Here is a 54,334-nt window from a genome sequence, read left to right on the forward strand (position 1 = left end):
GGATGAGGACCTTCATCACGACCGCCTCGCCGTGCACCCCGTGGCGGCCGACCGCGACCAGCGTGGCGCCGATCAGGCCGCCGAAGAGCGCGTGCGAGGAGCTGGACGGCAGCCCGGCCAGCCAGGTCAGCATGTTCCAGACGATCGCGCCGACCAGTGCGGCGAAGATCATCTCCGGTTTGATGCCGGCGGACTCGTCGATGATGCCGCCGGAGATGGTCTTGGCGACCTCGACGGACAGGAAGGCGCCGACGAGGTTGAGCGCGGCGGACATCGCCACCGCCGTCTTGGGTTTGAGCGCACCGGTGGAGATGGTGGTGGCCATCGCGTTGGCGGTGTCGTGGAAGCCGTTCGTGAAGTCGAACACGAGTGCGGTGGCGATGACGATTCCGATCAGGAGCGTCATGTGTTCCATGGACCCAGGCAATCGTTCGATTGGACAGTGGCGCAGGTGACCGTACGGATCATTGATGAACGGAAGGTGAACTGACAGCGGACTCGGGGTGCCGACATGACGCGTCAGTGAACGGTACGTCAACGGCACCCGTCGCGGAGACCCCCGTCCCCGCCACATGACCCCCACCGTGCTCCGCGACCCCACCCGTTCCCGCACCCCCCCGGCGGGCGCGCTCGGTGCCGCTCCGAGCCCCGATCCCGGCGCCGTGCCCACGCGGACCCCCGGCTCACCGCCGTGCCACGTGCGCCCCGCGGGCCGCTCAGCGCCGCCCGGAGATCCGGTCGGCGTACCGCGCCAGCGGGTCGGTCGCCGCGCTGCGCCCGGCCAGCTCCCGCCGGTCGGCGCCCCGGTAGGCCGCGTGCAGCCCGTGCACCGCCGCCCAGCGCAGCGGCTCGGGCTCCCAGCGCCGCGCCCTGTGGCCCACCCAGGGCAGCGCCGTCAGCTCGGTCCCGTGCCCCTGCCCCGAGTCCAGCTGCACCAGGTCGCGCAGGGTGCGGGCGGCCAGGTTCGACGCCGCCAGGCCGCTGGCGCCGTAGCCGCCCGCCCAGCCCAGGCCGGTCGTACGGTCCAGGTGCACGCTCGCGCACCCGTCGCGCGGCACCCCCAGCACCCCCGACCATGCGTGCGCGACCGCGACCCCGGCCGTTCCCGGGAAGAGCCGCACCAGCGCCTCGCGCAGCCCGGCGACCGTACGCTCCGGGGTCCTGCCCGCGTCGTCCGTCCGCGAGCCGAAACGGTAGGGCACCCCGCGGCCGCCCAGCGCGATCCGGCCGTCGGCGGTGCGCTGCGCGTAGATCGGCGCGTGCGCCAGGTCGCCCAGTGTCTCCCCGCCCTCCCAGCCGATCGTCGCCCACGACTCGGGCGGCAGCGGCTCGGTCACGATCATCGACGAGATCACCGGAAGCCAGCTGCGGCGCTGCCCCTTCACCGACGCGGTGAAGCCCTCGGTGCAGCGCAGCACGTAAGGCGCGCGGACGGTGCCGTACGGGGTGACGGCGTGCTTGGGGCGGATCTCGGTCACCGCCGTCGACTCGTGGACGGTCACCCCGAGGCGCTCCACCGCCGCCGCCAGCCCCTGGAGCAGCTTCACCGGGTGCACCCGGGCGCCGTGCGGGGTCCAGCTCGCACCGACCGCGCCCGCCGCCCTGATCCTGCGGGCCGACTCGGCCGCGCCCAGCAGCTGCCCGTCCTTCGCGCCGAAGGCGGCCTCCCGCGCGTGATGCGCCCGCAGCCGCACCAGCTGGGCCGGAGAGCAGGCGACGTCGAGTACACCGCCCTGCCGGACCTCGGCGTCGATCTCCTCGGCCTCCGCGACCCGCAGCACCTCCTCGACGGCGCCGTCCATCGCCTGCTGCAGCCGTACGGCCGCGTCCTGGCCGTGCAGCCTCGCGTAGCGCTCGCGGCCCGCGACACGGTTGTGGAGCCGGCCGCCGTTGCGCCCGGAGGCGCCGTATCCGCAAAAGCGCGCCTCCAGCACGGTGATCCGCAGGAAGGGCACCGCCTGCTTGAGGTAGTACGCCGTCCACAGGCCGGTGTAGCCGCCGCCGACGATCACGACGTCGGCCTCCGCGTCACCCGGCAGCGGCTCGCGCGGCAGCGGTATGCCGGTGCCTGCGTACCAGAACGAGATACCGCCGTTGACGGTGGTCATAATGCACCTGCTATCGCCGTTGACCCTGTGGTGTGCGGGGACGCTACTGCGACCCCGGCGGCCACGGCAACGCCCGCCGCCCACCCCGCCCCCGGAAGGACGCCGCCGTGCCAGACGCAGTCGAGAAAGCCTGGTCGGACGCCTGGTCCGAGGTCGTCGACACGGCCCGCCGCACCGTCGCCGACGGACTGGTCGTCGGCACCTCGGGCAACGTGTCCGCGCGCGTCGGCGACGTCGTGGTCGTGACGCCGACGGGAGTGCCGTACGACCGGCTGCGACCCGAGGACCTGGTCGCCGTCGGTCTCGACGGGCGGCAGGTGCACGGCGACCTGCTCCCCACCAGCGAACTGCCCATGCACCTGGCCGTCTACCGCGCGACCGGGGCCCGCGCGATCGTCCACACCCACGCGCCGCACGCCACCGCGGTGTCGACGCTGGTGGACCGCCTGCCGCCGGTCCACTACATGACCGCGACCCTCGGCGGCCCGGTCCGCGTCGCTCCCTACGCCCTCTACGGCACCCCCGAGCTCGCCGCCGGCGCACTCGCCGCCCTCCGCGACCGCACCGCCTGCCTGCTGGCCAACCACGGCACCCTCGCCTACGGGCCCACACCCGCCCGCGCCCACGAGCGCACCGGCCAGCTCGAATGGATGTGCCGCGTCTGGCTGCTCGCCACCGCCTCCGGCACCCCGCGCACCCTCACCGGCGCCGACCTCGCCGCCGCCGCGGACAGCTTCACGACCTATGGCCAGCCGCCGGCCTGACGACCCGTCGCACGGCTCCGACCGCGGCCGGGGGGCGGCCCGAGGAGGCCCGCACCGGGGCAGGCGTGCCCTGCGGGACGGCGGGTACCCGTGGGACAGGAGTGGCCGGGACGGCGAAGGTCGGTGAGACTGGACGGGATGCGACTACGAACCGCGGTGGCCACGGCCACCGCCGCCCTGGGTGCCGGCACCGCCGCCGTCGTGGCGGTCGGCCGGTACGGATCGCGTTTCGCCCTCAGGCCGTCCGCCGAGGACCCGGCGCCGGAGGGGAGGGTGACCGTGCACGCGGTCTCCCCCGACCGCGTCGTCCTCACCCGCACCCCCGCGTCCGCCCGCCGCGGCACCTACGGCCTGGCGGCCGACGGTCTGCACGCGCTGGCCGGCGACGTGGTGGACACCACCGCCTACTCGGTGACCAGGAGACTCCTCGCGGTCCCGCACGGCTCCCTCGACCCGGGCAGCGCGGTCCGGGTGACCCCGCAGCTGCACCACGGCAACCCGCGGGTGGCGCTCGGCCTCGACTACACCGAGGTGGACGTGCCGGGCGAGCTGGGCCCGCTGCCCGGCTGGTACCTGCCGGGCGCCCGCACCACCTGGGTGATCACCGTCCACGGCCTCGGCGCGACCCGCGCGCACGCCATGAACGTGCTGCCCGCCCTGCACCGCCACCGCTTCACCCAGCTGGTACTCGGCTACCGGGGCGACCCCGAGGCCCCGCCGCCGCCCGACGGCACAGGGCACCTGGGCCGCACCGAATGGCGCGACCTGGACGCGGCGATGCGGTACGCCGTGGAGTACGGCGCCGAGCGCATCGTGCTCTACGGCTGGTCCACCGGCGCCACCATGGCGCTGCACGCGCAGCGGCTCTCCGCGGTCAAGCACCGGGTCAGCGGCCTGGTGCTGGACTCGCCGGTTCTCGACTGGCGGACCACGGTCGCCGCCGCCGCCGAATGGCACGGCCTGCCCCCCACCCTGACCCCGCTGGCCGTCCGCGCGGCGGAAGGGCGTACGGGAACGACAGGACGCCACGGCACCGCCCCCGTCGACCCCGCGTCCCCCACCGTGCCCACCCTGGTCTTCCACGGCCCCGACGACACCCTCGCCCCCTGGGCGCCGTCCCGCGAACTCGCCGCGCGGCACCCGGATCTGGTGGTCCTGCACACGGTGCGCGGAGCCCAGCACGGGGCGATGTGGAACGCCGACCCCGCCGGTTACGAAGAGACCCTGCGGCGCTTCCTGACCCCGCTCATGTGAGCGCTGAACGCCGGAAATCCCTGCCGATTGGGAATCTGGGCGCACAACGGCGAGACTGCTCCAGTGACGTCCCGTAGCCCGCGAGACACTCCGCTCCGCCTTGTCCCCCGCCGGCCGCTCACCGCGGCCCGCAGGACCGCGACAACGCGCAGGTCAAGGCCTCCGCGTCCGCCGGAAGGCACGCCTCCGCTGCCGGATCTCGCCCGGCTCGCCCGGCGCGAACTCGCCGCCGCCGTACGCCTCGCACGCTGGGCGGGAACCGGCCCCGGCACCGCGGGACCGACCGGGATACTTCCCGCCGACGCCCTCGCGAAAGCCGCCGCGGCCCTGGACCTGACACCGGGCCAGATCCGTACCGCCTGGGACCGCGCCAGGCTGTCCGGCCTGATCGAACTGCACGGCGGCACCGCACGCCCCGGCTGGCGGCTGCGGGCCTGGGACACCGACGACACCGCGGTGCTCCGCGGCTGGGTCGCCCTCTTCGACGCCTGGTCGCTCGCCCACCCCTTCCTGCCCGGCGACCGCAGCGGCCCCGACCCGGCGCTGGTCGCCGAAGTCGTGGAGGCGGCACCGCAGTTGCTGTCCTTCCTGCACCTGTCGAACGGCCCGGTGCCCATCGACACCCTCCTCGACCTGCTCCGCCAGCGGGTCGCCGAACTGCGCACGGAACGCCACGAGCCCCCCGCCGACGGCGCGGGCGACCCGCTGCCCACCCTGCTCGACTGGACCCTGGAGGCCGCCGCCAGAGTGGGAGCGCTCCGCCCCCGCGACCCGCAGCGGCCCGACGAGGTCGCGCTCACCGCGCTGGGCAGCTGGGCGGTGTGGGTCAAGCTGGAGCAGATCTGCGTGGCCGCGCAGGGTCCCGCCGGGCACATGGAGCAGTCCGCCGCCACCATGCTCCGGGCCTGCGCCCGGCTCTCCCCGGGGCCCGCACGCGCCGAGTACCGCGCCTGGCTCGCCGCCCGGCCCGTCGCGCCCGCCGTCGCCGAACTCCTCGACACCGCGCGCGGTGACGACGCGCTGCTGCGCGGCCTGGCCTTCGAGGCGCTGCGGGTCGTCGGCGACCCCGCGGAGCCCGCGGTGCGCGCGGTGGTCACCGAGCCGGTGCTGCGCCCGTACGCCGTGCTCTGGCTCGCCGAACTCGACGGCGGCGACCCCGACACCGCCACCGGCCTGCTCACCCGGGAGGAGGCGACCTGGCTGTGGGTCGACACGGCGGCCGCCGTCGCGGACCACGGCGAGGACCACCTGCTGGTCAGCCACCTGGAGACGGCCGTCCAGGGCTCGGTCCCCGGGCTCCTCGAAGAGGTCCGTGACGTCGGTCACCCCCGCACCGTCCAGGTCCTCGTCGCCCTGGCCGCCGCCCACCCCGACCCCGTCCTGGCCAAGGCCATGCGCAAAGCCGCCTTCCAGGTCCACACCGGCGAAGCCTGACCCCTCCCGGGCCCACCCCCTGAGGGGCGCGAGGGAACTGCGCCCCCAGCCCGGACGGCGCAGCAGTCGAGGTCGTACTGCGAGGCCCACCCCCTGAGGGGCGCGAAGAACGGCGCGCCCAGCCCGGACGGCGCAGCAGCCGAGGTCCTACCGCGAGGCCCACCCCCTGAGGGGCGCGAGGAACGGCGCGCCCGGCCCGGACGGCGCAGCAGTCGAGGTCGTACCGCGAGGGGCATCCCCTGAGGGGCGCGAGGAACTGCGCGCCCAGCCCTGGACGGGCGGCAGCCGAACCACAAGGGCGACGCCCACCCCCTAAGGGGCGCGAGGAACGGCGCGCCCGGCCCCGACGGCGCAGCAGCCGAGGTCCTACCGCGAGGCCCACCCCCTGAGGGGCGCGGGGAACTGCGCGCCCGGCCCCGACGGCGCAGCAGCCGAACGATAAGGGCGGGGGCCACCCCCTCAGGGGCGCGAGGAACTGCGCCCCCAGCCCCGACGCCGCAGCAGTCGAGGTCCTATCGCGAGGCCCACCCCCCTGGGACGGGGGGCCCGCGGCCCCCACCACGTTCCCGCCGACCGCAACGGCAAGCCAGCCCGCCCGGCACCGGGCAAAGGCAGTTGCATGGGGCCAGTAGACTGGCCCCATGGCCGCTCTGTTCCTCGATTAGCTCTGGCGTCACGACGCGCGACACGCCCACCGGCCGTGAGGCCATCCGTTACGCCATGGAGCCAACCCTGTGATCACCGCAACCGGCCTCGAGCTGCGCGCCGGCGCCCGCATCCTCATCGAATCCGCTTCCTTCCGCATCGCCAAGGGCGACCGCATCGGACTGGTGGGCCGCAACGGCGCGGGCAAGACCACCCTGACCAAGGTGCTGGCCGGTGAGGGCCAGCCGGCCGCCGGCACGGTGACGCGGTCCGGGGAGGTCGGCTACCTCCCCCAGGACCCCCGTACCGGCGATCTGGACATCCTCGCCAGCGACCGCATCCTCGGCGCCCGCGACCTCGACACGGTGCTGCGCAAGATGCGCGAGAACGAGCAGCGGATGGCGACGGGCAAGGGCGCCACCCGCGAGACCGCGATGAAGAAGTACGCCCGGCTGGAGACGGAGTTCCTCACCAAGGGCGGCTACGCCGCGGAAGCCGAGGCGGCGACCATCGCGGCGGCCCTGGGCCTGCCCGACCGCATCCTCGGCCAGCAGCTGCACACCCTGTCCGGCGGCCAGCGCCGCCGTGTCGAGCTGGCCAGGATCCTGTTCTCCGACGCCGACACCCTGCTGCTCGACGAGCCGACCAACCACCTGGACGCGGACTCCATCAGCTGGCTGCGCGACTACCTCAAGACGTACCGCGGCGGTTTCATCGTCATCTCGCACGACGTGAACCTCATAGAGACCGTCGTCAACAAGGTCTTCTATCTCGACGCGAACCGCTCCGGGATCGACGTCTACAACATGGGCTGGAAGCTGTACCAGCAGCAGCGCGAAGCCGACGAGAAGCGCCGCAGGCGCGAACGCGCGAATGCGGAGAAGAAAGCGGCGGCGCTCAATTCGCAGGCCGACAAGATGCGCGCCAAGGCGACCAAAACCGTGGCGGCGCAGAACATGGCGCGGCGCGCCGACAAGCTGCTCGCCGGCTTGGACGCGGTGCGGGTCTCCGACAAGGTGGCCAAGCTGCGCTTCCCCGACCCGGCGCCGTGCGGCAAGACGCCCCTGATGGCGAGCGGCCTTTCCAAGTCCTACGGGTCGCTGGAGATCTTCACCGATGTGGACCTGGCGATCGACCGCGGCTCGCGGGTGGTCATCCTCGGTCTGAACGGTGCGGGCAAGACCACGCTGCTGCGGCTGCTGGCCGGGGTGGAGACGCCGGACACCGGCGAGGTGACCCCGGGGCACGGGCTCAAGCTCGGTTACTACGCGCAGGAGCACGAGACGCTCGACCCGGAGCGCACGGTTCTGGAGAACATGCGTTCCTCGGCGCCCGACACCGACCTGGTGGAGATCCGCAAGATCCTCGGCTCCTTCCTCTTCTCGGGCGACGACGTCGACAAGCCGGCCGGCGTGCTGTCCGGCGGGGAGAAGACCCGTCTGGCGCTGGCCTCGCTCGTGGTCTCGAGCGCCAACGTGCTGCTGCTCGACGAGCCGACGAACAACCTCGACCCGGCCAGCCGGGAGGAGATCCTGGGCGCGCTGCACACCTTCAGCGGTGCGGTGGTGCTGGTCACGCACGACGAGGGCGCGGTGGAGGCGCTCCAGCCCGAGCGGATCATCCTGCTGCCCGACGGTGTCGAGGACCTGTGGGGCCAGGACTACGCGGACCTGGTCTCGCTGGCCTGACCGCGTGGCCGGCCTGCCCCGCGGCGGTCCGGCCGGTCCGGTCCGCCAAGTCCCGCCCGCCCGGTCAGGCGCGCCCGGTCAGCCGGGTCGGACGGCGCGGACGGCACGGCCGCCGACCTGCCCGGACGCCGGGTGATCATGCCGATTCGATCATTCGGCCCACCGCGCGTCCGTCATCTGTGTGAGTCGCACTGGTACCGGCCAGGCCGTGTCCCGCGCGGGGCGTCAGTGTTTGGTGATCAGTGGTGTGACGTCGGCAAACACCTTACCCATGCCCGCTGACCTGCTGGTATTGCGCGGATGCGGTTCGCCGCCGGGAATTGCGCGACGAAAAATTTCCTCCCCGGCCCCTTCTTCACCGCGTATCGCGGCATTCACGTTGCGAATGTCCGGTGACGGACCTTGTCGAATGGGTGGCCAGGAAGGCGCTTAGGGGTGATCATGAGAGTCCATAGCGCACTTCCCTGGAGGAGGCACGGGTGGCCGAGACTCTGAAGAAGGGCAGCCGGGTGACCGGCGCCGCGCGCGAGAAGCTCGCGGCGGACCTGAAGAAGAAGTACGACTCCGGAGCGAGCATCCGGGCACTGGCCGAGGAGACCGGCCGGTCCTATGGATTCGTGCACCGGATGCTCAGCGAGTCCGGCGTGACCCTGCGCGGTCGCGGCGGGGCGACCCGGGGCAAGAAGGCCGTCACGGCCTGACCGGGCCCTGACGGCCCGGAGCCGACGGGCGGGCATCTCCCGCACCCAGCGGGCCGGCGTACCGAGCGGTTGGTTACTCTTCGGTAGTAACCAAGTCCGTGGTCCGCTCGGAGGTGCCCGATGCCCGAAGACAAGATCCTGCTCGAACGCGACGCAGTCCGGCTGGTCCTGGACGGCACCGGCACCGTCGCCACCATCACCCTGTGCAACCCGGCCAAGCGCAACGCGCAGACGCCCGCCCTGTGGCTGGCGCTGATCGAGGCGGGCCGGCTGCTGCCGGGGCAGGTACGGGTGGCGGTGCTGCGCGCCGAAGGCCCGTCCTTCTCCGCCGGTCTCGACCGGAAGGCTTTCACGCCCGAGGGCTTCGACGACGGGCCGTCGTTCCTCGAACTGGGACGCGGTTCCGAGGCCGACCTCGACGCGACCATCGCCATGTACCAGCAGGCCTTCACCTGGTGGCGGCGCACCGATCTGATCTCGGTCGCCGCCGTCCAGGGACATGCCATCGGGGCCGGCTTCCAGCTCGCGCTGGCCTGCGACCTGCGGGTGTGCGCGGACGACGTGCAGTTCGCCATGCGCGAGACCAGCCTCGGCCTGGTGCCGGACCTCGCGGGCACCAAGCCGCTCGCCGAACTCGTCGGCTACAGCCGCGCGCTGGAGGTCTGCGTGACCGGCCGCTACGTGCACGCGCAGGAGGCGGAGCGCACCGGGCTCGCCAACCTCGTCGTGCCCGCCGCCGACCTGGACGCCGCTGTCGCCGACCTGACCGCCGCCCTGCTGGCCCCGCCGCGCGACGCCGTCAACGAGACCAAGGGCCTGCTGCGTACCGCCCTGTCCCACTCCGCGTCCGACCAGCTCGCGGCCGAGCGCGCCGCGCAGACCCGCCGCCTGCGCATCCTCGCCGGCGCCGACGAATAGACCCGCACCGCCGTGCCGCGCCGGGCGGTCGCACCGCCCGGCCGCGTACGTGCTCCGGTGGAGCGGCCAGCCACGCCCGATGCGTGGACCCGCGCGCGAAGCAGTCAGCGGGTGTCCGTCACCACCACCGCGGTCGCCACCGGCCCCGGCGCGTCCGCGGCCGCGACCGGGGTGATCGCGGCCGTCACCGCGCGTGCCACCAGATACGGGCGATGGCCCGCCGCCACCGCGAACTGCACCTGGACGCGGCGGCCGGCCGCCGTGCCCTCGCCGGCCGCGGTGTCGCGGACCCGGACCCCGCCGCCGAGGCCGGCCAGCCGCCGGGTCAGCCGCAGCACCCCCGGCACCGCCAGCGCGGCGGCCTCCACCCGGGCGGCGGGGCCGACCGCCTGATCCTCCGCCAGCTCCTTGGGGGAGTCGCCGCCGTCCACCACGACACCCTCGAGCACCGGATCCCGCGGCACCTCGCCGTCGATCAGCCCGGTGACCGCCAGGTCCACCGCGTGCACGGGGACGCCGAGCCGGTCCCGCGCGGTCGCCCACAGCGCGGCCCGCAACCGGTCCGCGCTGTGCGGCAGCGGCTCGTCGAGCGCGGCCTCGAAGGCCGCGGTGATCCGCAGCGGCAGATGGGCGAGCGCACCCACCGGCGCGGCCTCGCCCGCGTCCCTGGGCTCCGGCGCGTCCTGTGCCCCGGTGTCCAGGGCCAGCGCCACCGTGCCGAGCCGCACCCCCCGCAGCGTCCCCGCGGCCCGCCGCAGCGCGTCGACGGCAGCGCTCTCGGTGATCCACGCGGCGTCCCCCGCCTCACCCAGCGGAAGCAGCCGCCCGAGCGCCACCTGCTCTTTCACGGTCCGGGCAAGTCGGTCCATGGTCACCAGGCTTCATCGCCTTCCGGTCCGTGCGCCGGCCACTCGAATGGGGGGCCGGCCGTCCCCTGTGGACGCATCCCCGCAGCGCGCAAGGGCACGCGCACATAGTGTGGTGCACGGAGCAGCCCATACGAAGGGACGACTCGCGATGTCGGACAGCGCGCAGCACAACCGGCCGGAGCCCGAGGGCTCGTCGATAACGGCGGACAGCGGCAGGACCCTCGACAAGGGCTCCGCGGGCGGATCGCCCCGCAAGGCGCTCGGCGATCCGGCGACGCGCGGCCGCACCACCATCGCCGACGGCGTGGTCGAGAAGATCGCAGGGCTCGCGGCCCGCGACGTGCTGGGCGTCCACGCGATGGGCACCGGCCTGTCCCGTACCTTCGGCGCGGTGCGCGACCGCGTGCCCGGCAGCACCCGCTCGGTGACCCGCGGCGTCAAGGCCGAGGTCGGCGAGGTGCAGACCGCACTCGACCTCGACATCGTCGTCGAGTACGGCGTGTCCATCGTCGATGTCGCCCGCGCGGTACGGGAGAACGTGATCGCGGCCGTCGAGCGGATGACCGGGCTCGAGGTCGTCGAGGTCAATGTCGCGGTCGGCGATGTGAAGCTGCCGGACGAGGACGATGATGACGAGCGCGAGCAACGGGTGCAGTAGTGGGATATGCGGTATCACACCGGCCCTGAGCCCCGCTCCCCAGCGGGACGGGCGGGCACAGCCGAGCGGACGGGAATCAGACGATGAGCATGGCGGTGATCGGCCTCGTGGCCGGAATGGCACTGGGGTTCGCCGGGTATTTCGGCGGCTTCGGCGCCTTTCTCGTGGTGGCCCTGCTCGGCGCGGTCGGTTTCGTGGCGGGCAAGTTCTTCGACGGCGACCTCGAAGCGGGCGACTTCTTCCGTACGCGTGACCGCGACCGCGACCGCGACCGGCGGCGCTGATGGCGCCGGCCGTGCCCGGGCAGCTCCCCGCCGCTGAGCGCGGCGCACTGCGGATCGCGGACCGGGTGGTCGCCAAGATCGCCGCCCAGGCGGCGGACGAGGTGCTGGTCGACGCGCCCGGCGCGGACCTGGTTCCGGACGACGCGCGGCCCCATGCCTCGGTGTCGGTGCGCAAGGACACCGCACGGCTGCGGCTGGCCCTCGAGCTGGGCTACCCCGCGAACATCGGTGCCGTGTGCGGCACCGTCAGGCGGCATGTGACCGGCAGGGTCGAGGCGCTGACGGGCATGGCCGTACCCGAGGTGGCCGTCGAGGTGGAGCGGCTGCACTCCGCCGCGGCCCGCCGCAAGGACGAAGGGAGGGTCGAATGAGCGACGAAGGCGGCAGCCACGAATACCGCGAACAGGACCCGACCAAGTCCGACAGCGAGAACGCCCGGGTCAGCATCGCCAAAGAGCCTGCCGTGGAGCCGTACACGGCCACCTCGGGGCTGCCCGGCAGCGGCCAGGGCCACAAGGCGCGCCGCTTCTGGTCTGGCCGCCGCGTCCCCGCCGCCCTGTGCGCCGCGGTGCTCCTGGGCCTGTCGGGCCTCTTCCTCTACGACATCGCCTCGGTCCGCGCCGACCGCAAGGCGATGCAGTGGCGGATCAGCCTGGCGCACCAGCTGGCCACCCGGCACCTCGACGACGTCTGGATCATCCTCGGCGCCTCGGTGGCCGCCGCGCTCGGCCTGTGGCTGCTCGTCCTCGCCCTGACCCCCGGCGAGCGCCAGGTGCTGCCGATGGCGCGCAGCGGAACCGCGGGCGTGCGCGCGGGACTCGACCGGCGGGCGGCGGAACTCGTCCTGCGCGACCGGGCGATGGAGGTCTCCGGGGTGCGCTGGGCCAAGGTCGACGTCGGCCGCCGCAAGATCAAGGCCCGCGCCACCTCGCACTTCCGCGAACTCGAAGAGGTACGCGGGGATCTGACGGCCGCGCTCGGCGAGGCCGTACGGCAGCTGGGGCTGGCCAGGTCGCCGCAGCTGAGCATCCGCCTGCACCGGGCAGAGAAGAAGGGGTGACGCGGCGATGCGCACCACGCTCAACCGGGTCCTGCTGGCGCTGATCGGCCTCATCCTGCTCGTGGTGGGGCTCTCGGTGCTGGTCGGCAGCCTGGACCTGCAACGCCACTGGGACTTCACGGTGCCCGACTGGTGGCCGTTCACCGGCCCCAAGGACGTGCTGCTCACCGACCACGACAGGACGCGCTACCGGTCGGACGGCTGGTGGTGGCCGGTCGTCATCGCCGTCCTCGCCGTCCTCGTGCTGGCCTCGCTGTGGTGGCTGCTGGCCCAGGCCCGCGCCAGGCGGCTGCGGCAGATCAGGATCGACAGCGGCGACGGCCAGGGCGCGCTGCTGCGCGGCCGGGCGCTGGAGAGCGTGCTGCGCTCCGAGGCCGAGTCCTACCAGGGCGTCGAGTGGTCGAGCGCGGTGCTCACCGGGCGCCGCGGCAACCCGGCGGCGCGGCTGGTGCTGGGGCTCGCGCCCCACGCCACCCCTGAGGAGGTCGTCACCGGTCTCGACACGCAGGTGCTCGAACGCGCCCGCAGCTCCGCGAACCTCCCCGACCTGCCGGCCGAGGCCCGCCTTCGTGCGGTCCGCCACCGTGCCGCCCGCGTCACCTGACCCGAGCCGTACCCGACTCGAGCCGCTTCCCGTCCCCGGTCCTGCGGCAGCCGGCCGGCCCGGTTACAGGGCCGACTGGGCGCCGCCGTCGACCGGGAGCATGGTGCCGGTCAGATAGGACGCGGCCGGCGAGAGCAGGAAGGCGGCGGCCCTGCCGAACTCGGCGGGCGTGCCGTAGCGGCGCAGCGGGATGTGCGCGATGCTCCGCTCCCGTACGGCCTCCGGGTCGCCGTGCTGGGCGTCCAGCTCGCGCACCCGGTCGGTGTCGATCCGGGACGGGAGGAGCGCCACGACGCGGATCCCCCGGGGGCCGACCTCCGCGGCGAGCGTCTTGGCGAAGCCCGCGAGGCCGGGCCGCAGGCCGTTGGAGATCACCAGGCCGGGGATGGGCTCGTGGACCGAGCCGGACAGCACGAAGCCGATCACCCCGCCCTCGCCGAGGGATTCCGCCGCGGCCCGCGCCAGCCGGACCGCACCGAGGAAGACCGATTCGAAGGAGGACCGCCACTGCTCGTCGCCGACGGCGGCGGCCGTACCCGCGGGCGGCCCGCCGACGCTGATCAGCACACCGTCGACCGCGCCGAAGCGGGTCCTCGCGGTGGCCAGCAGCAATTCCGCGGTCGCCGGGTCGGCGTTGTCCGCGACGACACCCAACGCCCGCTCCGGGCCACCGATTTCCGCCGCCGCCGCGTCGACCGTGGCGGCGGTGCGCCCGGAGACCACCACCTTCGCGCCCTCCGCGGCCAGTTCGCGGGCCGCGGCCAGACCGAGGCCGCGGCCCGCACCGGTGATCACGTACACCCGGTCCTTGAGTCCGAGGTCCATCGCTCAGCCCGTCCTTCCGTCGCGGCCGGACAGCGCGAGCGCGGTGTTGATCAGGCCGACATGGCTGAACGCCTGTGGATAGTTGCCCAGTTGGCGCCCCGCGACCGGGTCCCACTCCTCGGCGAGCAGCCCGACGTCGTTGCGTACGGTCAGCAGCCGTTCGAACAGGTCGGTGGCCTCGCCGGTGCGCCCGGTCGCGTGCAGCGCGTCGGCGAGCCAGAACGAGCAGGCCAGGAAGGCGCCTTCACTTCCGGGCAGCCCGTCGACGCCGCCGGCCTCGGGGGAGTAGCGGCGGACGAAACCGCCGTGGTCGAGCTCCCGCCGCACCGCCTCCACCGTGCCGACCACCCGGCGGTCGGTCGCCGGCAGGAAGCCGACCTGCGGGATCAGCAGCGTCGCCGCGTCCAGTTCGGCGGAGCCGTAGGACTGCGTGAAGGTGTTGCGCGCGGCGTCGTAGCCCTTCTCGCAGACCTCGGCGTGCACCTGCGCCCGCATCGAGCGCCACAGGTCCACGTCGCCGCGCAGTTGCGGGCGGGCCTCCACCGTGCGTACCGCGCGGTCGGCGGCGACCCAGGCCATCACCTTGGAGTGCACGAAGTGCCGGCGGGGGCCGCGTACCTCCCACAGGCCCTCGTCCGGCTCGCGCCACTTGGTCTCCAGGAACTCCATCAGCATCCGCTGCAAATTCCAGGCGTGCGGCTCGTCGCGCATCCCGCTGGTCCTGGCCAGGAACAGCGAGTCGAGGACCTCGCCGTAGACGTCCAGCTGGAGCTGGCCGGCGGCAGCGTTGCCGACCCTGACCGGCGCTGAGCCCGCGTAGCCCTTGAGCCAGGGCACCTCGTACTCGGTGAGCCGCCGCTCGCCGGAGATGCCGTACATGATCTGGAGGTCGGCAGGGTCGCCCGCCACCGCCCGCAGCAGCCAGTCACGCCAGGCCTGCGCCTCGCTGAGGAAGCCCCCGGCGACCAGGGCGTTCAGGGTGAGGGCGGCGTCGCGCAGCCAGCAGAAGCGGTAGTCCCAGTTGCGGACCCCGCCGATCTCCTCGGGCAGCGAGGTGGTCGCCGCCGCGGCGATGCCGCCGGTCGGCGCGTAGGTGAGGGCCTTGAGGGTGATCATGGAGCGCAGGACGGCGGACCGGTAGGGCCCGTCGTAGCTGCACCGGGCCGACCACTTCTCCCAGTCCTCCAGGCTCTGCTCCAACGCGGTGAAGGGGTCCACCAGGCGCGGCCGGCCGGCGTGCGAGGCATGCCAGGTCAGGACGAAGCCGACCCGCTCGCCCGCGGCCACGGTGAAGTCGCTGTACGTCCGCATGTCCTTGCCGTACATCGGCAGCGGCGGCTCGGTGCGCAGCCACACCGCGTCGGGGCCGGCGACCGCCACCCGGTGGTGGTCGGCACGGCGCATCCAGGGCATCACGCTGCCGTAGTCGAAGCGCAGCGCCAGCTCGCTGCGCACCGGGACCTCGCCCGAGATGCCCTCGACGATCCTGATCACGTCGGGCGCCCGGTCCCGCTGCGGCATGAAGTCGGTGACCTTGACCGTGCCGGTCGGCGTCTCCCAGACGGTGTCGAGCACCAGGGTGTCGCCGCGGTAGGAGCGCGTCCTGCACTCGGTGCCCTCCAGCGGCGCCAGCCGCCAGCGGCCGTTGCTCTCGTCGCCGAGCAGGGCGGCGAAGCACGCGCCTGAGTCGAAACGCGGCAGGCACAGCCAGTCGATGGACCCGTCCCTGCACACCAGCGCGGCGGTCTGGAGGTCGCCGATCAGCGCGTAGTCCTCGATACGTCCTGGCACGGGTCAGCCTCGCCGCCTTCTGGTGGTGTCTGTCGAGTGTGCTGGGGCCGCCGCTAGACCGCTACCGGAACACTGCCTTCGGGCTCCTGCGACGTCTCGGACTGCTTCTTGCGGGCGGCCAGCACCTCGGCGCGCTCCCGGCGCAGCAGCACCACCCAGCCGACCGGGACCATCGCGGTGAACAGCCACCACTGGATGGCGTAGGCCATGTGCGGGCCGATGCTCTTGTGGTCGGGTTCCGGGATGAGCGCCGGCTGGCCGTGCGACGGCTTCGGGGAGGTCGACACCAGCTCCAGGTATCCGCCGACGGGCGCTTCCGGCAGGCCGCCGGCGGACTCCACCGCCGAGCCGTTGATCAGCATGATCTGGCGCGACGGCAGTCCCGTCCTGTTGCGGATGCCGGTGCTCGACGTGGACTCGTCGGGCCGCAGCCGCCCCACCACGGTGACCTCGCCGGACGGCGGCGGGGTGATCTTCGGGAAGGCCGTCGGGTCGTCGCCGGGCGAGATCCAGCCGCGGTTGACCAGCACCGCGCGGCCGTCGTCCAGGATCAGCGGGGTGATGACGTGGTAGCCGACCTCCTCGCCGCCACCGGAGGAGTCGTCGGACCCGGAGTTGCCCGCGGTGCGGTGCCGGGCGACGACCTCGTGCGCGGTGTCGTAGTGGCCCTTGGCGGTCACCATGCGGTAGAGGTCCTTGTGCGGTACGTCGTAGCCGGGGGAGGTCACCGACTCGACCGGTACCGGGGTGGCCTTGAGGCCGGCCGCGATGATCCTGTTGTTCGCCACCCGGTGCTCATGGCGGTGCAACTGCCAAAAGCCCAGTCTGATCATCACCGGGATCAGCAGCAGACCGACGAGGGTGAGGATCACCCATTGGCGGGACAGCAGGAAGCGGTACACCCCCCGACGGTACAACTCGGCCGGGGGGTGTCCGCGGGTAGGGTCGGTCGGGCCGGTGCGTGTCGGACCCTGACGGGGTCCGGCCGGGGCCGTCCCGGCGGCGGTTCAGGCGTGCGTCGGGGTGTCGACGTGGTCGACGATGCCGGTGCCGCCCTCCGCCTTGGCGCAGTGGCCGCTGCAGTAGAAGTGGCCGCCGACCTCCACACCGTGTCCGATGATCTGCACCCGGCAGTGCTCGCAGATCGGCGCCATCCGGTGGACGGCGCACTCGAAGCAGTCGAAGACGTGCACCGCGCCCTGGGCGTGCACCTCGAAGCTCATCGCATAGTCGTTTCCGCAGACTTCGCATCGTGCCATGAGGCACAGGCTGCGGGGCCGCGGCGGTCCGGGCAAACCGCCGGCGGGCGTGTTGCCCGGCTGCCACCCGGACGGCGGCGCGGATCACGCCGTGCGGAGCCGTACCCGACTGCCCGCCGCCCCCGCCCCCGGTGCCGGTGTCAGCCGTGCACGCCGGACGCCGGGGTGACGGCTTTGAGCAGCTCGGTGAACTGCCGCTCGCCGATCACCGGCGTCCCGTAGGTGCGGGCCTTGACCGCCTTGCCGGTGGGGGAGTCGGGGTCGTTGGTGACCAGGAGGCTGGTGAGCCGGCTGACGGACGAGGCGACATGCAGCCCGGCGTCGGTGGCCCGGTCCTCCAGCAGCTCGCGGTCTATACCTGTGTCGCCGGAGAAGGCCACCCGCATGCCCTGGACCAGCGGCCCGTCGGGCGCCAGCCGCCCGGGGTTCGGATACGGGCACGGCGGGCGCTTGCGGGCCGGCCGCCAGCCGGAGCGGGGGCCGGAGCCGTACAGCACGCCGTGCCGCGGCGCGGGCACCGCCGAGTCCACCCACTCGGTCAGCGGGCGGCAGGCGTGCAGCGGCAATGGCAGCTCCGCGGCGGCGGCCAGATGCAGGCTCGGCCGGAAGGCCTCGGCCAGCACCCGTGCGTCGTCGAGGGCGTGGTGGGCGCGCTGCTGCACCACCCCGTAGTGCGCGGCCAGCGACTCGAGTTTGTGGTTGGCCAGCGGCAGCCGCAGCTCCTTGGCCAGCACGATGGTGCACAGCCGCTGCTCGACCGGTGCGGTGGACCGCGCCCTCGCGTACTCCCTGGCCAGCATCGACCAGTCGAAGACCGCGTTGTGTGCCACCAGCACCCGCCCGGCGAGGCGTTCGGCCAGTTCGCCGGCGATCTCGGGGAAGAGCGGCGCGTCGGCCAGCATCGCGCCGGTCAGCCCGTGGATCCACACCGGGCCCGGGTCGCGCTGCGGGTTGACCGGCGAATACCAGTGGTCCTGGACCTCGCCCTGGGAGTCCAGGCGGTAGACGGCGGCGGACACGATCCGGTCGTCCCTGCCGAGACCGGTGGTCTCGACGTCGACCACGGCATAGCCCTCGGGATAGCCCGTGGGCCATGGCGAAGGCGGCGGCGGCGAGGTCCGGTTGTCCAGCATGGTCACTGAGGATACGGCGCGGCGCCGACAGTGGATCATCCCGTCCGCCCGCCGGCGCCGGAGCCGGCGCCTCAGGGTTGACGCGTACGCGTCCGTACCAATCGGTAACAACGTCTGGCGGGCGCCCATGACGTGCCTCTATGGTGCGCTCATGCCGCAACTGCCCGATGTCGTGCTGTGGTCGATACCGGCCTTCGTACTGCTCGCCGTCATCGAGATGGTGAGCTACCGCATTCACCCCGACGAGGACGCGGCCGGCTACACCGGCCGGGACACCGCCGCCAGCCTGTCCATGGGCCTCGGCAGCCTCGTCACGGACACGCTGTGGAAGATCCCGGTGGTGGCGATCTACTCGGGCGTCTACGCGCTCACCCCGCTGCGGGTGCCGGTGCACTGGTGGACGCTGCTGCCGATGCTGCTCGCCCAGGACTTCTTCTACTACTGGTCGCACCGCGGCCACCATGTCATCAGGATCCTCTGGGCCTGCCACGTGGTGCACCACTCCAGCCGCAACTTCAACCTCTCCACCGCGCTGCGGCAGCCCTGGACCAGCCTCACCTCCTGGCCGTTCTACCTGCCGCTGATCGCGCTCGGCGTGCACCCGGCGGCGCTGGCCTTCTGCTCCTCGGTGAACCTCGTCTACCAGTTCTGGATCCACACCGAACGCGTCGACCGGCTGCCCCGCCCGCTGGAGTTCACCCTCAACACGCCCTCGCACCACCGGGTGCACCACGCCTCCCAGGGCAGCTATCTGGACCGCAACTTCGGCGGCATCCTCATCGTCTGGGACCGGCTCTTCGGCTCCTTCGCCGCCGAGACCGAGCGCCCCGTCTACGGCCTGACGAAGAACATCGCCACCTACAACCCGTTGCGGGTCGCGACCCACGAATACGCCGCCATCGCCCACGACCTGGCGGCCGCCGCCGGCTGGCGCGACCGGGTGGCGCACCTCGTACGCGGCCCCGGCTGGCGCCCCGCCGCCGAGACCGCCGCCGGGCCGGGCGGCGCGCCCGCCGCCGGGCCCGCGGGCCCGCGCACACCCGAGCCCGCCGCATGACGACGGTTGCCCCGCGGTGGGCGGGCGCGGCCATCGCCGTCTTCTGCGCGCTGATGTCCCTCCAGTTGGTCGCCGTAGGCTCGGACTTCGCCGTGCTGCGGGACATCGTCAAGCCGCTGCTGATGCCCTCGCTCGCCTTCTGGGTGTGGACCTGGCGCGGCCCGCGGCTGCTGGTCGCCGCGCTGCTGTGCGGCTGCGGCGGAGATGTGTTGCTGGAGGTGGGCGGCACCGTGCCGTTCCTGCTCGGCATGGGCTGCTTCGCCGCCGGTCACGTCTGCTACCTGCGGCTCTTCGCCCGCCTCGGTGCCTTCGCCGGTCCTCGTGCAGCGGTACGCGTGCGCTGCGCCGCGTACGCCCTGGTGTGCGCGGTCCTCGTGGTGCTGCTGTGGCCAGGCCTCGACGCCGGGATGCGGGCGCCGGTCGCGCTCTACAGCCTGCTGCTCACGGCGATGGCCGCTGGGGCGTACGGACTCGGCGTCCCCGCGCTCGCCGGGGGTGCGCTTTTCCTGCTGTCCGACAGCCTGATCGCGACCGGGCTCGCGGACTGGCCGCAGCCGCCCGCCCACGACCTGTGGGTCATGGCGACGTACCTGACCGGGCAGGCCCTGCTGGCCATGGGCGTGCTCAGGGCCGCAGGTGTCACCGGGACCGCCCCCGGCGCCGCGGAGCCGTCAGCGGTCGCGGCGGCGGGCTGCCCGTAGCGCCCCGACGCTCAGCAGCGGCACCGCGACCCGCCCGTCCGGCCAGTGTCCTGTCGCCGCGGCCCGCGGTGCGGGCGGCTCGGCCGCGGCCACCGGGGCGGCCAGCCGCACGCTTCCGTACGGATGGCGGCCCGGCGGCGGGCAGGCGCCCGGCTGCCGCGGGTCGTCGGCGGGCGTCGGTGGCGGTGGGATCTGCACGGCGGGTCCTCGCAGCTGCGCGGTGCCGGCGGGCAGCCGGCGGATGACGGCAGGGTCTGCGCTGCCCAACGATCCTGCGGCCCCCCGGTGTCGCCCGCGACCCGCACACCGCCCGGAAAAGGTGAACGCCTACCAGCGGTTTCAACAGTATGTTGCAATGCGGCTGCCGTCGCGTACGCTTCTGCGGGCGGTCGCGGCCGCGCTCGCGGCCGGGCGCGGGACACCGCTCCGCTGCGGGCCTCGGGACAGCCCGTAGTCTGGAGGGAGCGACGGCGCGATCGTGCGCCCGAGGAGGCGGAGCCTGTGCTCATCGACACCTACGGACGCGTGGCGACCGATCTGCGCGTCTCGCTCACCGACCGGTGCAATCTGCGCTGTACGTACTGCATGCCGGAGGAAGGCCTGCAGTGGCTGGCCAAGCCTGAGCTGCTCACCGATGACGAGATCGTCCGGATGGTGCGGATCGCGGTCACCGACCTCGGCGTCACCGACGTCCGCTTCACCGGCGGTGAGCCGCTGCTGCGCCCGGGGCTCGTCGGCATCGTGGAACGCTGCGCCGCGCTCGAACCGCGGCCCCGGATGTCGCTGACCACCAACGGCATCGGACTGCGCAGGACCGCGGACGCGCTGCGCGCCGCCGGCCTCGACCGGGTCAACGTCTCGCTCGACACCCTGCGCCCCGAGGTCTTCCACACCCTGACCCGCAGGAATCGGCACGCCGACGTCATCGCCGGCCTTGCCGCGGCGTCCGCGGCGGGCCTGGCCCCGCTGAAGGTCAACACCGTGCTGATGCGCGGAGTCAACGACGACGAGGCCCCCGACCTGCTGCGCTGGGCCATCGACCACGGCTACGAACTGCGGTTCATCGAGCAGATGCCGCTCGACGCCCAGCACGGCTGGCAGCGCACCGACATGGTCACCGCCGACGAGATCCTCACCGCCCTGCACGACCGCTTCAGCCTCACCCCCGAGGGTGAGTCCGTACGCGGCTCGGCGCCCGCGGAGCGCTGGCTGGTGGACGGCGGCCCCGCCCGCGTCGGTGTGATCGGCTCGGTCACCCGCCCCTTCTGCCGGGCCTGCGACCGCACCCGGCTGACCGCCGACGGCCAGGTGCGCAACTGCCTGTTCGCCCGCGAGGAGTCCGACCTGCGCACCCCGCTGCGCTCGGGCGCCTCCGACGCCGAGGTCGCCGAACTGTGGAAGGCGGCGATGTGGGGCAAGAAGGCGGGCTCGGGCCTGGACGACCCTCAGTTCCTCCAGCCGGACCGGCCGATGTCAGCCATCGGCGGCTGACCGCTGCTCCCACTCGGTGAGCGCCACCACGTCCTTGAGGAAGCCGCGCATGCCGAGGAACTGCGTCAGGTGCTCACGGTGCTCGTCGCAGGCCAGCCAGGTCTTGCGCCGTTCCGGTGTGTGCAGCTTCGGGTTGTTCCACGCCAGCACCCAGACCGCGGCCGTGCGGCACCCCTTGGCCGAGCAGATCGGCGTCTCGTCGTTCACGCGTCCCAGTAAACCGCAGTGCGCGGGGGGCCCGGCACGCCCGGGACATGGCGACGCCGGGCAGCCACGGGGGGAGCCGCCCGGCGTCGGTCCGTCGCTCCGACGGGGGATGCGGAGCGCCTACGAAGTATGTCATGCACTGACGCGCTCGTGGGAGTGGAACGTCACCATTGATCTGAGCTTTTCTTGAGGTTCCGTTTCCACTCCGGAGCCTGGCAGTTCGCGGCCCGTACGCCACGACGCCAGGTCAGGCAGGGTCCGCGGAATCGGCGAGCGGATCGGCGGCGCGTTCCGCGCCCGATTCCACTTTGGTCGCCTCGATTGCGGGCCTGATCGGCGCCGGGATGTAGGCGGCGGGGGCGACGGGCGCGTTCTCCCTACCGGCATTGGCGTAGACCACTGCGATGTACGGCAGCAGCAGCCCTATCACGAGAGTCGCCCAGGCCAGCGGGCGCTCGACATTCCACAGCACCACGGTGAGGATCACCGAGAGGGTGCGGATCGACATCGAGATGATGTACCGCCGCTGCCGCCCGCGTACGTCCTCGGTCAGCCCGGCACGCGCCCCGGAGATCCGGTGGACCTCAGGCCCGCCCTGCTTCCGCATCGCATTCCACCGCCTGCTCGACTGGCCGGGCCGTACTGCGCACGGATTGCAGCATCCACACCGGCTGCACACCACGGTACGCCGCGCGGCCCGGGGAGAGCAGAGCGGGGGAGGTGCGCGTCCTTGCGCCGTACGGACCACGGTCGCCCCCGACATGCGGCGTAGCGGGGCCGGACGGAGACTGACCGCACGACTACCGGGCGCCCGCCGCCCGGTCGCGAGGAGGCGAGCGGCATGGGCTGGCTGTGGGCGATCATCGTCGGACTGGTGCTCGGGCTCATCGCCAAGGCGATCCTGCCCGGCCGGCAGAGCCTGCCGCTGTGGCTGACCGTGATCTGCGGCATGGGTGGCAGCGTGCTCGGCAATGCCGCCTCGACCTGGATCGGGGTCAACGACACCAAGGGCTTCGACTGGACCCGGCACGTCCTCCAGCTCGCCGGTGCGGTCCTGGTCGTGGCGATCGGCGACGCCCTCTGGTCCGCGTACAAGGGCAGGCGCGCGACCACCGCGCTCTGACCGTGGCCCTGGTCACGGGCCCGCCCGCCCCAGTCGGCACGCCCGCTCCTCCCGGCCCGTCAGTCCGGCTGCACCCGCAGCCACTCCGGTGCCACCGGCCCGGTCAGCCACACCCCGTTGGCACTGATGCGGAAGACCTGGCCGCCCTCGGCGAGTCCCGCCGCGTCGACCGCGAGCACCACAGGACGGCCGTGCCGCGAGCCCACCCGGACGGCCGTCTCGCGGTCGGCCGAGAGATGGACGTCCTGCCGGGCCATCGGCCGCAGCCCCTCGTGGAGGATCAGCGGCAAGGTGGCAGCCGCCGTCCCGTGGAAGAGCACGGCGGGCGGCACCGCGGGCGCCAGCCCCAGGTCCACCGGCACCGTGTGACCCTGGCTGGCCCTGATCCGCCGGCCGTCGTCGGAGTACGCGAACCGCCGCTTGTTGTTGGTGGCGACCACATGGTCCAGCTCGGCGCGCGTCAGGCGCCTGCCGTGCGCGGCGCACGCGGCGAGCAACTCGTCCACGCCCACCCAGCCGTTCCCGTCCAGCGTGAGGCCTATCCGCTCCGGCTGGTGCCGCAGCACCAGCGACAGGAACTTCGACGCCTTCACCGTCCGCTTCTCGTCCAGCAACCCTCTGCCCCCATTCCCCCGGGCGCCTCAGACGCCCTGGCTCACCGAACTCATGTTGAAGTCCGGCACCCGCAACGCGGGCGCCGCGGCCCGCGTGAAGTAGTCGCTCCACTCGCGCGGCAGCGTCCGCTCGCTGCGGCCCGCCTCGACCGCCCGGCCCAGCAGGTCGACGGGTGACTCGTTGAAGCGGAAGTTGTTCACCACGCCGGTCACCTCGCCGCCCTCGACCAGGTAGACGCCGTCCCTGGTCAGACCGGTCAGCAGCAGCGTCGCCGGGTCGACCTCGCGGATGTACCACAGGCAGGTCAGCAGCAGGCCGCGCTCGGTTGCCGCGACCATGTCGGCGAGCGACTGCTTGCCTCCGCCGTCCAGGATCAGGTTGTCCCCGGCGGCCGCCATCGGCAGCCCGGTCAGTGCGGCGCTGTGCCGGGTGGTCGGCAGATTGCGCAGGGTGCCGTCGCGTACCCAGTCCACCGGGCCGATCGGCAGCCCGTTGTCGAAGACCGAGCTGTCGTCGCCAGACGCGTGCGCGACCACGAAGGGCGCCGACTCCAGGCCCGGCTCGCCCGGGTCGCTGCGCAGCGTCAGCGGCAGCGACGCGAGCTGCTCGCCGACCCGGGTGCCGCCGCCCGCCTTGCTGAAGACCGTACGGCCCTCCGCGGCGTCCCGGGCGCCCGACGACCACAGCTGGTAGATCATCAGATCGGCGACCGCGGACGGCGGCAGCAGCGTCTCGTACCGCCCTGCCGGCAGGTCGATCCGCCGCTCCGCCCACGCCAGCCGCTGCGCCAGTTCGGCGTCCAGCGCCAGCGGGTCCACATCGGTGAAGTCCCGGGTCGCCGCGCCCGCCCACGCCGAACGGGTGCCGTCCGGGGACTTCGCGTTGACCTCCAGCGTGCCGGTCGGCTGGTCGTGCCGCAGCCGCAAGCCCGCCGACGTGCCCAGAAATGTCGAGGTCACCGAGTGGAAGGCGAAACCGTACAGCCGGCGGCCCCCGGCCCGGGCGGTGCCGAAGGCCTCGCCGAGCGCGGGCGCGAAGGCCGCGAAGACCTCCGAGGCGGTCTCGGCCGGCGCTTCGGTGAAGTCGGCCGACTGCGGCACCCCGGTGACCAGCGGCTGGGCGTCCTCCGCAGGACCCGCCTCACGGGCCGCCGCCTCGGCCGCCCGCACCAGCGGCTCCAGATCGTCCGCGGTCACAGCGGAGCGTGACACCACGCCGGACGCGGCACCCTGGCCGCCGTCCACCGTCGCGATCACCGTCAGGGTCCGCCCGCGGGTGACGCCGTTGGTGGTCAGCGCGTTGCCGGCCCAGCGCAGGTTGGCGCTGGACTCCTCGTCGGCGATGACCACACAGCCGTCCGCCGTCGACAGCTCAAGCGCCCGCTCGACAATCTCGTGCGGCTTCGTCGTCATCGCCCCGCCTCCCGGGTGGTGTGCAGAATGCCGGCGCACCGGGGCTTTCCCGGAGGCTCCGGGCGCCCTGGGAACGGGGCTGTGGATCACCCCAGAGACTACCCAGCCGGCGTCCGCACCGAGAGGCCCTTTTCGGCGGAGGGCCGGAGCCAGCGGCGTCGGGAGTCGCGGTGTCGGAGCCGGTGTGCCGGGAGTCGTTGTGCCGGGGTCGGCGTGCTGGGGTCGGCGTGCAGGGGTCAGGGCGCGACGGCATCCTGCGACCGGGTGCGCCCGTAGTGGCGGGCCACCCGCATCCGGTTCCCGCAGATGTTGCCCGTGCACCACTTGCGGCGCGGGTTCTCGGCGAGGAAGAGCATCGAGCAGTCCGGGTTGCCGCATCGCCGCAGGCGCTTCAGCCGGCCGGGATCCCCCAGCAGGGCGACGGCCTCGCCGGCCACGGCCGCGAGCGCCGCGTTCCCGCCGTACTCGGTGTGCCAGCGGGTCTCCTCGCGCAGGCCGCCGTCCGTCGCCGTCAGACGCGGGCTTGTGGGTACCGCGGCGGCGGTGGCGTTGATGTCCTCCAGTGCGGTGGGGCTCGCCGTGCGGCCCTCCAGGTGCGCGTCGAAGGCTTCGCGAACCGCGCCGCGCAGCCGCCGGACGGACGTGGGATCCGGTGGCGGCCCCGGTGGCAGCCGCCGTGCCTGCAGCTTCCACCAGGCGGCCTGGGCGGACGGCGTGTCGATCAGGTCGACCGGAGGGTCGCCGACGGTCATCACGGTGTCGGCGAGATCCAGCGCGACCAGCGGCTCCCCACCCATCGGGAAGCCGGCCGCCTGAACCTCCTTCAGGCTCAGGGAAATGCTCATGAGGGCATTCTATCCATTAGTCGATCGGGCGGTCCAGATCGTTGCGCGAGGCAAGCGATCAGCGATGACGTCGGGTGGAGTGGCGTGCAACAGCTCGCCTTGCTGGTGCTGTCTAATGAGCGTAGCGTTTGTTGAAGCATTAGAGAGAGGCCGAGTGGCGGGGGATCCCGGCAGGATCCTGCGCCCCTGAGGAAAGGAAGGGCCATGGGACTGTCATGGCAGCAGGGTCCGCTCTCACCCACCCGGATCGGACGTTTCCTCACCCCGGAACCGCTCCCGGAGCGGCTGCTGTTCGCCGAGCGGCTGCGCCGCAGGATGAGGGTGCGGTTCCACGGCGAGTGGATCGCCGACAGCGAGGACGTGGTGCTCCTGCACGAGCCGGGGCGCTACCCGGTGGCGTACTTCCCCCGCGCGGACGTGCGGGCCGGCGTACTGACCGGCGGCGACCGCGTCACCCACCACAAGGACCTCGGCGACACGGCCTGGTACGCGGTGCACGCCGGCGGCGCCGACGCGGAGCGCGCGGCATGGGAGTTCACCGGGCTCCCCGACCACGCGAGCGAACTTGCCGGGCGGATCGCCTTCGCCTGGCGGGCGATGGACGCCTTCTACGAAGAGGACGAACGGATCCTCGGACACGCGGCCGACGCCTACCACCGCATCGACATCCGCAATACCTCGCGCACCCTCGAAGTGCGCTCAGGTGACCGCGTGGTGGCCCGGTCCGAGCGCCCTGTGGTGCTGTACGAGTCCGGCTTCGCCCCGCGCTGGTACGTGCCGCGGGCGGACGTCGACGAGAAGGCGCTGACGCCCGTCGAAGGGCAGACCTTCTGCCCCTTCAAGGGCCTCGCCGACTATTACGACATCGGCGATGCAGAGAAGGCCGCGTGGTCGTACCGCGAGGCGTACCCGGAAGTCGGCCGGGTCGGCGACATGGTGTCCTTCGAGCCGGACCGGGTCGAGGTCACCCTGGACGGGAAGCGCCTGGCCATGGAGCCGGGCCAGCAGGTCACCCCGCACGGCATCGACCGCGGCCTCGACACCGACGAGCTCCGCACCCGCTGAGCCGCCGCCGCGCCGGACACCGGCGCATCCCGGCACACCAACAGCCGCACGGTGGGCGCGGAAGTCCCGCCCGGCCTGCGGGACGACCCAAGGAGGAGATCGGACATGGCAGGGCAACTCCAGGACAAGACCGTACTGGTCGTCGGCCGCGGCAGCGGGATCGCCCGCGCCGTCGTGGAGGCGGCCGTCGCCGCCGGCGCGGAAGTGGTGGCCGCAGGACGCGAACTCCCCGCGCTGGAGGCGGCCTACGCCGACACCGGGGTGACCGCGCGCAGGGTCGACCTCACCGACGAGGCGTCCATCGCCGCGCTCGCCGAGGACCTCGGGACCGTCGACCATGTGGTGTCGACCGCCTCGGCACGGGCGCGCGCGGCGGTGAGCGAGCTGACCCCCGAGCAGCTGCTGCTGTCCTTCCACACGAAGGTCGTCGGCCCGATCATGCTCGCCAAGCACTTCGCCCCGAGGATGCCGGAGGACGGGTCCTTCGTGTTCTTCTCCGGCGTGGCCGCCCTGGAACCCGACCCCGGCTTCCTCGCGGTCGCCGCGACCAACGGTTCGGTCAACACCGTCGTCCGCTCGCTGGCTGTCGAGATCGCGCCGATCCGGGTCAACGCGATCTCCCCCGGCACGATCGACACCGGGGCGTGGGACGGCCTGGGCGACCAGAAGAAGGCCGAGATGTTCGCCCGGCGGTCCGCGGCCAACCCCGCCCGCAGGATCGGCACCGCGCAGGACGTCGCGCACGGCGTCCTCCACGCGCTGACGAACACCTTCATGACCGGCGTCTCCATCCCCGTCGACGGCGGCCAGCCCCTGGTGTGAGCCGGGACGTCACGACCGCCCGGACCCGCTCGCGGTGCCGCCGCTGTCGACGACGCCGAATGCGGGGGTGCGCTACGGGGCGAGGCGGTAGGCGAGTTGGGCCCGGTTGGCGTTCGTGCGGAGGACTTCGAGGACGAGCGGGCGGTCGTCGGTGCCGTGGGTGACGCGGGTGGTCTCCAGGAGGGGGATGCCGTCCTGGAGCCTGAGCGCGGCACGCTCGTCCGGGAGCGGCATCCGGGCGCGGACGGTCTCCGACCACCAGAGCGGATGGCCGGCCTCGGCCAGTACGGCATGGATCCGCGTGGGCCAGGTGCCCGGGTGGTCCGCCAGCTCGGTTCCTTCGGCGGTGGTGATCGGCATGAGCGTCTGGTGCAGGACCCGTGTCGCCGTGGCGTCATCGGCGAGCAGCCGGTCGACCCCCAACAGCGCCTCGTCTTCCCCGAGTCCCAGCAGAGGGCCGGTGACGGCGTCGGTGTGGGTGCGGTGGATGTGCGGCTCCTCGACCTCCTCCCACCCGGCGGGGCTCGCGGCGGTCATGGCTCCGGCGTCGATGTGGCCGGCCGACCGATCGATCGTCAGGACCGGGGAGGCCACCCGCCGGACGAAACTGCCCGTGCCGTGGATCACCTCGAGGAGTCCTTCGGCGCGTAGGGCGGCGACCGCGTTCCGGACGGTGGGGCGGGAGACCTGGTAACGCCGGATCAGCTCGGCTTCGGAAGGCAGCGGGGATCCGGGCGGGTACGCGCCGGAGACGATGGCATCGCGGATCGCGGCGGCGACCTGCCGGTAGAGCGCCTCCGGGCGCGCGATCTCTGACATTCCGCTCTCCTCATCGACCCTGTGCAGAAGTTGGGCTGACGTCACTCGTCAGCACGAGTGACGTCAGCCCACACTTTACCGTCCCATGGTCGGGGCGACCGAGCAGCCGTCAGCTGCGCCCGGACTCGCTCGCGGTGTTCAGGATGTTGACGCCCCGGAAGAGCGCGGAAGGGCAGCCGTGGGACACGGCGGCGACCTGTCCCGGTTGGGCTTTTCCGCAGTTGAAGGCGCCTCCGAGTACGTAGGTCTGCGGCCCGCCGACGGCCTCCATGGACCCCCAGAAGTCGGTGGTCGTGGCCTGGTAGGCGAAGTCCTTGACCTGCCCCGCGAGCCGGCCGTTCTCGATGCGGAATGCCCGCTGACCGGTGAACTGGAAGTTGTAGCGCTGCATGTCGATCGACCAGGACCGGTCGCCGACCACGTAGAGGCCGCGCTCGACCCCGCCGATCAGCTCCTCGGTGGACGGACCGTCCGGCGCCGGGCTGAGCGAGACGTTCGCCATCCGCTGGACCGGGACGTGGCCGGGGGAGTCGGCGTAGGCGCAGCCGTTGGACCGCTCGAAGCCGGTGAGCTTCGCGATCCGCCGGTCCAGCTGGTAGCCGACCAGCACGCCGTCCTTGACCAGGTCCCAGGACTGGGCCGCCACGCCCTCGTCGTCGTAGCCGATGGTGGCCAGGCCGTGTTCGGCGGTGCGGTCGCCGGTGACGTGCATCAGCGGGGAGCCGTACTTCAGGGTGCCGAGCCGGTCGAAGGTGGCGAAGGAGGTGCCCGCGTAGGCGGCTTCGTAGCCGAGTGCCCGGTCCAGCTCGGTGGCGTGGCCGATCGACTCGTGGATGGTCAGCCACAGGTTGGACGGGTCGATCACCACGTCGTACGCGCCCGCCTCGACCGAGGGCGCACGCATCTTCTCTGCCAGCAGCTCCGGGATGGCGGCGAGTTCGCCGTCCCAGTCCCAGCCGCCTGCGTCCTTGCCCGCGGTCAGGTACTCCCAGCCGCGGCCGACCGGCGGTGCCAGGGTGCGCATCGAGTCGAAGCCGCCGGTGTCCGGGTCGACGCTGACCGCGGTGAGCTGCGGGTGCAGCCTGACGCGCTGCTGGGTGGTCGTGGTGCCCGCGGTGTCGGCGTAGAACTTGTTCTCGTGCACCGCGGTCAGCGATGCGTCGGCGTGCGAGACACCGTCCGCCGCCAGCAACCTGCTGCTCCATTCGGCGAGCAGTCCGGTCCTGTCCGCGTCGGGGACGTCGAAGGGGTCGGTCCCGTACGCGGACACCCAGGTCCTGTCGGCGTGCACCGGCTCGTCCGCCAGTTCCACCTTCCCGCCGCCGTCCGCGGCCGCGCCCTCGCCCGACCCGGCAGCCGAGATCACCTTGGCGCTGAGCCTGGCCATCGCGACCGCCTGCGAGGCGACCTTGGCCGCCGCGTCCATCGTCAGGTCGACGCCGGACGCGAAGCCCCACGCGCCGCCGTGCACCACCCGGACCGCGTAGCCGAGGTCGGTGCTGTCGGAGCTGCCGGCCGGCCGCGCGTCCCGCAGCCGCCAGGACGCGCTGCGCACCCGCTCGAGCCGGAAGTCGGCGTGTTCTGCGCCCAGGGCGCGCGCCCTGGCCAGCGCCGCATCGGCGAGCGCCCGCAGCGGCAGCGCGAGGAATGACGGATCGACCTCATGAGGCACGGCGGACTTCCCTTCGCATCGGCGTGTCCGCAGTGAATCATGGCGCGTGGGCGCCGGCTCCGCCACAGCATTGGATCGGCCCCGCACGGGTGGTGCCGCCGTCGCGGGCGGCCGCATCCCGCCGGTGTGAAGCCTGGGATGAAGTAGTTGAATCCGCATCGAGTTTGCGGTCGTGGGCTATCCGATGAATCCTGACCGACGGCGGCATGCACGACCTGCGTCTTTATCCGATGGCCGGAATTCTGGATGAGCGAACGGGGGTGATTTCGACCCCGGTACCGGCCCGTGGAAGGTGGGCAGGAGAAATGCGCCGAGTCGCGTCGTCTGTCCCGTCTTCGGGGAGCAGCGTCTGCGCGGGTTTCCCAACTGATGCCCGGATTACCTGCGTTGTCCGCATCGCAGCCGTTCGCATTCCACCGATGACGAAATATCCGACGTCCGTATGCTGGAATTTCAGGGGTCGCTCAGCTGCTGCGCCGACGTAAACTTGTTCGGTCCGCGTGCCTCTGGCTAGAGTCGGCCGCCATGACCGCAGACCTTTCGTTGATCCGCAGCAGTTTCACGCTTGTCGAGCCTCACGGCACGCAGGTGACCGCGTATTTCTACGACCACCTGTTCGCCAATCACCCCGAGGTGCGCCCGCTGTTCGCCGCCCACATCGGTGAGCAGCGCGACCGTCTGTGGGCCGCACTCGGCGCCCTGGTCGCGAACATAGAGAACACCGAGACCCTCATCGGCATGCTGCAGAACCTGGGGCGGCGCCACGTGGGTTACGGCGCGCTGGCCGAGCACTACCCGGCCGTGGGGGCCAGCCTCATCGCCACCCTGCAGCACTACGCGGGCGACGCGTGGACACCCGCCGTCGAGGAATCCTGGACCGCGGTCTACGGCGTGATCAGCGGCACCATGGTCGCGGCCGGCGATGCGGCCTCCCACTGACGCAGCTGTCAGCGGCTCGTCACGACGGGCCGCCGACCGGCTCCCAACTGTCCGGAGGTCACCCCTGATGTCAGCAACCGGTGGGTGGTCGTGAGCGATACCCAGGCGTTGAGAGACTCCTTCGCCCTGGTCGGCAAGTCCGGGGACGAGGTACCGCGGTACTTCTATTCCTACCTGTTCCTCATCGCACCGCAGGTCCGCCAGATGTTCCCGGTGGACATGGGGATGCAGCGCGACCGGCTCGTGGGGGCGCTGGGCCGGATCGTCGGGGACGTGGACGATCCCGAGCGGCTCGTGCCGTACGTGCAGCAACTGGGCCGCGACCACCGCAGGTTCCAGGTGGTGGCCCAGCACTACGACGCCGTGGGGCAGGCGCTGCTGGCCACGCTCGGCTACTTCCTGGGCGAGGCGTGGACCCCGGAGCTGCGGCGCGGCTGGACCGAGGCCTACGGCCTGGTGGCCCGCACCATGTTCCAGGCCGCCGAGGCCGACAGCGCGGTGAACCCCGCGTGGTGGAACGCCGAGGTGGTGCGGCACGAGCCGCGTGGGTTCGACGTCGCGGCCCTGACGCTGCAGCTGGACCGTCCGATGGCGTACGCCGCCGGGCAGTCGGTGATGGTGGAGACCCCGATGCTGCCGAGCACCTGGCGGTCCTTCACCCCGGCCAACGCGCCGCGCGCCGACGGCACCGTCGAGTTGCACGTGCGCGCCGTCGACGGCGGCCTGGTCAGCCCGGCCATGGTCTACCGGCTCCGGCAGGGCGATGTGCTGCGCCTCGGCGCCCCGGTCGGCGACCGGCTCTCGCTGCGCCGGTCCCAGGGCCGGGACCTGGTGATGGTCGCCGGAGGTACCGGCGTGGCCCCGTTGCGTGCCCTGGTCGAGGAGATCGCCTGGCACGGACCGCCGCGCCGCGTGGACCTGTTCTTCGGGGCCCGTGACACCCATGCCCTGTACGACATGCCCGCCCTGAGGCAACTGGCCCAGATGCACTCCTGGCTCCGCGTCACGCCGCTGGTCGGCGCCGACGCCGGCACCTTCGAGAACCGCAGCCTGGCCGGCCCCGTCCTGCGCGCAGCCGCGTGGCAGGGGCGCTCGGTGTACGTCTGCGGCTCGCCGACGATGGTCTCCCAGACGGTGCACGAACTGGCGGCCGGAGGCATCCCCCACGAACTGCTGCACTACGAAGACGCTCGGTGATCGGAGACACGTGAACGAGACACGAGCACACCGCCCGGACGAGCGACGGCTGACGCCCGAGTCGCTGCGATCGATGACCTTCCCGCGGGCTCCCCTGACCCGCCGCGGCTACAGCGAGGAGGCGGTGCACGACGCGCTCCGGCGCTGCGCGATGGCGCTGACGGTGCTGGCGGAGGAGAACGACCGGCTGCGGACGGACATGCAGCGCCACCGGGACTGGATCAGGGCGAACAACATCGGCGACGGCAGCAGCCCCACCGGGGTGCCGACCGTCGACGCGGTCCTCCAGCAGGCCCGCGCCCAGCAGTCGGCCGAGCAGACCGTCTTCGCGGCCCGCGAGCAGGCCCGCACGATGCTGCGGGCGGCCCGGGTGCAGGCCGAGGCGATCCTGGAGCAGATGCAGAAGCACGACGGCCAGGGGACCGGCGCCGACCAGGAGGAGACCGAACGGCTCATCTCCTACCTGCGCCAGATCGCGCAGTCGCTGACGGTCACGGCCGACCAGTACGCGACCAAGCACGCCCCTTCCTCGCTGCCGGCCACCACCGCCACCCCGCACGGCGCCTGACCGGCGGACAGCCGACAGGCGCCCGGCTGTCCGCCGAACCGGCAGTGCCGTCAAGGCTCTTGGCTTGGTCCAGACCAATCTCTATGCTCGGAGTGCCGCCCTCTCTTGTCCGCACCGCTTCACCGCACGCCCGACAAGGAGCCCCCCACATGTCACTACGCCGCAAGGCCGCAGCCCTGGGCGCGGTCGGCGCCACCACCTTGATCGTCGCCGGGCTGACCCCCGGCTCGGCGAGCGCGCACGGCGCGCTCAGCACCCCCGTCAGCCGGATCTCCGCCTGCTACGCCGAAGGCCCGGAGAACCCGAAGTCGCAGGTGTGCAAGGACCTCGTCGCCGACAGCGGCACCCAGCCGCTGTACGACTGGAACGAGGTCAACATCGCCAACGCCAACGGGCAGAGCAGGACGATCATCCCCGACGGCCACCTGTGCTCCGCCGACCGCGACAAGTACCGGGCGCTGGACTGGGCCCGCACCGACTGGCCGGCCACCCCGGTACAGGCCGGGCAGACCACCGTCAGCTTCCGGGTCACCGCACCGCACCGCGGTGTCATGACCCTCTACATCACCAAGCAGGGGTACAACCCGACGCAGCCGCTGAAGTGGTCCGACCTGGACAGCACCCCGATAGCCACCTACACCACCGCGGCCTCGTCGCCCGGCTCCTACACCTTCCCCGCCACCCTGCCGGCCCGCACCGGGCGGCAGTTGATCTACCAGGTGTGGCAGCGCACCGACAGTCCCGAGGCCTTCTACGGCTGCGCGGATGTCGTCTTCGGACAGACCGCGCAGGCGGCGGCCGCGGCGACGGCCGACGTCGCCAAGGCGCCGACCGACGCCCAGATCACCGCGGGCGAGCCGAAGTCGACCGTCGTCCACCACGGCCACGGCGGTGACGCGCCCGTCACCTCCACCACGGGAAACCTCGCCACCAGCAATGTGGCGGCGAGCAGCAGCACCCTGGAGACCGCGCTGTCCGGCAGTGCGATCCTGGCCAGCGGAGCCGTCGGCCTGCTGGTCTACAGCCGCCGCAGGACCGGGGCGCGCAGCAGGGGCTGAGGCACGGCTGTAGGAATCCCACAGGGTCGGCCGGAGCAGCCTGTCGGGGCCGATTCCCCGGATCGATGCCGGGACCGATAGCTTTCACGGAGATACTCACGACTGAGGAGTGATCCGTTGAGCCGCTCGGTTCTCGTCACCGGAGGAAACCGGGGCATCGGCCTCGCCATCGCCCGGGCTTTCGCCGACGGGGGCGACAAGGTCGCCATCACGTACCGCTCGGGCGAGCCGCCGGCCGACCTCGTGGCACTCGGTGTGCTCGCGGTGCGCTGCGACATCACCGACGCCGAGCAGGTCGAGCAGGCCTACAAGGAGATCGAGGCCGCGCACGGCAACGTCGAGGTGCTGGTCGCCAACGCCGGCATCACCCGCGACCAGCTGCTGATGCGCATGTCGGAGGAGGACTTCACCGCCGTCCTCGACACCAACCTCACCGGTACCTTCCGGGTGGTCAAGCGCGCCAACCGCGGGATGCTGCGGGCCAGGAAGGGCCGGGTCGTCCTGATCTCGTCGGTGGTCGGCCTGCTGGGATCCGCGGGGCAGGCCAACTACGCCGCCTCCAAGGCCGGCCTGGTCGGCTTCGCCCGTTCGCTGGCCCGCGAGCTGGGCTCGCGCAACATCACCTTCAACGTCGTGGCACCGGGCTTCGTCGACACCGACATGACCCGGGCGCTCACCGACGAGCAGCGCGCGGGCATCGTGGCGCAGGTGCCGCTGGCCCGCTACGCGCAGCCGGAGGAGATCGCCGCCGCGGTGCGTTTCCTGGCGTCCGACGACGCCGCGTACATCACTGGAGCCGTCATCCCCGTTGACGGCGGATTGGGCATGGGTCACTGAACACCATGAGCGGAATTCTCGACGGCAAGCGCATCCTGGTCACGGGTGTGCTGATGGAGTCCTCCATCGCCTTCCACACCGCCAAGCTGGCCCAGGAGCAGGGTGCCGAGATCATCCTGACCGCCTTCCCCCGGCCCACCCTGACCGAGCGGATCGCCCGCAAGCTGCCGCGCCCGGTCAAGGTCATCGAGCTGGACGTGACCAGCACCGAGCACCTGGCCGGCCTCGAGGCGGTCGTACGCGAGGAGCTCGGCGGCCTCGACGGCGTCGTCCACTCGATCGGCTTCGCCCCGCAGGACGCGCTCGGCGGCAACTTCCTCAACACTCCGTTCGAGTCGGTCGCCACCGCGATGCACGTGTCCGCGTACTCGCTCAAGTCGCTGACCATGGCCTGCCTGCCGCTGATGGACGGCGGCGGCTCGGTCGTCGGCCTCACCTTCGACGCGCAGTACGCCTGGCCGCAGTACGACTGGATGGGCCCGGCCAAGGCCGCCCTGGAGGCGACCTCCCGCTACCTCGCCCGCGACCTGGGCAAGCAGAACATCCGCTGCAACCTGATCTCCGCGGGCCCGATCGGCTCGATGGCCGCCAAGTCCATCCCGGGCTTCTCCGAGCTGGCCGACGTGTGGAACCACCGCTCGCCACTGGAGTGGAACATGTCCGACCCCGAGCCCGCGGGGCGCGGGGTGGTGGCGCTGCTGTCCGACTGGTTCCCGATGACGACCGGCGAGATCGTGCACGTCGACGGCGGGCTGCACGCGATCGGCGCGTAGCGCGCGGGTCCCACGGCGTTTTCGGTGCGGCTGCGGGCCCTCAGCTCGCCGCCGCACCCCGCAGGTCGCGGAAACGGCAGTGGAAGGCGTGGTCGCGGGATTCGGCCGCCGCCGCCTCGCGGTCGCCCGCCCGGATCGCGGCGACCAGCCGGGCGTGGTCGAGGTGGTCCTCGGCGCGCAGCCGGGTGCCGACGTCGGCACGCAGGAAGTCCCGCAGCACGTGGCCGAGGTCGGCGTAGAGGGCGGTCAGCACCTCGTTGTGCGAGCTCGCCACGACCGCCAGGTGCAAGGTCGCGTCGGCCTCGACGAAGGCCTCGGCGTCCCCCGAGTCCCAGGCCCGCTCGCGCCGTTCGAGCAGCGTGTCGAGCTGGCGCAGGTCGGCCTCGTCGCGGCGCTCGGCGGCGAGGGCGGCGGCGGTGGTCTCCAGCGCGCCGCGCAGCTCGGCGATGTGCAGCTGCTCGGCACCGGCGAAGCGCCGCTGCATCACCCCGGCCAGCTCGCTGGTCGCCACCACGTAGGTGCCAGAACCCTGCCTGATGTCCAGCAGGCCGTTGTGCGCGAGCGCCCTGATCGCCTCCCTGACGGTGTTGCGTGCCACACCGAGCCGGTCGACCAGCTCGGGTTCGGTGGGGATACGGCTGCCCACCGGCCAGCTGCCCGAGGTGATCTCGGCCCGCAGCCGGGCGATGACCTGGTCGGCGAGGGTGGCGGGGCGGGGCACGGGTCCGAGATTCATCCCATCATTCTATGATGGGTCCATGCGCGACGACGAATCCCTCACCCTCGACCTGCCCCCGACCCGGGAAACAGCGCTCCCGCGCACGACGCCCGGGCCCGCCCTGCCGCGCTGGGTCCGGGTACTGGCCGTCGCGGGACTCGTCCTCGCCGCCGTCAACCTGCGCCCCGCCGTCACCAGCCTCGGCCCGCTGATGAAGGAGGTCCGCGACGGCCTCGGCATGGGCGGCGCCATGGCGGGCCTGCTCACCTCGGTACCCGCCGCCTGCTTCGCGCTGTTCGGCTTCGCCGCCCCCCGCCTCGCCCGCCGCCACGGGCCCGGCGCGGTCGTCTGCGCCGGCATGGCCCTGATCACCGCGGGCCTCCTGCTGCGCCCCCTCGCCGGCGGCACCCCCGCCTTCCTCGCCGCCAGCGCCCTCGCACTGGCCGGCATCGCCGTCTCGAACGTGCTGATGCCGGTCATCGTCAAGCGCTACTTCCCCGACAGGACCGGCACGGTCACCGGCGTCTACTCGATGGCGCTGTCCTTCGGCACGGCCCTGGCCGCCGCGGTGTCGGTGCCGCTGACCGACGCCATGGGCCACGGCTGGCGGCTCGGCCTGGGCGTGTGGGCGCTGCCGGCCGCCCTGGCCGTCGTGGTCTGGCTGCCGCTGGTACGCGAGCGGGCCGCCGCGCCCCGCGCGTCCGAGGCACCCGCCACCAGCGGTGAGCACGGGCGGATCACCCGCAGCCGTACCGCCTGGATGATGGCCGCCTTCTTCGGGCTCCAGGGCACCGCCGCCTACGTCACCATGGGCTGGATGCCGCAGATCTTCCGGGACGCGGGCATCTCGGCGGACGAGGCCGGACTGCTGCTCGCGGTGACCATGGTGATGGGGGTACCGCTGTCGTTCGTGCTGCCGCAGCTGGCCGCGCGCATGCGCTCGCAGGGGCCGATCGTGCTGGTGCTCGCGGCCTTCCAGGTGGCGGGCTTCGCCGGCCTGTGGGCCGCGCCCGCCGCCGCCCCCTGGGCCTGGGCGCTGCTGCTCGGCGTCGCGAACTGCGCCTTCCCACTGGTGCTGACGATGATCGGGATGCGTTCGCGCACCGGCGCGGGGGTGGTCCGCCTGTCGGCCTTCGCGCAGAGCACCGGCTATCTGATCTCGATCCCCGGGCCGATCCTGGTCGGCGCGCTCAACCAGTCCTCCGGGGGCTGGGGCCTGCCGATCGCCCTGATGATCGCGCTGGTCGTGCCCCAGGCGGTCTGCGGCGTGCTGGCCGGCCGCAACCGGTACATCGAGGACGAACTGTGACCCGGCCGCGGCGGGCGGGACCGCCGGTGCCAGACTGGACGCATGCCCGTACTCGAACCGAATCCCCCGCAGCCCCAGCGCCGGCTGCTGATCATTTTCGGCCTGATGATGGGGGTGCCCGCCATCGTCGCGGTCGTCGCCGTCATCGCCGCCCGCATGGGATGAGCGCGACCGGACGCGAGGCCTGAACCGACGCTCCGTCAGCATCCCTCGCGCCGACCCGGACGACCGACCCTGACCCGGGGGTGGGGACAACCCCACCATTCCTGGGGGGTCAGGGTCAGGGTCGACTGGGTGGACGACCGGATGGGCCGGACCGCGGCGCCCCCGTAGCGTCGAAGTGCAGTCAGAGCACGGCACTTCGACGGTTCACCACGGAGGCGGTCATCGTGACCACGCAGTCCCCCCACCTGTACGCCCGGCAGACCAGGGGCACCACCGAGACCCCCGCCGCACCCAGGACGGACGGCGTGCAGACCCGGCTGCCGTGGTGGGCGGTGGCGCTGCCCGCCCTCGCCTTCGCCGCGCTGCTCGCCCTCATCAGCGGCGGCAGCGCCGACGCCTCGGCCGCGGCGCCGGCGGGCGAGGTGCTCTCCCGGGTCGTCACCGCCCTGCCCGACTTCCTGCGGCACGTGCTCTGACCAGGCATCGGACACACACGGTGACCGCCTGGCGGCACCGGTGACGATGCCCACCCCGCGCCTGACCGCGGGTTTTCTGGAAAGCTGAAAGGCATGACCGTCGATTCGCCACGCACCGCCGTCCTCCTCAGGCACGCCAAAGCCGACTGGCCCGCCGTCCCCGACCACGAGCGGCCGCTGGCCGACCGCGGCCGGCTGGACGCCCCGATGGCCGGCCGCCGCCTCGCAGACGACGGCATCGCTCCCGACCTGGTCCTGTGCTCCACCGCCGCCCGCACCCGTGAGACCTGGAAGCTCGCCGCGCACGAACTGCCGCACCGGCCCCGTACGGTCTACGAGGAGCGGCTCTACGACGCGAGCCTCGGCGAACTGCTCGCACTGCTCAGCGAGACCCCGGACGAGGTCGGCTCGCTGCTGCTGATCGCGCACAATCCCGGTGTGCACGCGCTGGCGGAAGCCCTCGCGGGCAGGGCGGAGGGTGACGCGCTGTCCCGGATGAAGACCGGCGGTTTCCCCACCGCGGCCTTCGCCGTGGTCACCTTCACCGGCTCGTGGAAGAGCGTCGAGCACGGCGTCGGCCGGCTGACCGCCTTCTGGACCCCGCACGAGGCATAGCCTCCCCGCGCCCCCGGCCGCCACGGCGATCCGCCCGGCACGATCCGGCGTACCGCGGTCCGGCCGGCCTGGCCCCCCGCGGTCACGCCGTGGCACGGCGGGGGTCAGGTCGTCTCGACGCCGTCCAGCTCGTCCGCGGCCTCGATCTCCTCGCGGGTGATGCCCAGCAGGTAGAGCACGGCGTCGAGGAAGGGCACGTTCACCGCCGCGTCGGCCGCCTGCCGGACCACGGGCTTGGCGTTGAAGGCGACACCGAGACCCGCCGCGTTGAGCATGTCCAGGTCATTCGCACCGTCGCCGATCGCCACGGTCTGGCTCAGCGGCACCCCGGCCTGGGCGGCGAAGCTGCGCAGCAGCCTGGCCTTGCCCGCCCGGTCCACTATCGGACCGACCACCCGGCCGGTCAGCCGCCCGTCGGCCACCTCCAGGGTGTTCGCGGCGGCGAAGTCCAGGCCGAGCCGCTCCCTGAGGTCGTCGGTGACCTGGGTGAAGCCGCCGGAGACCACCCCGACCTGGTAGCCCAGCCGCTTGAGGGTACGGATCAGGGTCCGCGCGCCCGGGGTCAGCCGCACCTCGGCGCGCACCTTGTCCACCACCGACACGTCGAGGCCGGCCAGCAGCGCCACCCGGGCATGCAGCGACTGCTCGAAGTCCAGCTCGCCGCGCATCGCGGCGGCGGTGACCTCGGCGACCTCCGCCTCGCAACCGGCGTGCGCGGCGAACAGCTCGATCACCTCGTCCTGGATGACGGTGGAGTCGACGTCCATCACCACCAGCCGCTGCGCCCTGCGCTGCAGGCCCGACGGCACCACCGCGACGTCCACCCCGCGGGCCGCCGCCGCCACCGCGAGCGCCGAGCGCAGCGCCACCGGCTCCGCGCCGGACACGGCGAACTCCACGGCCGTCACCGGATACTTCGCCAGCCGGAAGATCCGGTCGATGTTGCCGCCCGCGCCGGTGATCACGGCCGTTATGGCCGCCGTCGACTCGGCGGTCAGCGGCCTGCCGAGCACCGTGACATGCGAACGGCCCTCACCGCGCGGGCGGTTGTCGCCCTTCCCGGAGATGATCTCGGTCTGCATCAGCATGCTCTCGGCCCAGCTGTGCACGGTGGCCCGCAGGTCGCCCTCGGTGCCGGTGCCCGGCGCGGGAGCGGTCACCAGCGCGCACAGCACTATCCGGCCACGGGTCACCACCTGCTCGATGTCCACCACGTCCACGCCGTAGGCGGCGAGCGTGTCGAAGAGCCCGGCGGTGATGCCGGGACGGTCCTTGCCGAAGATCTTGACTAGGAGGGTCGGCACGTCCGCTGCGGGAACGGCGGCGGCAGGCGCTGGTTGCGAGGCGTCGTTCATGGTACTTACACGGTATCCGCCAGGACCGGACCCATGACCATCCGTCCCGCGTGCCGGACACTCGACTGCCAGGGGCCCCGGAACGCATCCGTGAGGGCGCTATCCGTTACGAGACCGGGGCCTGCAATAGTTCCTCCCGATGTTCGCAATCTCTAGACTCCCCTTCATGGGGAACACGGGGGACAACCAATGGGGCTTGGGGTGCCTGAACTCGTACTCGAACTGAATGGCCGAACCTGGACGCTCGACGCCTCCCGGTCCTACAGCCTCGGGCGCGACCCGCAGGCCGATCTCGTCTGCAACGACCCCCGGGTGTCCTGGCGGCACGCCATCATCCGCCGGGGCGAGCGCGGTTGGGTCATCGAGGACCAGGGGAGCACGAACGGCACCTTCGTCCACGGACAGCGCGTCCAGCAGACCGAGCTGGGGCCCGGGTCCGCGGTCAACCTCGGCAACGCCACGGAAGGCCCCCGGCTCGACTTCACCGGCGGCACGCCGGTCGCGGCGGCCGGTGGCGACGTCCACAGCGCCGGGAACGCGCACGCGCAGTCACCGCAGCAGCTGTACCAGCAGGCACCGCAGCAGGCGCGGCCCCAGCAGCCCGCGCAGCCGCCGGTCCAGCAGGCGCCCGCACCGCCGGCGCAGCAGCAGTACCCGCACTACCAGCAGGCCCAGGCCCAGCCGGCGGCCCCGCACCCGCAGCCGGTGCCCCCGCAGCAGGGCGGCGGCTGGCCGCAGCAGCCCCCGGCACCGCAGGGCGTGCCGCAGCGGCCGCCGGCGAGCGGCGCGGCGGCCGGGTACGGCGACCGCAGCCCGACGACCTTCCACCAGCTGGCGCTGGGCCGGGTCATGCGGATCGGCCGCGCGCTGGAGAACGAACTGGTCGTCACCGACCTCCAGGTCTCGCGCTACCACGCGGAATTCCGGGCGCACCCCGACGGCCGCTACGAGATCGTCGACCTGGGCAGCCACAACGGCACCTACGTCAACGGCCAGCCGATCCAGCGGCACCTGCTCGGCCCGAACGACATCGTCGGCGTGGGCCACTCCACCTTCCGGCTGGTCGGCGACCGGCTCGAGGAGTTCGTGGACACCGGTGCGGTGTCCTTCTCCGCCCGCCGCCTGTCGGTGACCGTGCCGCACGGCAAGACCACCAAGACGATCCTCAAGGACGTCTCCTTCGGGGTGCCGGAGAAGTCGCTGATCGGGGTGATCGGCCCGTCGGGCTCGGGCAAGTCGACCCTGCTGCGCGCGCTGACCGGCTACCGGCCCGCCGACCAGGGCGAGGTGCTCTACGACAACCGGAACCTGTACAAGCAGTTCGCCGAGCTGCGGCAGCGCATCGGCCTGGTGCCGCAGGACGACATCCTGCACAAGGAGCTCCAGGTCAAGACCGCCCTGCGGTACGCGGCCAAGCTCCGCTTCCCCGGCGACACCGCGTCCGCCGAGCGCGAGGCCAGGATCGACGAGGTGCTGCGCGAGCTCAAGCTCGACATCCACGCGGACAAGCGGATCACCTCGCTGTCCGGCGGCCAGCGCAAGCGGGTCTCGGTGGCGCTCGAACTGCTCACCAAGCCGTCGCTGATCTTCCTCGACGAGCCCACCTCGGGCCTCGACCCGGGTATGGACCGCGATGTGATGAAGCTGCTGCGGGGCCTGGCCGACGACGGCCGCACCGTCCTGGTGGTCACCCACTCGGTGGCGGAACTCGCGCTGTGCGACAAGCTCCTGGTCATGGCGCCGGGCGGCGCTGTCGCCTACTTCGGGCCGCCGGACGAGGCGCTGAACTTCTTCGGCTACGACAACTGGGCCGACGTCTTCTCGGCGTTCGAGACCTACCGCGACTACGACTGGATGGGCCGCTGGCGCGGTTCGCAGCACTACCAGACGTATGCCGCCGACCTGGACGCCGTGGCACCGCAGGCCGCGCCCTACATACCGCACCAGGTGGCCAAGCCGCCCAAGCCCCAGTCCTGGGGCCCGCAGCTGTGGACGCTGGTCCGCCGCTACCTGTCGGTGATCGCCTCCGACCGCGGCTTCATCGGGCTGATGCTGATCCTGCCCACCGTGCTCGGCATCGTCAGCGTGCTGATCCCGGCCAGCAACGGCCTCGGCTACGGGCCGGAGAAGTCGCTGCGCTCCAACCGGGACGCGGGCACCATCCTGATGATCATCGCGGTCGGCGCGTGCTTCGCGGGCGCCGCGAACTCGGTCCGCGAGCTGATCAAGGAACGGGTCATCTACGAGCGCGAACGCGCGGTCGGCCTGTCGCGCTCGGCGTATCTGATGTCCAAGGTCATCGTGCTCGGCCTGATCACCGCACTGCAGGGCGCGATCATCTGCGGCATCGGCTTCGCGCCGCGCAGCAAGATGCCCGCCGAGGGCGTCATCCTGCACGGCCAGCCCGCGGTCGAGATGACCCTGGTCATCATGGCCTTCGGCTTCACCTCGATGATGGTCGGCCTGATCATCTCGGCGCTGGTGAAGACCGCGGAGAAGACGATGCCGCTGCTGGTGATGTTCGCCATCGTGCAGATCGTCTTCACCGGTGTGCTCTTCCAGCTCTACGGCAAGCCCGGTATGGAGCAGGTGGCCTGGCTGATGCCGGCCCGCTGGGCGGTCGCGGCCGCGGGCTCCACCGCCGACCTCAACACGCTGCTGCCGTGGGACACGACCCGCAAGACCCACGACCCGCTGTGGGTGCACGGTTCCGGCACCTGGACGCTGGACGTGATCGTGCTGCTCGCCATGGCGGTGGTGTGCGGTGTGGCCGTCGCCCGCCTGCTGCGCCGGCACGAGCCGGAGGTCATGCGCAAGTAGCCGGCGCGGTCCGGCAAACGAAGAGGGCGGTGGGACCGAGGAGTCCCACCGCCCTTTCGCATGTGCCGATCAGTAAGCGGAGTTGACGTTGTCCATTCCGCCGTAGACGTGCCAGGCGTAGTTGCACGCGGCGGCGATATTCGCGACCGGGTTGTAGACGTTCCACGAAGTACCGGACACGTGGTACGCGTTGAAGGTCGGGTCGATCGTCTGCAGCAGGCCCTTGGAGGGAATGCCGTTCTGGGCGTTGATGTCCCAGAGGTTGATCGCGTTGGGGTTGCCGGAGGACTCCCGCATGATGTTCCGGTAAATGCCGTTGTAGGTCGGCACCGGAATGTCGTGCGCGGCCAGGACGGACCGGGCCTCGCGGATCCAGCCGTCCAGGTTGTCCGGGTAGACCACCTTGGCGGGGGCGGCGACGGCGACGGCGACCGTCTTCGGCGCGACCTTGAGCGCGGTGCGCTGGGTGGAACGGGTCGCGGCCTGCTTGGCCTTGGTGCGCGCGGCGGCCTGGGCGGCGGCCTTCTTCTTCGCGGCGGTCGCCGCGGCCCTCTTCTTGGCCGCCCGGGCGTCCGCGGCCTTCTTCTTCGCGGCCGCCTCCGCGGCGGCCTTCTTGTCGGCGGCGGCCTTCTGGGCGGCGGTGGCGTCCGCCGCGGCCTTCTTCTTCGCGGCGGCGTCGTCCTTGATGGCCTGCTGCGAGGCCAGGCCGGCCTGGGCGTCGAGACTCTTGACCTGCTGGCCGGACTCCACCGAGAACCCGGTGGGGTCACCCTGGGCTTCAGCCGACCCACCGGTCGCCTGGAGACCGGTGACGGCCAGGACAACAGCAGCCGCGGCGGCGGCACCGGCCGCCGTGATCTTGTGCTTCTTGGACAGTCGGCCGATCTTCGGGATCGTGGGGAGCTGCATGGAATGACCTCTTCCGGTTGCGGACCTGAGAATTCTTAGGGGCTCGCAAAACGGGGGTCAATGAACGGTGCTACGAATCAAATTCGTAGAAGGGCGCCGAACGCTGAGTCACGTTCCCATGGAGTCGCGCGCTTTGATGCGCTTCTTATTCCACTAGGCGGCTTAGTATGTGACGCACGTCCTATAGGTCACCTCACACGGCCACACCCCCTCGGTCGCTTGTGGTGACCGGGGGGGTGCTTTATGTGACGTTTATGTAGGCGTTTTTTACGGGAGCAGGAGATTCACGTCGCCGAACTCGTGCCACAGGTAGCGGTGCCGGAGCGCCTCGGCGTAGACCCGCTCCAGCAGGTCGTCCGCCGACACCGCCCGCAGCATCAGCAGATGCGAGGCCTCCGGCTCGTGCAGCCCGGTCAGCAGGCCGTCCACCGCGCGTACCCCGCGCTCCGGGGTGATCACCAGATCCGTCCAGCCGTGCGCCGGGCGCACCACCCCGTCCCGGTCCGCCGCGGACTCCAGCGCGCGTACCGCCGTGGTCCCCACCGCGACCACCCGCCCGCCGGCCGCCCGTGCCGCGTTGACCTGCCAGGCCGTCGGGGCGGGCACCGCGTAGGGCTCGGCGTACGGCGGCTCGTACGCCTCGGTCGACGCGACACCGGTGTGCAGCACGATCGGGGCGATCTGCACCCCCCGGCTGACCAGCTCCGTCACCAGCGGCGCGGTGAAGGGCCGGGCCGCGCTCGGCATCTCCGCCGACCCCAGGCCGTCGGGCGACGGCGTCGCGAAGACCGTCTGGTGGGCGGAGAGCGGCTGGTCCCGCTCGGTGTAGGAGTAGCGGATCGGCCGCCCGTGCCGGTGCAGGTGGCGCACCGGATCGGCCATCGAGGCCGACGCCACCCACAGCCGGTCGGCGCACGGGTCGAGCGGCTCGTCGAGCAGCAGCCGCTCGCCGCCCGCCAGCCGCACCGCGGCCCCCGCGGGGCCGCCCGTCCTGCGGACCGTGGAGCCCCGGCCGTCGGGGTCGCGGACCTCCACCACCCAGCGGCCGTCGTCGCGCCGGGTGGAGAAGTGCACCACCACCGGGTCGTCACCCAGCCGGCCGTCCACCGCCGCGGGCAGCGTCCGCGAGGTGTTCACCACCAGCACATCGCCGGCCCGCAGCAGCCCTGGCAGCTCCCGGAAGGCGTGGTGTGCCACCTCGCCGGAGCCCTTGCGGCCGACCAGCAGCCGCACCCCGTCCCGCCGGGCCCGCGGAGCGGCGGCCAGCGACTCGGGCGGCACCCGGAAGTCCCGCAGAATGTCCGATGCGCGACCTGTGTCCGTCATGACTCCTATTCCCCTTATATAGGGGTCTGTGTTCGAGCTCGTCGCGGTCACCGTCCGCTCCCCAGCCCCGACGCCGTGTAGCGGCCGCTGGCCGCGCCCTCGTCCAGCAGCCGCAGCAGCACAGGCGCCACCTCCTCGGGCAGCGCCCGCCCGGCGAAGTCCGGGTCGTCGGGCACGGCCGCCGCGTACAGCGCCGTCCGCAGATCCCCGGGGTCCACCCACCACACCCGCAGCCCCGGCTCCTCCACCGCGAGCACCGCGGAGAGCTGGTCGAGCGCGGCCTTGCTCGCCCCGTAGCCGCCCCAGTCCTGGTACGCCTCCACCGCCGCGTCCGAGCTGATGTTCAGCACGCAGCCGCCGGCCGCCCGCAGCTCGGGCAGCGCCTCCTGCACCAGCGCCAGCGGCGCCGCCACATTGACCTCGAACGCCGCCCGCAGCCCCGCCACCGGCAGCTCGGCCAGCGGCACCAGCGGCTCGGCGCCCAGCGCGCTGGCGTTGTTCACCAGCAGGTCCACCCCGCCCAGCTCCCGTGCCGCCGCGACCAGCGCCGTGCGGTGCGCCGGGTCCGTGACATCCCCCGGCACCGCCCGCACCGCCGCAGCACCCCCGCCGGCGGACTCCGCCGCCGTACGCTCAAGGCCCGCCGCAGCCGCCCGCAGCGCCGCCGCGTCCCGCCCGTCCAGCACCAGCTGCCAGCCGCGCCCCGCCAGCTCCGCGGCGAGTGCCCGGCCCAGTCCCCTCGACGCCCCTGTGATGATCGCTACCGGCATGGTCCCGCCCTCGTCGTGGTGGCCGCCGCGGACGTCTCCGACGTCCCGGCGCGGCCGGGCCCGCTGCCCGACCGTCTCGTGGCCCCACCGTAGGAACGCGGCCGCGCCGCCCGCCTCGGCCGCCCGCCCTACACCGCGGGGTCACAAGGGCGTAGGTCCCGGTGCCCACACCCGCTCGGCCTTGCGGCGCATACGGACGGTCACCCCGCGCCGGTACGGTGGACACATGTCCAGCAGGCCGCCCAGAGGCGGAATCGAAGCGGTCAGCGCCGCGGTCCTGGCGATGAACCGCCGGCTGGAGGTCCGCGAGGTCCTGCAGACCATCGTGGCCTCCGCCCGCGAGCTGCTGGCCGCCGAATACGCCGCCCTCGGCGTGCCCGACGACCACGGGGGCTTCGCGCAGTTCGTGGTGGACGGCGTCAGCGACGAGGAGTGGAAGGCCATCGGCCCGCTGCCCCGCCAGCACGGCATCCTCGCCGCGATGCTGCACGAGGCCACCCCGCAGCGCCTCGACGACGTCCGCGACTTCCCGAGCTTCGCCGGCTGGCCGCGCCGCCACCCGGTGATGAAGGACTTCATCGGGATGCCCGTCATGGACGGCGAGGACATCCTCGGCGCCCTCTTCCTGGCCAACAAGCAGTGCCCCACCCGGCCGGAGGCCGGCAGCCACGGCTTCACCCAGGACGACGAGGAGCTGCTGCGGATCCTCGCCGACCACGCCGCCATCGCGCTGACCAACGCCCGCCTCTACGAGCGCAGCCGCGAGCTGACGCTGGCGGGGGAGCGGGCCAGGATCGCGCACGAGCTGCACGACGCGGTCTCGCAGAAGCTGTTCTCGCTGCGGCTGACCGCGCAGGCGGCCGCCGCCCTGATCGACACCGACCCGGCCCGCGCCAAGTGCCAGCTGCGGGAGGTCGCAGGGCTCGCCGCCGAGGCCGCGGACGAGCTGCGGGCCGTCGTGGTGGAGCTGCGCCCGGCAGCCCTCGACGACGACGGCCTGGTCGCGACGCTGCGCACCCAGGCCGAGGTGCTCGACCGGGTCCACTCCGCCGGGGTCACCTTCCGCGCCCGCGACGTCCGCGCGCTGCCCGCCTCGCAGGAGGAGGCCCTGCTGCGGGTCGCCCAGGAGGCCATGCACAACGCGCTCCGGCATGCCCACGCCGACGCCGTCACCATCACCCTGGAGGGCAGCGGCAAGGGCGCCACGCTGCGGGTCCGCGACGACGGCAGGGGCTTCGACCCCGGCTCCGTCCGCCGCGCGGGAAGGCACCTCGGCCTGGTCTCGATGCGGGACAGGGCCGGCGGGGTCGGCGGCCGACTCACCGTGCAATCGGCGCCCGGCAAGGGCACTGTCATCGAAATGGAGGTGCCCGGTGGCTGACAAGGTGATCCGAGTCCTGCTGGTGGACGACCACCAGGTCGTACGCCGGGGCCTGCGCACCTTCCTGGAAGTGCAGGGCGACATCGAGGTGGTCGGCGAGGCGGCAGACGGCCAGGAGGGCGTGGCCCGCGCCGAGGAGCTGCGGCCCGACGTGATCCTGATGGACGTCAAGATGCCGGGCACCGACGGTATCGAGGCGCTGCGCCAGCTGCGCGACGCGGCGAGCACCGCCCGGGTGCTGATCGTCACCAGCTTCACCGAGCAGCGCACCGTGGTGCCGGCGCTGCGGGCGGGCGCCGCCGGGTACGTGTACAAGGACGTCGACCCGGTCGCGCTCGCCGACGCCATCCGCTCCGTGCACGCGGGACACGTCCTGCTCCAGCCCGAGGTGGCCGGCGCGCTGCTGTCCCAGGACCAGGCGGGCGGCCCCGGCCAGGGCCGCGGCAACGCGCTGACCGAGCGCGAGCGCGAAGTGCTCACCCTGATCGCCGACGGCCGCTCCAACCGGGAGATCGCCCGTGCGCTGGTGCTGTCGGAGAAGACGGTGAAGACCCATGTGTCGAACATCCTGATGAAGCTGGACCTCGCCGACCGTACGCAGGCCGCCCTGTGGGCGGTGCGCAACGGCGTCGGCGGCTGACCTGCGCCCACCTGCCGGCCGGCACCGCCCTACTGACCGGCGACCCCGTACCCCGGTACCGGGCCCGGCCCTGCTGCCGGCCGGTGCGCCGGGGCTCACCCCGGGCAGAGATTCATACTGTCGGGTGGATGTCGCCCGAACGGCGCACCCCCGGGCGCGGAGATCCGTTCTGCAGTGCGTGCCGCGGCGGAAGGCCGCGGTACTCCTGCAAGGAGGAAGTTCGAAGTGATGAACCTCAAGAAGGCCGCGACCATCACCCTCGTGGCGGGTGGCCTGGCCGTCGCGGGCACCGGTGTCGCCTCCGCCCACAGCGGCGCGCAGGGCGTGGCCGCGAAGTCCCCCGGCGTGGCGTCCGGCAACCTGGTGCAGGTCCCGGTGCACGTGCCGGTCAACGTGAGCGGCAACAGCGTCAACGTGATCGGCCTGCTGAACCCGGCGTTCGGCAACTTCGCCGCCAACGGGTGACCGCGGCCACCCGCTGACCCCCGGCGCGCCCCGCCCCGTGCACCTCCCGTACGGCGCGGGGCCCGCGCGCTACGGCCTGCGGCGCTCCGCCTCCTCCACGTAGGCGTTGTACGCCGCGACCTGCGCCCGCCGGGCCGTCCGTTCGACCGGCCGCAGCAGCTCGGCGCGGGCCGCGATCTGCGAGGCGCTGACCGCGGCGCCATGGCCGTCACCCGCGATCTCCACCAGCGCCGCGACCCGCTGCGCCAGTTCGAGCACCCGCACCGCCCGCGGCGGATACCCCGGCGCCAGCACCTCCCGGCCCTTGGCCGCCCGCGCCCGGTACGCCTCGAGTGCCGCGTGCGCGGTGGGCCCGCCGGAGCCCGCGACGTCCAGCGCCGCGAGCGCCGCCGTCGCGTCCCGCAGCGCCTCGGCCAGTTCCCGCTCCGCCTCGCCGAGCGAGGGCACATCGGCCGGCGGCGCGTCCCTCACCGGCAGGCAGCGCCACTCCACCTCGACGTGCACGTCCCCGGCGGGGCCCGCCTCCCGGACCTCGGGCACCAGGCCGAGCGGCACCGCGCCCGCGGTGAGCACGGCCTCGCCCGCCTCCAGCGCGAGGTCGTTGAAGCCGGGCGGCCCGCTCAGCCCCAGCGGGTGCCCGGCGACCGGCAGCGCCAGCCGCAGCCCGGTCACCCCCAGGGCGCGCAGCCGGCCGAGCCCCAGGGTCAGGCCGACAGGGGCGTTCTCCCCGGGCAGCGCCGTGATCCTGTGCACGGTGTCCTGTCCCACGATCCGCTGCGCGACGTCATCGGGGGCGGCAAGTCCGGCAAGGAGGGCATTTCCCCACGCGGTCAGCCGCCCTGAACGAGGTTCATCAAGCATGCCCCCAGCCTAAGGACTGGACCGGTCGTGCGGTGGCGTAAGTTTTCCCCAGGGGATCCCTCAGGGGACGTGCCGCCACAGGCACCGCCGGACTGACGAGACTGCAATGGGAGACAACGCGCTCATGAGCGATGTGCTGGAGCTGGTGGACGTATCCGTGGTCCGCGACGGGCGGGCTCTGGTGGACCAGGTCTCGTGGTCGGTCGCCGAGGGCGAGCGCTGGGTCATCCTCGGTCCCAACGGCGCGGGCAAGACCACCCTGCTCAACGTCGCCTCCAGCTACCTCTTCCCCACCTCGGGCACCGTCTCGATCCTCGGTGACAAGCTCGGCGGCGTCGACGTCTTCGAGCTGCGCCCGCGGATCGGCATGGCCGGCGCCGCGATGGCCGAGAAGATGCCCCGCAGGCAGACCGTGCTCGAGACGGTGCTCACCGCCGCGTACGGCATGACCGCCACCTGGAACGAGGGCTACGAGCAGGTCGACGAGGACCGCGCCCGCGCCTTCCTCGACCGGCTCGGGATGAGCGAGTTCCTCGACCGCAGGTTCGGCACCCTGTCCGAGGGCGAGCGCAAGCGCACCCTGATCGCCCGCGCGATGATGTCCGACCCCGAACTGCTGCTGCTCGACGAGCCCGCCGCCGGACTCGACCTCGGCGGCCGCGAGGACCTGGTGCGCCGCCTCGGCCGGCTGGCGCGCGACCCCATCGCGCCCTCCATGATCATGGTCACCCACCATGTCGAGGAGATCGCCCCCGGCTTCACCCACGTGCTGATGATCCGTCAGGGCAAGGTCGTCGCGGCGGGACCGATCGACACCGAACTGAGCTCCCGCAACCTCTCGCTGTGCTTCGGACTCCCGCTGGTCGTCGAACGCCGCGGCGACCGCTACACGGCCGCGGGACTGCCGCTCTCCTAGAAACCGCCCGCAACCGCCCGCAACCGGCCGCGCCGACCCCCGCTCGCCGGACATCCCGGCGGAATGGGCACCGAAAGGGCTGCCGCACCAAGGGCGTTGGCCCCTACGATTGGTTTCGTGGACGCATGGGTGTGGTGGCTGATAGCCGCAGTGGGTCTTGGCATCCCGCTGGTGATCACGGCAATGCCCGAGTTCGGGATGTTCGCGGTCGGCGCGGTGGCAGGTGCCGCCGCCTCGGGGCTCGGCGGCGGGATCGTCGCGCAGGTCATCACCTTCGTGGTGGTGTCCGTCGCGCTGCTGGTCTTCGTACGGCCGCTCGCCTACCGCAACAGGCAGCACGCGGGACAGCGCAGCGGTGTCGACGCGCTCAAGGGCAGGCAGGCCGTCGTCCTGCAACGGGTCGACAGCGGCTCGGACGGCCGGATCAAACTCGCGGGCGAGGTCTGGTCCGCGCGCTCGCTGGAAGCCGACCGGGTGTTCGACGCCGGCCAGCAGGTGGACGTCGTGGAGATCGACGGAGCGACAGCCGTCGTGATGTGACGGCAGAACACCCCTTCCCGGGCCGGGAATTCGCCGAACCCCGCCCGCGGCAGGCGGCTGCTCTGCCAGGATCGATCATGTCGGAATACACCGAATTTCCGCAGGCAAACCGGCGCGGGGAGTGGACATGCAGCCCATCATCATCGTCCTGATCATCCTGGTGGTGCTCGTCTTCATCGCGCTCATCAAGACGGTCCAGGTCATTCCGCAGGCCAGCGCCGCCATCGTCGAGCGCTTCGGCCGCTACACCCGCACCCTCAGCGCGGGGCTGAACATCGTGGTGCCGTTCATCGACACGATCCGCAACCGCATCGACCTGCGCGAACAGGTGGTGCCCTTCCCGCCGCAGCCGGTGATCACCCAGGACAACCTGGTGGTCAACATCGACACCGTCATCTACTACCAGGTCACCGACGCGCGGGCCGCCACCTACGAGGTCGCCAGCTACATCCAGGCCATCGAGCAGCTGACCGTCACCACCCTGCGCAACATCATCGGCGGCATGGACCTGGAACGCACCCTGACCTCCCGCGAGGAGATCAACGCGGCGCTGCGCGGCGTCCTCGACGAGGCCACCGGCAAGTGGGGCATCCGCGTCAACCGCGTCGAGCTCAAGGCCATCGAGCCGCCCACCTCCATCCAGGACTCGATGGAGAAGCAGATGCGCGCCGACCGTGACAAGCGCGCCGCGATCCTCACCGCCGAGGGCATCAGGCAGTCCCAGATCCTCACCGCCGAGGGCGAGAAGCAGTCCTCGATCCTGCGCGCGGAAGGTGACGCCAAGGCCGCCGCGCTGCGGGCCGAAGGCGAGGCCCAGGCCATCCGCACGGTCTTCGAGTCCATCCACGCGGGCGACCCGGACCAGAAGCTGCTGGCCTACCAGTACCTCCAGATGCTGCCGAAGATCGCCGAGGGCGACGCCAACAAGCTCTGGATCATCCCCAGCGAACTCAACGACGCCCTCAAGGGCCTCGGCGGCATAGTCAACCTGCCCGGCAACGGCGGTGGCGGTGGCGGTGGCGGCACCACCACCGCACCCGCACCGCGCCGCGAGGCGGCACCCCGGCGCGAGGCCGCACCCTTCGACAAGGACTGAGACGCCCCGCGGCGGCGGCACCCGCTGTGGCATGATCCATGCGCACCCCTCGACCTGACCGGCGGGGAGGATGCGTACAGATCACGGAGAGCGCAGATGTCCCCAGCAGAAGCACTTGCCGTCCTCGCCGCGGGAATCGGCGCAGGCACCATCAACACCATCGTCGGCTCGGGCACCCTGCTGACCTTCCCCGTGCTGCTCGCCGTCGGCCTGTCACCGGTGACCGCCAACGTCTCCAACGCGCTGGGCCTGGTCCCCGGATCCATCACCGGCGCCATCGGCTACCGGCGCGAACTCGCAGGCCAGCGCGACCGGCTGATGCGGCTCGGCACCGTCGGCCTGCTCGGCGGTGCCACCGGAGCCGTGCTCTTGGTCACCCTGCCGTCGAGCGCGTTCCACGCCATCGTGCCGGTGCTGATCGCCGCCGCCCTCGTCCTGGTCGTACTCCAGCCCCGGCTCGCCCGCGCCGTCCAGGCCCGCCGCGAACGCCTCGGCACCCGCGCCCCCAGCCACGGCGGACCGCTGCTCTTCGCCGGCATGTTCCTTGCCAGCGTCTACGGCGGCTACTTCGGCGCCGCCCAGGGCGTGCTGTACCTGTCGCTGATGGGCCTGCTGCTCGACGAGACCCTGCAACGCGTCAACGGCCTCAAGAACGTCCTGGCCGCCCTGGTCAACGGGGTCGCCGCGGTCTTCTTCGTCATCGTCGCCCACATGGACTGGGCGGCCGTCGGCCTCATCGCGATCGGCGCGACCATCGGCGGCGTGATCGGCGCCCGGGTCGGCAGGCGGCTGCCGCCCACCGCCCTGCGCGCGCTGATCGTCGTCGTCGGCATCGCCGCCATCGTGCAGCTGATCGTCAGATGAAGCCCGCGGCCCGGCCCCGTCCCCCGACGGGGCCCGACCGCGAGACACCCCTGGCCATCGGCGGTCCACGCCTCAGGCCGGCAGCGCCAGCCACTCCGGCAGCCCGTCCCGGTCCCTCACTCCCAGCGCCAGCAGCAGCGCGTCGGCCGGCGTAGGCTCGAACGGCTGCGTGAGCAGCCGCATCCCCGCCTGCTCAGGAGTACGGTCCGCCTTGCGCTGGTTGTCCTCCGAGCACGCCGCCACCGTGTTGAGCCAGGTGTCGCCGCCGCCGCGCGACCGCGGCTGCACATGGTCCACGGTCGTGGCCCGCCGCCCGCAGTACGCGCACCGGTGCCGGTCACGCACCAGCACCCCCCGCCGCGACCACGGGGCCCGTTGTCGGAAAGGCACCCGTACGTAACGGCACAGCCTGATCACCTGCGGCAGTGGTACCTCCACCGCGGCCGCACGGATGCGCAACCCGGGATGCGCCTGCTCCACCACGGCCTTGTCCTGCATCACCAGAACGACCGCACGCCGCAGCGACACCGTCGACAGCGGCTCGAAGCTCGCATTCAGCACCAGCGTGTCACGCATCCCGCCCACCTCCCGGGTCCGCTCCGCCCCCCTGGCGAAGTGGTCCCACTGTGCCCGCGACGTTCACTCGCGGACAACGCAATTTCCCCCCGGCGGACAGCGGATGACCAGGGGGGAATGGCACGGGAAAGAGCAGCGGAAAAGCTTGCGCCCCGGATGCGGGACGTGATGGACGTCCCGTATCCGGGGCGCGCCGGCCGGCGCGGACGCCCGATCCCCAGACCGGGGTCCGGCAGGCGGCGGGGGGCGCGTGGTACCGCCCAGCGCAAACGCCCCGCCGCCCCCGCCTTCGCGGTGCCGACCGGCCCGGCGCCCACCGCGCCACCCGGGCGCATGACCGGGGGCGTCCGGCGGGCCGGGCAGCCACCACTGTGCGGCGGGGCCGTGCCGGGGCGCAACGCATTAATCACCGACCGCGACCGGCCGGCGGACCCGCCCCGGCTCAGCCGCCGGCCGGCACCTCGTACTCGCCGATCAGCTGCGCCCGGCCCAGCGTGTGGAAGCGCAGGTTGAAGCCCACGAAGGCCGGCGACGCGTCCGCGTCGGCATCCAGCTTCTCCTGGTCCACCGCGTAGACCGTGAAGACATAGCGGTGCGGGCCGTCCCCCGGCGGCGGCGCCGCCCCGCCGAAGTCCCGGCTCCCGTAGTCGTTGCGCGCGTGCACCGCACCGGCGGGCAGCCCGGGGAAGTCCCCCGAACCCGCGCCCCGCGGCAGCTCGGTCACCGACGCCGGGATGTCGAACAGCACCCAGTGCCAGAAGCCGCTGCCGGTCGGCGCGTCCGGGTCGTAGCACGTCACCGCGAAGCTCTTGGTCCCCGCGGGGAAGCCCTCCCACCGCAGCTGCGGCGAGACATTGCCCGCCGCGTACACCTGGTCGTCCTTGAGCGCCGCCCCCGCCGTCACATCGTCGCTCACCACGGTGAACGCCGGCACCGGCGGATGGAAGTCATGGGGGAGCGGTCGCCGCGCTTTCTCGGACACCTCGACACCTCTCGATCGCGAACCAATCCTGCGGCCCGAGCCTACGGGCTGCCAGGTGATCGGCGGTGGACCAGCGTGCGGCGTCGGGTACGGGCGGACCGCCCAGGTCACCGGGCGGTCCCCGCCGGCCCTCAGAACCAGTTCCGCTTGCCGCCCACCTCGGCCAGCCACTGGTGGAGGTAGTCCGCCCAGTCGGTCTGCTCGAAGGAGTGCATGCCCATCACGAACGACCGGCAGGTGTCGCCGCCGCTGAACAGCCCCGGCTTCTTGTCCATCTCCATCACCACGTCCATCTCCTGCCCGTCGGAGACGAAGGTGAGCTCCACCTCCTTGAGCCCCGGGTACTGGGAGGGC

Annotated in this window: 61 protein-coding genes (2 of these 61 cut by a window edge); 35 read left to right on the forward strand and 26 right to left on the reverse strand. The window is 72.6% G+C overall.

Features of this window, described 5'->3' with window-relative positions:
* On the reverse strand, nt 1-415 hold the start of the coding sequence (locus ACGFMP_RS27500) for an anion permease (RefSeq protein WP_393675691.1). Its footprint begins 827 nt before the window's first position; the window shows 415 of its 1,242 coding nt (coding positions 1-415); its start codon is at nt 413-415; the stop codon falls past the left edge of the window.
* A 301-nt stretch (nt 416-716) separates the two neighbouring features.
* On the reverse strand, nt 717-2,108 hold the full coding sequence (locus ACGFMP_RS27505) for an NAD(P)/FAD-dependent oxidoreductase (RefSeq protein WP_393675692.1): 1,392 nt from the start codon (nt 2,106-2,108) through the stop codon (nt 717-719).
* Between the two features lie 107 nt (nt 2,109-2,215).
* Here ACGFMP_RS27505 and ACGFMP_RS27510 point away from each other — a divergent pair, with 107 nt between their 5' ends.
* From ACGFMP_RS27510 to ACGFMP_RS27525, 4 genes are all read left to right on the forward strand, one after another.
* Entirely contained in the window at nt 2,216-2,872 is a 657-nt protein-coding gene (locus ACGFMP_RS27510) for a class II aldolase/adducin family protein (RefSeq protein ID WP_393675693.1), read from the forward strand.
* 138 nt (nt 2,873-3,010) lie between these two features.
* On the forward strand, nt 3,011-4,126 hold the full coding sequence (locus ACGFMP_RS27515) for an alpha/beta hydrolase (protein WP_393675694.1): 1,116 nt from the start codon (nt 3,011-3,013) through the stop codon (nt 4,124-4,126).
* Nucleotides 4,127-4,189: 63 nt separating this feature from the next.
* Complete coding sequence (locus ACGFMP_RS27520) at nt 4,190-5,560, forward strand: hypothetical protein (RefSeq protein WP_393675695.1); 1,371 nt, start codon at nt 4,190-4,192, stop codon at nt 5,558-5,560.
* A gap of 734 nt (nt 5,561-6,294) precedes the next feature.
* On the forward strand, nt 6,295-7,893 hold the full coding sequence (locus tag ACGFMP_RS27525) for an ABC-F family ATP-binding cassette domain-containing protein (protein WP_393675696.1): 1,599 nt from the start codon (nt 6,295-6,297) through the stop codon (nt 7,891-7,893).
* A gap of 225 nt (nt 7,894-8,118) precedes the next feature.
* On the opposite strand, the gene ACGFMP_RS27530 is transcribed toward ACGFMP_RS27525, so the two are convergent.
* The gene (locus ACGFMP_RS27530; RefSeq protein ID WP_393675697.1) at nt 8,119-8,271 is read right to left on the reverse strand and encodes a hypothetical protein; all 153 of its coding nucleotides are present in this window, start codon (nt 8,269-8,271) and stop codon (nt 8,119-8,121) included.
* Between the two features lie 101 nt (nt 8,272-8,372).
* On the opposite strand from ACGFMP_RS27530, the gene ACGFMP_RS27535 reads away from it, so the two are divergent.
* Nucleotides 8,373-8,594: a helix-turn-helix domain-containing protein gene (locus tag ACGFMP_RS27535; protein WP_031522969.1), complete on the forward strand. Its 222-nt coding sequence runs from the start codon at nt 8,373-8,375 to the stop codon at nt 8,592-8,594.
* 120 nt (nt 8,595-8,714) lie between these two features.
* Nucleotides 8,715-9,512: an enoyl-CoA hydratase/isomerase family protein gene (locus ACGFMP_RS27540; RefSeq protein ID WP_393675698.1), complete on the forward strand. Its 798-nt coding sequence runs from the start codon at nt 8,715-8,717 to the stop codon at nt 9,510-9,512.
* A 104-nt stretch (nt 9,513-9,616) separates the two neighbouring features.
* On the opposite strand, the gene ACGFMP_RS27545 is transcribed toward ACGFMP_RS27540, so the two are convergent.
* Nucleotides 9,617-10,381: a nucleopolyhedrovirus P10 family protein gene (locus ACGFMP_RS27545; protein WP_393675699.1), complete on the reverse strand. Its 765-nt coding sequence runs from the start codon at nt 10,379-10,381 to the stop codon at nt 9,617-9,619.
* Between the two features lie 148 nt (nt 10,382-10,529).
* On the opposite strand from ACGFMP_RS27545, the gene ACGFMP_RS27550 reads away from it, so the two are divergent.
* The 5 genes from ACGFMP_RS27550 to amaP all read left to right on the forward strand — a co-directional run bounded on the left by ACGFMP_RS27550 (nt 10,530) and on the right by amaP (nt 12,987).
* A complete protein-coding gene (locus ACGFMP_RS27550; RefSeq protein ID WP_393675700.1) occupies nt 10,530-11,039 on the forward strand; it encodes an Asp23/Gls24 family envelope stress response protein in 510 nt (169 codons plus the stop codon).
* Nucleotides 11,040-11,122: 83 nt separating this feature from the next.
* A complete protein-coding gene (locus tag ACGFMP_RS27555; RefSeq protein WP_393675701.1) occupies nt 11,123-11,323 on the forward strand; it encodes a hypothetical protein in 201 nt (66 codons plus the stop codon).
* A complete protein-coding gene (locus ACGFMP_RS27560) occupies nt 11,323-11,694 on the forward strand; it encodes an Asp23/Gls24 family envelope stress response protein (protein WP_393675702.1) in 372 nt (123 codons plus the stop codon). Before ACGFMP_RS27555 ends, ACGFMP_RS27560 begins: the two co-directional genes overlap by 1 nt.
* Nucleotides 11,691-12,383 (forward strand): DUF6286 domain-containing protein, encoded by a 693-nt coding sequence (locus ACGFMP_RS27565; protein ID WP_393675703.1) that lies wholly within the window; start codon nt 11,691-11,693, stop codon nt 12,381-12,383. Before ACGFMP_RS27560 ends, ACGFMP_RS27565 begins: the two co-directional genes overlap by 4 nt.
* Before the next feature lie 7 nt (nt 12,384-12,390).
* Nucleotides 12,391-12,987 (forward strand): alkaline shock response membrane anchor protein AmaP, encoded by a 597-nt coding sequence (gene amaP, locus ACGFMP_RS27570; RefSeq protein WP_393675704.1) that lies wholly within the window; start codon nt 12,391-12,393, stop codon nt 12,985-12,987.
* A 63-nt stretch (nt 12,988-13,050) separates the two neighbouring features.
* Here the strand turns inward: amaP and ACGFMP_RS27575 are convergent, their stop codons facing one another.
* The 5 genes from ACGFMP_RS27575 to ACGFMP_RS27595 form a co-directional block, all read right to left on the reverse strand.
* Complete coding sequence (locus ACGFMP_RS27575) at nt 13,051-13,812, reverse strand: SDR family oxidoreductase (protein ID WP_393675705.1); 762 nt, start codon at nt 13,810-13,812, stop codon at nt 13,051-13,053.
* Nucleotides 13,813-13,815: 3 nt separating this feature from the next.
* Nucleotides 13,816-15,603, reverse strand: a complete 1,788-nt coding sequence (locus ACGFMP_RS27580) for a glycoside hydrolase family 15 protein (RefSeq protein WP_393675706.1) — start codon at nt 15,601-15,603, stop codon at nt 13,816-13,818.
* A 53-nt stretch (nt 15,604-15,656) separates the two neighbouring features.
* Entirely contained in the window at nt 15,657-16,505 is an 849-nt protein-coding gene (locus ACGFMP_RS27585; protein ID WP_393675707.1) for an SURF1 family protein, read from the reverse strand.
* Nucleotides 16,506-16,610: 105 nt separating this feature from the next.
* A complete protein-coding gene (locus ACGFMP_RS27590) occupies nt 16,611-16,862 on the reverse strand; it encodes a hypothetical protein (protein ID WP_393675708.1) in 252 nt (83 codons plus the stop codon).
* A gap of 140 nt (nt 16,863-17,002) precedes the next feature.
* The gene (locus ACGFMP_RS27595; RefSeq protein ID WP_393675709.1) at nt 17,003-17,995 is read right to left on the reverse strand and encodes a DEDDh family exonuclease; all 993 of its coding nucleotides are present in this window, start codon (nt 17,993-17,995) and stop codon (nt 17,003-17,005) included.
* Nucleotides 17,996-18,146: 151 nt separating this feature from the next.
* Between ACGFMP_RS27595 and ACGFMP_RS27600 the strand changes: the two genes are divergently transcribed.
* Together ACGFMP_RS27600 and ACGFMP_RS27605 are read left to right on the forward strand one after the other, a co-directional pair.
* Nucleotides 18,147-19,052, forward strand: a complete 906-nt coding sequence (locus ACGFMP_RS27600; protein WP_393675710.1) for a sterol desaturase family protein — start codon at nt 18,147-18,149, stop codon at nt 19,050-19,052.
* A complete protein-coding gene (locus ACGFMP_RS27605; RefSeq protein ID WP_393675711.1) occupies nt 19,049-19,753 on the forward strand; it encodes a lysoplasmalogenase in 705 nt (234 codons plus the stop codon). Before ACGFMP_RS27600 ends, ACGFMP_RS27605 begins: the two co-directional genes overlap by 4 nt.
* Here the strand turns inward: ACGFMP_RS27605 and ACGFMP_RS27610 are convergent.
* Complete coding sequence (locus ACGFMP_RS27610) at nt 19,724-20,020, reverse strand: hypothetical protein (protein ID WP_393675712.1); 297 nt, start codon at nt 20,018-20,020, stop codon at nt 19,724-19,726. The genes ACGFMP_RS27605 and ACGFMP_RS27610 overlap by 30 nt on opposite strands.
* A gap of 234 nt (nt 20,021-20,254) precedes the next feature.
* On the opposite strand from ACGFMP_RS27610, the gene moaA reads away from it, so the two are divergent.
* A complete protein-coding gene (gene moaA / locus ACGFMP_RS27615) occupies nt 20,255-21,244 on the forward strand; it encodes a GTP 3',8-cyclase MoaA (RefSeq protein ID WP_393675713.1) in 990 nt (329 codons plus the stop codon).
* Here the strand turns inward: moaA and ACGFMP_RS27620 are convergent.
* Both ACGFMP_RS27620 and ACGFMP_RS27625 read right to left on the reverse strand, forming a co-directional pair.
* Nucleotides 21,227-21,451 carry a hypothetical protein gene (locus ACGFMP_RS27620; RefSeq protein WP_393675714.1) on the reverse strand — a complete coding sequence of 75 codons (225 nt, stop codon included), beginning with the start codon at nt 21,449-21,451 and terminating at the stop codon, nt 21,227-21,229. The genes moaA and ACGFMP_RS27620 overlap by 18 nt on opposite strands.
* 247 nt (nt 21,452-21,698) lie before the next feature.
* On the reverse strand, nt 21,699-22,058 hold the full coding sequence (locus tag ACGFMP_RS27625) for a DUF3099 domain-containing protein (protein WP_393675715.1): 360 nt from the start codon (nt 22,056-22,058) through the stop codon (nt 21,699-21,701).
* Nucleotides 22,059-22,292: 234 nt separating this feature from the next.
* Between ACGFMP_RS27625 and ACGFMP_RS27630 the strand changes: the two genes are divergently transcribed.
* A complete protein-coding gene (locus ACGFMP_RS27630) occupies nt 22,293-22,574 on the forward strand; it encodes a GlsB/YeaQ/YmgE family stress response membrane protein (RefSeq protein WP_393675716.1) in 282 nt (93 codons plus the stop codon).
* Nucleotides 22,575-22,633: 59 nt separating this feature from the next.
* Here ACGFMP_RS27630 and ACGFMP_RS27635 read toward each other — a convergent pair whose 3' ends face one another.
* The 3 genes from ACGFMP_RS27635 to ACGFMP_RS27645 form a co-directional block, all read right to left on the reverse strand.
* Nucleotides 22,634-23,185: an RNA 2'-phosphotransferase gene (locus ACGFMP_RS27635; protein ID WP_393675755.1), complete on the reverse strand. Its 552-nt coding sequence runs from the start codon at nt 23,183-23,185 to the stop codon at nt 22,634-22,636.
* A gap of 30 nt (nt 23,186-23,215) precedes the next feature.
* A complete protein-coding gene (locus ACGFMP_RS27640) occupies nt 23,216-24,601 on the reverse strand; it encodes a metallopeptidase TldD-related protein (protein WP_393675717.1) in 1,386 nt (461 codons plus the stop codon).
* Between the two features lie 236 nt (nt 24,602-24,837).
* Entirely contained in the window at nt 24,838-25,446 is a 609-nt protein-coding gene (locus ACGFMP_RS27645; RefSeq protein ID WP_393675718.1) for a CGNR zinc finger domain-containing protein, read from the reverse strand.
* A 204-nt stretch (nt 25,447-25,650) separates the two neighbouring features.
* Here ACGFMP_RS27645 and ACGFMP_RS27650 point away from each other — a divergent pair, with 204 nt between their 5' ends.
* Nucleotides 25,651-26,511 carry a DUF427 domain-containing protein gene (locus tag ACGFMP_RS27650; RefSeq protein WP_393675719.1) on the forward strand — a complete coding sequence of 287 codons (861 nt, stop codon included), beginning with the start codon at nt 25,651-25,653 and terminating at the stop codon, nt 26,509-26,511.
* A gap of 105 nt (nt 26,512-26,616) precedes the next feature.
* On the forward strand, nt 26,617-27,333 hold the full coding sequence (locus tag ACGFMP_RS27655) for an SDR family oxidoreductase (protein WP_393675720.1): 717 nt from the start codon (nt 26,617-26,619) through the stop codon (nt 27,331-27,333).
* Nucleotides 27,334-27,405: 72 nt separating this feature from the next.
* On the opposite strand, the gene ACGFMP_RS27660 is transcribed toward ACGFMP_RS27655, so the two are convergent.
* On the reverse strand, nt 27,406-28,152 hold the full coding sequence (locus ACGFMP_RS27660; protein ID WP_393675721.1) for a GntR family transcriptional regulator: 747 nt from the start codon (nt 28,150-28,152) through the stop codon (nt 27,406-27,408).
* Between the two features lie 109 nt (nt 28,153-28,261).
* Nucleotides 28,262-29,824, reverse strand: coding sequence for a TldD/PmbA family protein (locus ACGFMP_RS27665; protein ID WP_393675722.1), 1,563 nt, complete (start codon nt 29,822-29,824; stop codon nt 28,262-28,264).
* A gap of 525 nt (nt 29,825-30,349) precedes the next feature.
* On the opposite strand from ACGFMP_RS27665, the gene ACGFMP_RS27670 reads away from it, so the two are divergent.
* The 6 genes from ACGFMP_RS27670 (at nt 30,350) to fabI (ending at nt 35,196) form a co-directional block, all read left to right on the forward strand.
* The gene (locus ACGFMP_RS27670; protein ID WP_393675723.1) at nt 30,350-30,763 is read left to right on the forward strand and encodes a globin family protein; all 414 of its coding nucleotides are present in this window, start codon (nt 30,350-30,352) and stop codon (nt 30,761-30,763) included.
* 90 nt (nt 30,764-30,853) lie between these two features.
* Entirely contained in the window at nt 30,854-31,960 is a 1,107-nt protein-coding gene (locus ACGFMP_RS27675) for a globin domain-containing protein (protein WP_393675724.1), read from the forward strand.
* A gap of 10 nt (nt 31,961-31,970) precedes the next feature.
* Nucleotides 31,971-32,528 carry a DivIVA domain-containing protein gene (locus ACGFMP_RS27680; protein WP_393675725.1) on the forward strand — a complete coding sequence of 186 codons (558 nt, stop codon included), beginning with the start codon at nt 31,971-31,973 and terminating at the stop codon, nt 32,526-32,528.
* A 149-nt stretch (nt 32,529-32,677) separates the two neighbouring features.
* Nucleotides 32,678-33,586 carry a lytic polysaccharide monooxygenase gene (locus ACGFMP_RS27685; protein WP_393675726.1) on the forward strand — a complete coding sequence of 303 codons (909 nt, stop codon included), beginning with the start codon at nt 32,678-32,680 and terminating at the stop codon, nt 33,584-33,586.
* Between the two features lie 117 nt (nt 33,587-33,703).
* A complete protein-coding gene (gene fabG, locus ACGFMP_RS27690) occupies nt 33,704-34,423 on the forward strand; it encodes a 3-oxoacyl-[acyl-carrier-protein] reductase (RefSeq protein WP_393675727.1) in 720 nt (239 codons plus the stop codon).
* A 5-nt stretch (nt 34,424-34,428) separates the two neighbouring features.
* Nucleotides 34,429-35,196 carry an enoyl-ACP reductase FabI gene (fabI, locus tag ACGFMP_RS27695; RefSeq protein WP_393675728.1) on the forward strand — a complete coding sequence of 256 codons (768 nt, stop codon included), beginning with the start codon at nt 34,429-34,431 and terminating at the stop codon, nt 35,194-35,196.
* 40 nt (nt 35,197-35,236) lie between these two features.
* Here the strand turns inward: fabI and ACGFMP_RS27700 are convergent, their stop codons facing one another.
* Nucleotides 35,237-35,932, reverse strand: coding sequence for a FadR/GntR family transcriptional regulator (locus ACGFMP_RS27700; protein ID WP_393675729.1), 696 nt, complete (start codon nt 35,930-35,932; stop codon nt 35,237-35,239).
* Nucleotides 35,933-35,954: 22 nt separating this feature from the next.
* Between ACGFMP_RS27700 and ACGFMP_RS27705 the strand changes: the two genes are divergently transcribed.
* The 4 genes from ACGFMP_RS27705 (at nt 35,955) to ACGFMP_RS27720 (ending at nt 38,479) form a co-directional block, all read left to right on the forward strand.
* Entirely contained in the window at nt 35,955-37,223 is a 1,269-nt protein-coding gene (locus tag ACGFMP_RS27705; RefSeq protein WP_393675730.1) for a CynX/NimT family MFS transporter, read from the forward strand.
* 42 nt (nt 37,224-37,265) lie between these two features.
* Complete coding sequence (locus ACGFMP_RS27710) at nt 37,266-37,388, forward strand: SGM_5486 family transporter-associated protein (RefSeq protein ID WP_393675731.1); 123 nt, start codon at nt 37,266-37,268, stop codon at nt 37,386-37,388.
* Nucleotides 37,389-37,633: 245 nt separating this feature from the next.
* On the forward strand, nt 37,634-37,864 hold the full coding sequence (locus ACGFMP_RS27715; RefSeq protein WP_393675756.1) for a hypothetical protein: 231 nt from the start codon (nt 37,634-37,636) through the stop codon (nt 37,862-37,864).
* Between the two features lie 93 nt (nt 37,865-37,957).
* Nucleotides 37,958-38,479, forward strand: a complete 522-nt coding sequence (locus ACGFMP_RS27720; RefSeq protein ID WP_393675732.1) for a SixA phosphatase family protein — start codon at nt 37,958-37,960, stop codon at nt 38,477-38,479.
* 104 nt (nt 38,480-38,583) lie between these two features.
* On the opposite strand, the gene serB is transcribed toward ACGFMP_RS27720, so the two are convergent.
* Nucleotides 38,584-39,834 carry a phosphoserine phosphatase SerB gene (gene serB / locus ACGFMP_RS27725; RefSeq protein ID WP_393675733.1) on the reverse strand — a complete coding sequence of 417 codons (1,251 nt, stop codon included), beginning with the start codon at nt 39,832-39,834 and terminating at the stop codon, nt 38,584-38,586.
* Between the two features lie 189 nt (nt 39,835-40,023).
* Between serB and ACGFMP_RS27730 the strand changes: the two genes are divergently transcribed.
* Nucleotides 40,024-42,654, forward strand: a complete 2,631-nt coding sequence (locus ACGFMP_RS27730; protein WP_393675734.1) for an FHA domain-containing protein — start codon at nt 40,024-40,026, stop codon at nt 42,652-42,654.
* Between the two features lie 69 nt (nt 42,655-42,723).
* Here ACGFMP_RS27730 and ACGFMP_RS27735 read toward each other — a convergent pair whose 3' ends face one another.
* From ACGFMP_RS27735 to ACGFMP_RS27745, 3 genes are all read right to left on the reverse strand, one after another.
* On the reverse strand, nt 42,724-43,563 hold the full coding sequence (locus tag ACGFMP_RS27735) for a transglycosylase SLT domain-containing protein (protein WP_393675735.1): 840 nt from the start codon (nt 43,561-43,563) through the stop codon (nt 42,724-42,726).
* A 267-nt stretch (nt 43,564-43,830) separates the two neighbouring features.
* The gene (locus ACGFMP_RS27740) at nt 43,831-44,889 is read right to left on the reverse strand and encodes an S-adenosylmethionine:tRNA ribosyltransferase-isomerase (protein WP_393675736.1); all 1,059 of its coding nucleotides are present in this window, start codon (nt 44,887-44,889) and stop codon (nt 43,831-43,833) included.
* 47 nt (nt 44,890-44,936) lie between these two features.
* Nucleotides 44,937-45,659, reverse strand: a complete 723-nt coding sequence (locus ACGFMP_RS27745) for an SDR family oxidoreductase (protein WP_393675737.1) — start codon at nt 45,657-45,659, stop codon at nt 44,937-44,939.
* Between the two features lie 226 nt (nt 45,660-45,885).
* Here ACGFMP_RS27745 and ACGFMP_RS27750 point away from each other — a divergent pair, with 226 nt between their 5' ends.
* The 3 genes from ACGFMP_RS27750 to ACGFMP_RS27760 all read left to right on the forward strand — a co-directional run bounded on the left by ACGFMP_RS27750 (nt 45,886) and on the right by ACGFMP_RS27760 (nt 48,145).
* Nucleotides 45,886-47,040, forward strand: coding sequence for a GAF domain-containing sensor histidine kinase (locus ACGFMP_RS27750; protein WP_393675738.1), 1,155 nt, complete (start codon nt 45,886-45,888; stop codon nt 47,038-47,040).
* A complete protein-coding gene (locus ACGFMP_RS27755) occupies nt 47,033-47,680 on the forward strand; it encodes a response regulator (protein ID WP_393675739.1) in 648 nt (215 codons plus the stop codon). The genes ACGFMP_RS27750 and ACGFMP_RS27755 overlap by 8 nt, the downstream gene beginning before the upstream one ends.
* Nucleotides 47,681-47,905: 225 nt before the next feature.
* Nucleotides 47,906-48,145: a chaplin gene (locus ACGFMP_RS27760; protein WP_393675740.1), complete on the forward strand. Its 240-nt coding sequence runs from the start codon at nt 47,906-47,908 to the stop codon at nt 48,143-48,145.
* Between the two features lie 69 nt (nt 48,146-48,214).
* Here the strand turns inward: ACGFMP_RS27760 and ACGFMP_RS27765 are convergent, their stop codons facing one another.
* Nucleotides 48,215-49,006 carry a hypothetical protein gene (locus tag ACGFMP_RS27765; RefSeq protein WP_393675741.1) on the reverse strand — a complete coding sequence of 264 codons (792 nt, stop codon included), beginning with the start codon at nt 49,004-49,006 and terminating at the stop codon, nt 48,215-48,217.
* A gap of 124 nt (nt 49,007-49,130) precedes the next feature.
* Here ACGFMP_RS27765 and ACGFMP_RS27770 point away from each other — a divergent pair, with 124 nt between their 5' ends.
* From ACGFMP_RS27770 to ACGFMP_RS27785, 4 genes are all read left to right on the forward strand, one after another.
* Nucleotides 49,131-49,922, forward strand: coding sequence for an ABC transporter ATP-binding protein (locus ACGFMP_RS27770; RefSeq protein WP_393675757.1), 792 nt, complete (start codon nt 49,131-49,133; stop codon nt 49,920-49,922).
* Nucleotides 49,923-49,985: 63 nt separating this feature from the next.
* Nucleotides 49,986-50,462 carry an NfeD family protein gene (locus tag ACGFMP_RS27775; RefSeq protein ID WP_393675742.1) on the forward strand — a complete coding sequence of 159 codons (477 nt, stop codon included), beginning with the start codon at nt 49,986-49,988 and terminating at the stop codon, nt 50,460-50,462.
* Nucleotides 50,463-50,589: 127 nt separating this feature from the next.
* Nucleotides 50,590-51,558 carry an SPFH domain-containing protein gene (locus tag ACGFMP_RS27780; protein WP_393675743.1) on the forward strand — a complete coding sequence of 323 codons (969 nt, stop codon included), beginning with the start codon at nt 50,590-50,592 and terminating at the stop codon, nt 51,556-51,558.
* 96 nt (nt 51,559-51,654) lie between these two features.
* Nucleotides 51,655-52,422 carry a sulfite exporter TauE/SafE family protein gene (locus tag ACGFMP_RS27785; RefSeq protein ID WP_393675744.1) on the forward strand — a complete coding sequence of 256 codons (768 nt, stop codon included), beginning with the start codon at nt 51,655-51,657 and terminating at the stop codon, nt 52,420-52,422.
* Between the two features lie 72 nt (nt 52,423-52,494).
* On the opposite strand, the gene ACGFMP_RS27790 is transcribed toward ACGFMP_RS27785, so the two are convergent.
* The 3 genes from ACGFMP_RS27790 to ACGFMP_RS27800 all read right to left on the reverse strand — a co-directional run.
* Nucleotides 52,495-52,998, reverse strand: coding sequence for an HNH endonuclease (locus ACGFMP_RS27790; RefSeq protein WP_393675745.1), 504 nt, complete (start codon nt 52,996-52,998; stop codon nt 52,495-52,497).
* A 442-nt stretch (nt 52,999-53,440) separates the two neighbouring features.
* Nucleotides 53,441-53,980 (reverse strand): YbhB/YbcL family Raf kinase inhibitor-like protein, encoded by a 540-nt coding sequence (locus ACGFMP_RS27795; RefSeq protein ID WP_393675746.1) that lies wholly within the window; start codon nt 53,978-53,980, stop codon nt 53,441-53,443.
* Between the two features lie 131 nt (nt 53,981-54,111).
* Nucleotides 54,112-54,334, reverse strand: partial view of a sporulation protein gene (locus ACGFMP_RS27800; protein ID WP_393675747.1) — the 3' end only. Its footprint extends 572 nt past the window's final position; the window shows 223 of its 795 coding nt (coding positions 573-795); its start codon lies off the right edge, out of view — the gene reads right to left on this strand; the stop codon is at nt 54,112-54,114.

It is taken from the genome of Streptomyces sp. NPDC049040, from assembly GCF_043197715.1.
In the GTDB taxonomy this organism is placed as follows: domain Bacteria; phylum Actinomycetota; class Actinomycetes; order Streptomycetales; family Streptomycetaceae; genus Actinacidiphila.

Bases quoted from the DNA above. Each gene is read 5' to 3' on its own strand.
- ACGFMP_RS27505 (WP_393675692.1), bottom strand. From the start codon at position 2,108: ATGACCACCGTCAACGGCGGTATCTCGTTCTGGTACGCAGGCACCGGC.
- ACGFMP_RS27515 (WP_393675694.1), top strand. From the start codon at position 3,011: ATGCGACTACGAACCGCGGTGGCCACGGCCACCGCCGCCCTGGGTGCC.
- ACGFMP_RS27540 (WP_393675698.1), top strand. From the start codon at position 8,715: ATGCCCGAAGACAAGATCCTGCTCGAACGCGACGCAGTCCGGCTGGTC.
- ACGFMP_RS27545 (WP_393675699.1), bottom strand. From the start codon at position 10,381: ATGGACCGACTTGCCCGGACCGTGAAAGAGCAGGTGGCGCTCGGGCGG.
- ACGFMP_RS27550 (WP_393675700.1), top strand. From the start codon at position 10,530: ATGTCGGACAGCGCGCAGCACAACCGGCCGGAGCCCGAGGGCTCGTCG.
- ACGFMP_RS27555 (WP_393675701.1), top strand. From the start codon at position 11,123: ATGAGCATGGCGGTGATCGGCCTCGTGGCCGGAATGGCACTGGGGTTC.
- ACGFMP_RS27560 (WP_393675702.1), top strand. From the start codon at position 11,323: ATGGCGCCGGCCGTGCCCGGGCAGCTCCCCGCCGCTGAGCGCGGCGCA.
- ACGFMP_RS27565 (WP_393675703.1), top strand. From the start codon at position 11,691: ATGAGCGACGAAGGCGGCAGCCACGAATACCGCGAACAGGACCCGACC.
- amaP (WP_393675704.1), top strand. From the start codon at position 12,391: ATGCGCACCACGCTCAACCGGGTCCTGCTGGCGCTGATCGGCCTCATC.
- ACGFMP_RS27575 (WP_393675705.1), bottom strand. From the start codon at position 13,812: ATGGACCTCGGACTCAAGGACCGGGTGTACGTGATCACCGGTGCGGGC.
- ACGFMP_RS27590 (WP_393675708.1), bottom strand. From the start codon at position 16,862: ATGGCACGATGCGAAGTCTGCGGAAACGACTATGCGATGAGCTTCGAG.
- ACGFMP_RS27595 (WP_393675709.1), bottom strand. From the start codon at position 17,995: ATGCTGGACAACCGGACCTCGCCGCCGCCGCCTTCGCCATGGCCCACG.
- ACGFMP_RS27600 (WP_393675710.1), top strand. From the start codon at position 18,147: ATGCCGCAACTGCCCGATGTCGTGCTGTGGTCGATACCGGCCTTCGTA.
- ACGFMP_RS27605 (WP_393675711.1), top strand. From the start codon at position 19,049: ATGACGACGGTTGCCCCGCGGTGGGCGGGCGCGGCCATCGCCGTCTTC.
- ACGFMP_RS27625 (WP_393675715.1), bottom strand. From the start codon at position 22,058: ATGCGGAAGCAGGGCGGGCCTGAGGTCCACCGGATCTCCGGGGCGCGT.
- ACGFMP_RS27630 (WP_393675716.1), top strand. From the start codon at position 22,293: ATGGGCTGGCTGTGGGCGATCATCGTCGGACTGGTGCTCGGGCTCATC.
- ACGFMP_RS27640 (WP_393675717.1), bottom strand. From the start codon at position 24,601: ATGACGACGAAGCCGCACGAGATTGTCGAGCGGGCGCTTGAGCTGTCG.
- ACGFMP_RS27645 (WP_393675718.1), bottom strand. From the start codon at position 25,446: ATGAGCATTTCCCTGAGCCTGAAGGAGGTTCAGGCGGCCGGCTTCCCG.
- ACGFMP_RS27650 (WP_393675719.1), top strand. From the start codon at position 25,651: ATGGGACTGTCATGGCAGCAGGGTCCGCTCTCACCCACCCGGATCGGA.
- ACGFMP_RS27655 (WP_393675720.1), top strand. From the start codon at position 26,617: ATGGCAGGGCAACTCCAGGACAAGACCGTACTGGTCGTCGGCCGCGGC.
- ACGFMP_RS27660 (WP_393675721.1), bottom strand. From the start codon at position 28,152: ATGTCAGAGATCGCGCGCCCGGAGGCGCTCTACCGGCAGGTCGCCGCC.
- ACGFMP_RS27670 (WP_393675723.1), top strand. From the start codon at position 30,350: ATGACCGCAGACCTTTCGTTGATCCGCAGCAGTTTCACGCTTGTCGAG.
- ACGFMP_RS27685 (WP_393675726.1), top strand. From the start codon at position 32,678: ATGTCACTACGCCGCAAGGCCGCAGCCCTGGGCGCGGTCGGCGCCACC.
- fabI (WP_393675728.1), top strand. From the start codon at position 34,429: ATGAGCGGAATTCTCGACGGCAAGCGCATCCTGGTCACGGGTGTGCTG.
- ACGFMP_RS27700 (WP_393675729.1), bottom strand. From the start codon at position 35,932: ATGAATCTCGGACCCGTGCCCCGCCCCGCCACCCTCGCCGACCAGGTC.
- ACGFMP_RS27705 (WP_393675730.1), top strand. From the start codon at position 35,955: ATGCGCGACGACGAATCCCTCACCCTCGACCTGCCCCCGACCCGGGAA.
- ACGFMP_RS27710 (WP_393675731.1), top strand. From the start codon at position 37,266: ATGCCCGTACTCGAACCGAATCCCCCGCAGCCCCAGCGCCGGCTGCTG.
- ACGFMP_RS27720 (WP_393675732.1), top strand. From the start codon at position 37,958: ATGACCGTCGATTCGCCACGCACCGCCGTCCTCCTCAGGCACGCCAAA.
- serB (WP_393675733.1), bottom strand. From the start codon at position 39,834: ATGAACGACGCCTCGCAACCAGCGCCTGCCGCCGCCGTTCCCGCAGCG.
- ACGFMP_RS27730 (WP_393675734.1), top strand. From the start codon at position 40,024: ATGGGGCTTGGGGTGCCTGAACTCGTACTCGAACTGAATGGCCGAACC.
- ACGFMP_RS27735 (WP_393675735.1), bottom strand. From the start codon at position 43,563: ATGCAGCTCCCCACGATCCCGAAGATCGGCCGACTGTCCAAGAAGCAC.
- ACGFMP_RS27740 (WP_393675736.1), bottom strand. From the start codon at position 44,889: ATGACGGACACAGGTCGCGCATCGGACATTCTGCGGGACTTCCGGGTG.
- ACGFMP_RS27745 (WP_393675737.1), bottom strand. From the start codon at position 45,659: ATGCCGGTAGCGATCATCACAGGGGCGTCGAGGGGACTGGGCCGGGCA.
- ACGFMP_RS27750 (WP_393675738.1), top strand. From the start codon at position 45,886: ATGTCCAGCAGGCCGCCCAGAGGCGGAATCGAAGCGGTCAGCGCCGCG.
- ACGFMP_RS27765 (WP_393675741.1), bottom strand. From the start codon at position 49,006: ATGCTTGATGAACCTCGTTCAGGGCGGCTGACCGCGTGGGGAAATGCC.
- ACGFMP_RS27770 (WP_393675757.1), top strand. From the start codon at position 49,131: ATGAGCGATGTGCTGGAGCTGGTGGACGTATCCGTGGTCCGCGACGGG.
- ACGFMP_RS27775 (WP_393675742.1), top strand. From the start codon at position 49,986: ATGGGCACCGAAAGGGCTGCCGCACCAAGGGCGTTGGCCCCTACGATT.
- ACGFMP_RS27780 (WP_393675743.1), top strand. From the start codon at position 50,590: ATGCAGCCCATCATCATCGTCCTGATCATCCTGGTGGTGCTCGTCTTC.
- ACGFMP_RS27785 (WP_393675744.1), top strand. From the start codon at position 51,655: ATGTCCCCAGCAGAAGCACTTGCCGTCCTCGCCGCGGGAATCGGCGCA.
- ACGFMP_RS27790 (WP_393675745.1), bottom strand. From the start codon at position 52,998: ATGCGTGACACGCTGGTGCTGAATGCGAGCTTCGAGCCGCTGTCGACG.